We start from the raw sequence: 55170 nt of genomic DNA on the forward strand, positions 1-55170 counted from the left end.
AACCAACCCCCCCCTCCCCCCCCCCCCCCCCCCCACCTCTCCCCCGCCTCTGGGGGGGGCGAGGAACCCAAGCCTTGTCGGGCCGTTGGCTCCCCCTTCTCCCCTTGTGGGAGATGGTGTCGCCGAAGGCGACGGATGAGGGGTGCTCCAGCTTGGCTCCGACAGCACTCCGTCCAACACCCCTCATCCGTCTCGGCGCTAGGCGCCGATCCACCTTCTCCCACAAGGGGAGAAGGAAAGGCATGACCGCCCGCCGCCGCAAACTGGTCGGCGCCGGCCGCCGGCAGTGGATCGGTCTGCTTTATGTCGCGCCGGCCGTCGCCCTGGTCGTCGTTTTCTTCATCATCCCGCTTTGCATGACCGCGTGGATGTCGCTGCACAATTGGCCGCTGATGGGCGCGCACTCGTTCATTGGCCTCGACAATTACTGGGCGATCCTGCGCGATACCAGGTTCTGGAACGCGCTCAAATTCACCGGCTACTATACGGTGATCGTCACCATCGCGATCTTCGTCGTCGCCTTTCCGCTGGCGCTGTTCATCGAAAGGCCGCGGCCGCTGACCGGCTTCTACCGGACGTCGTTCTTCATGCCGGCCGTCATCGGTTTCGCCTCGGCCAGCCTGCTGTGGTCGTGGCTGCTCAATGTCGATTCCGGCCTGTTCAGCCCGGCCGCCTTCGAACTCGGCCTGACCGAAAGGAAGGTTAATCTGCTGGCGACGTTCCAGCCGGCGTTCTGGTCGATCATCGCCATGGTCGTCTGGAAGGTGGCGGGTTTTACCATGATCATCCTGATGACCGGCCTGCAATCGATCCCGCCGGATCTGCAGGAGGCGGCGATGATCGACGGGGCAGGGCCGCTGGCGCGGTTTCGCGCCATCACCCTGCCGCTGATGCGCCGCACGCTGGCGCTGGCGCTGATCCTGTCGGTTGCCGGCTCGGTGCTCGCCTTCGACCAGTTCTACATCATCCTGCGCGGCGGACCGCGCAACCAGACGCTGACCGCCGTCTACTGGATTTTCAACCAGTCGTTCGTGTCCTTTAAGCTCGGCTACGGCGCGGCCCTGTCGATGGTCCTGCTGGTCATCCTGGTCGCGCTCAGCGTGATCCAGCTGCGGCTGCTGCGCCAACCGGAGGGCGTTGACTGATGGCGCAGGCACGGAGCCGCAAACGCCGGATCGGCATGCAGATTGCCGAGCACGCAACGGGCATCGTCGCCTCGCTGCTGTTCCTGGCGCCGATCGTCTGGACCGTGCTTTCGGCGTTCAAGCCGGCGCAGGAATCGCGGCAGCCGCCGCTGCCGCCCTGGCCGACGACCGGTTTTTCGGTCGAGAACTACGCCACGCTCAACACCTTCGGCGACGGCCTGTGGCTGCCGGCGCAAAACAGCATCTATGTCTCGGTCATGACGGTGGTGCTGTCGGTGATCGTCAGCGTGCTGGCCGGCTACGGCTTCTCGCGCTTCCGCTTTCCGCTGAAGAACCTGCTCTTCGTCCTCATCCTGTCGACGATCATGATCCCGTTCCAGTCGATCCTGACGCCGATCTTCCTGGTGCTGACCAAGATCGGCCTGCACAACACGCTGACCGGGCTGGTCTGCGTCTATGTCACGCTGCAGCTGCCGTTCTCGATCTTCATGATGCGCAACGCCTTCGACGCGGTGCCACGCGAGATCGAGGAGGCGGCGCGCATGGACGGCGCCAACAACGTCACCATGCTGCTGCGGGTGATGCTGCCGCTGGTCTGGCCGGGCATCGTCACCATCGCGCTGTTCGCGTTCCTCGGCGCCTGGAACGAGTTTTTGGCAGCACTGGTGCTCATGACCGACCAGTCCAAATTCACGCTGCCGATCATGATGACGGCGCTGCAGTCGGGCCGCTTCGGCGCCATCGACTGGGGCGCGGTGCAGGCCGGCGTCACCGTGATGATGGTGCCATGCCTGGTGCTGTTCCTGTTGCTGCAGCGCTTCTACATCCGCGGCCTCATGGCAGGGGCCGTGAAGTGACCAATCGAACCGAACCGGAGTAAGTTGATGACCGCATCGCAATCCGCCAAGCCGGCTGCCGAACTGGACAAGCCAAAACGCGCCTTCCGCCCGCTGCCGGTGCCGCAGGTCGATGTGCGCGGCTTCTGGGGCGACCGTGTCGATGCCGTCGCCACCAGGACCGCCAGCATCCTCTACGACCGCTGCGTCGAGGCGCGCATGCTCGAGCAGATCGATCCGGACCGGCCATCTCCGGGCGTCGTCATTCCGTTCCACTCCCCCTCGCCGGACGAGGCCGCCACCGCCGGCAACGAGTTCACCGGCTCGACGGTGACGACCCAGATGTTCTGGGACTCTGACTGGGGCAAGACCATCGAGACCGCCGCCTACTCGCTGTACCGCCGCCGCAACGACGCGCTGGAGAAGAAGATCGACGCCGTCATCGACATGTATGGCAGACTGCAGCAGCCCGACGGCTATCTGTCGAGCTGGTACCAGCGCATCCAGCCGGGCTTGCGCTGGACCAATCTGCGCGATTGCCACGAGCTCTACTGCGCCGGCCATCTGATCGAGGGCGCGGTCGCCTACTACCAGGCGACGGGAAAACGCAAGCTGCTCGACATCATGTGCCGCTATGCCGACCATATCGCCGAGACCTTCGGTCCCGAGCCCGGCAAGAAGAAAGGCTATTGCGGCCATGAGGAGATCGAGCTGGCACTGGTCAAGCTCGCGCGGGTCACCGGCGAGCAGAAGTACATGGACCTGGCAAAATACTTCATCGACCAGCGCGGCCAGCAGCCGCATTATTTCGACGAGGAGGCGCGTGCCCGCGGCGCCGACCCAAAAGCCTATCATTTCAAGACCTACGAATACAGCCAGTCGCACAAGCCGGTGCGCGAGCAGGACAAGGTGGTCGGCCATGCGGTGAGGGCGATGTATCTCTATTCCGGCATGGCCGATATCGCGACCGAATATGGCGACGACACGCTGCGGCTGGCGCTCGATCGGCTGTGGGACGATCTCACCACCAAGAACCTCTACATCACCGGCGGCCTTGGACCGTCGTCGCACAATGAGGGCTTTACATCAGACTACGACCTGCCCAACGAAACCGCCTATGCCGAGACTTGCGCGTCGGTCGGACTGGTGTTCTGGGCGAGCCGCATGCTCGGCATGCGCCCCAATGCGCGTTACGCCGACATGATGGAGCGGGCTCTCTACAACGGCTCGATTTCGGGCCTGTCGCTCGATGGCTCGCTGTTCTTCTATGAAAATCCGCTGGAAAGCCGGGGCAGGCACAACCGCTGGAAATGGCATCGCTGCCCGTGCTGTCCGCCCAATATCGGCCGCATGGTCGCCTCGATCGGCAGCTACTTTTATGGCCTGTCGGACGATGCATTGGCGGTCCACCTCTATGGAAACAGCACGGCTCGTTTCGATATCGCAGGAACGCAAATGGAGCTGCGCCAGACCAGCAACTATCCATGGGACGGCGCGGTCTCGATCACGATCGAGCCCGAGGCGCCGACGACATTTACCTTGCACCTGCGCCTGCCGGCCTGGTGCCGCAAGGCGGCGCTCAAGGTGAACGGGGAGGCGGTCGATCTGCAGGCGGTCACCAGCGACGGCTATGCCGGGATCCGGCGCGAATGGCGCAAGGACGACCAGGTCGAGCTCGAACTCGAAATGGCCATCGACCGGCTCTATGCCAATCCGCAGGTGCGGCAGGATATCGGCCGCGTCGCGCTTGCCCGCGGTCCGCTGATCTATTGCGTCGAGGAGACCGACAATGCCGGCCAGCTGCACCGCATCGCCTTGCCACGGACGACACAGATCGCGGCGCGTGAGGAGCCGAACCTTTTGGGCGGTGTCGTGACGCTTTCGGCTGTTGCCAGGAAAGAGGCGTTTGAAGACTGGGACAACGGCCTCTATCGCGTCGAGCCGCCGGCGGTTGAAGAAGCAAAAATCACCGCCGTGCCGTATTTTGCCTGGGACAACCGCGATCCAGGCGAGATGCTGGTCTGGCTGAGAGACTCGTGATCCGGGGGACGAAGATGATGCCGGCGACGAAAGGGATGTCTTGAATTTGCCCCGGCGGCGCTAATTTTAGAGGGGAGAGTGGCGCCAGCCACTCGAATGGGTGGAGGCAGAGTTGGCGCTCGAAGATGTCGCGCGTCCGAGCGCTGGCGTTCGCGCCATGGTCCTGACCGTCGCAGCGGTGCCGTTGCTGTTCGTGCTCAGCGGGCTGGCCATTCGCTATGCGGCTTTTGCTTCGGTGTCGGAGGAAACAGGTTTTGCGGGCTATGCCCGCGCGCTGTGCCGGTGGGATTGCGCCTGGTACATTGGCATCAGCGAACAGGGTTATGAGCGCTTTCCCATTCCAGACCACAGCAATGTCGGTCGCTGGGGCTTCTTCCCGCTCTATCCGATGCTGGTGGCAGGGATCCGGTCAGTTTTCCCTTTTCCTACGATACTGATCGCGACGATCACCTCGATTGCGTGCAGCTACGCCGCCTGTCTGGTGGCGTGGCCGCTGCTCGAGAAGAACATGCGCGCCTATGTGCTGTATTGCGCGTTTCTGCTCAGTGGCCCGTTCTCCTTTCACTTCACGACCTTCCTGAGCGAACCGCTTTTCGTGCTCCTGACTTCGTGCGTCTTTCTGGCGCTCAAACGCTCCAGCTATCTCGCCGCGGGGGTTTCATCCGCTCTGCTGTCTGCGACGAGGCTGGTCGGGGTCCTCGTCGTATTTGCGATCGTCTTTCAAATGTTCAGGGAGCACCGCCTGCAGGGCGGATCGGCACTGTCTTTCCCACGCTGGCTACTTGGCCGACCGGATCTGCTGGTCGCTATCTTTATCTCGCCCGCTGGTTTGTTCGCTTACATCCTGTTCCTGTACCTCACCGTCGGAGACGGCTTTGCGTTCTTGCACATCCAGCGCGCGTTCGGACGGGTGGCCGGCAATCCGCTGGTTTTTCTATGGGACGGGCTCTCCGTTGTTCCGAAGACGGGCTGGCTGCCCACGGCGCCGCAATGGAGCGCGCTCGCCGCGATCGCTGGACTGGCGCTGTCGGCCGGTCTGGCGGCTCGCAGGCAATATGGCGCGGCCCTGTTCTGCGCGCTCTGCATCATCCTGCCGCTGATCACCAACCTGGCCTCGATGGTCAGATATGTGACTGGGCTTGCGCCTCTGACGATGTTGCTCGCCGTCCTGTTGTCGGCGTCGAGGCTGATTTGGCTCGCGGCTTTGGTTCTCTTCCTTGGCGCCTGTTATTTGATGACTGTGGCGTGGATCGGAGGCTACCTTGCCCTGGTCTGACGTTCCGGCCCCGGGTCGGCGCGCTGCCTGGCTCGGTGGCTACGCGCTCGCGGCGGTTCTGGCCGGGTCCGAGATCGTCATCCTTGCGCTTGCTCTCAATCCGAACGTCAACGCCGATTATCGCGCCTATTACATCGATCGGACGACGACCTGCCTCAATCGCGATGCGACCGGCAGCTACACACTTGGCCAGACGGTATCGTTCCGGAGCGACGGCGCCAAACGGGCAGCCAGCATAAAGGTCTGCGGCTGGTCGGGGTCGGCAGGCGACGGCACCCATTCCCTAGGCGAGACCTCGCGGCTTCGCGTGAAGATACCGCCGCTCCGCGACAGCCTGACGGCCACGCTGCAAATGGCCGCCGTCATTCGTCCACCGCAGATCACGCAAAGGGTTGTGATCTCGGTGAACGGTGTTCGGGTGCATGCGGAGACGCTGTCTGGCAAAGAACCACGAACGGTCTCGTTCGTCGTTCCACCGGCGGCTCTCGCCGAGGCCGATACACTCGAAATCGCCTTCGATTATCTCGACGGCATCCCGCCAACGCCGGCCGCCAGCAGCATCTACAAGCGCTCCATCAAGCTGGTGTCGTTCCGGCTGGATGTCATTTGAGATCACGCTCAACGTCCTGCAGTCCATGCGTTTCATCACGCGCGAGCATTGCCGTGCGCTGGCGACCAGTACAGGACCGCACGGTACCAACTGCGCCTGAGCGCGCTTTAGCGAAAGGTCTCCGGCCCGGGGCGCGCCATGGCCTGCTCGGGAGGCGTTTTGTCTGCGGCCGCCGTGATCAAGTTGGCGAAGCGGGTGAGATCCACATTGCCGCCACTAACGATGACACCGATGCGCTGGCCGCGCAGGCTTTGCGATTCACTGCGAACCGCCGCCGCTGCAAGACAGCCGGTGGGTTCGACCACGATTTTCATGCGCTCGGCGAAAAAATGCATCATTTCGATGAGCGCGTCGTCGCTGACCGTGGTGATGGCGGCAACCTTGTCGCGGATGACAGGAAAATTATGCGCGCCCAGATGGGTGACGACCGCGCCATCGGCGATGGATTTCGGCACCTCGATGGTGACGATCTCACCCCGGGCGAGCGATTGCTGACCGTCATTGCCGGCTTCCGGTTCAACCCCGACGACCCTGCAGGCAGGCGCGCATTCCGCCGCCGCCAGTGCGGCGCCGGCGAGCAGGCCGCCACCGCCAAGGCAGACATAAAGGGCATCGAGAGAGCCGGCCTCCTGGATAAGTTCAAGTGTCGCCGTGCCTTGCCCGGCAATCACATCGGGGTGGTCGTAGGGTGGAATGAGCGCGGCTCCCCGCTCGGCGGCGATCCTGCCGCCAATCTCTTCGCGGTTCTCGCTGTAGCGGTCGTAGAATATCACTTCGGCGCCATAGCCGCGGGTGGCACGCACTTTCAGCTCGGGCGCATCGCTGGGCATGATGATGACTGCCTTCACGCCCTCGATCGCGGCCGCATAGGCCAGCGCCTGCGCATGATTGCCCGAAGAATAGGCCACCACGCCGCGCGCCCGCGCCGACATATCCAGGGCCAGAAGCGCATTCATGGCGCCGCGGAACTTGAACGCGCCGCCACGCTGGAAGTTCTCGCACTTGAAGAACACCTCGGCGCCGGTCAGCTCGTTGAAGGTGCGCGAGGTCAGCACCGGCGTCCGGTGGGCCAGTCCGGCGAGGCGCGCCGCGGCGGTCAGGACATCGTCGAATGTCGGGATTTTGAGGGGCATTGCGGGTCGCCTTCTACGGTTGCCGATGGTGGCTTGGCCGATGGGCTGGCTTGTCTGCGAGGATATTTGTTTGCGCGAGCCGGCGAACGCATTCGATGCAAGCTTGGCGCAACATTCGCCCGAATGACGGGCGACAAGCCGTAGGAAATGCCGTTCGTTGGCCAACACCGCTGTCTTCCCCTGAGAGCCGCTGGCTAGAATGAGGGAAAGCCGGGGGAGATGTCATGTCCGTAATCGCAGACGAGTCGCAGCTAGTGCTGCTTGCGGGCGATCAGGTCGCGCCGCTGTTGGAGCCGGATGCCGTCCTCGATGCCGTGCGACGCTCCTTCGAGCTTCACAGTGCGCGCGAAGGCAGGGTCTTTCCGCTTGTGCGCGAGAAGCTGCATACCGGCGGCATTTTCGGTATCAAGTCGGGCGACGTGCCGAAAGCCGATCTTCTGGGCTTCAAGGCGGCGGGCTTCTGGCCAGCCAACCGCGAGATCGGCAAGGAGCCGCATCAGGCGACCATCGTGCTTTTCGACCCGCACACCGGGCGCCCCTTGTGCATCATCGACGGCAACGCCATCACCACCTTGCGCACAGGGGCGGCTGGCGCCATTGGCCTGACCCTGCTGGCCCGCCGCGAAAGTCGGTCGATCTGCGTTTTCGGCACCGGCACCCAGGGCCGGATCCAGCTGCGCCTGGCACTGCGTGCGATGCCTCGTCTGGACACCATCCATTACCTGACGGCGGACGGCCGCCCCGACGCGGCGTTCGAGGCGGCGTTCGAGGATTTCGCGCCGGCCCATACGAGCCAAACCGCCAAAGCCGTCGGCTCGAGCGATATCATTATCACCGCGACCCCCGGCAGCGGGCCGCTGTTTCCGCCAGACGCGGTGCGGCCCGGTACGCACATCAACGCCGTGGGTGCCGATACGCAAGGCAAGCGAGAACTACCCGACGGCCTGCTGCGCCGGGTACGGCTCTTTGCCGACGACTGCGAGCAATCGGCCGCTATCGGCGAAGGCCAGTGGGACACCGGCTGCCGGGCGACCGAAATCGGCGATCTTCTGACCGGAAAAATGCCGTTCACGCGCGATGCCGCCGACATCACAGTCTTCGACATGACCGGGCTCGCACTGCAGGATCTGACGGTCGCGGATATGCTCTGGCGACAGGCCAGGAGCAGGGGCACAGGAACGCGCGTGCCATGGCGCTGGTAACGCGAGAGAAACAGGCAATGACGACCAGGACCGTCCATTTGTTCAATGCGTGGAGCGGCATATTCGCCGCGGGCGCCCCTGGCGCCGCCGGTTCGGACGGCGGAGCCTGTGTGTATTGGATGCCGGAAGAGGGTGCGGCGGCGGCGACCGCATCGGCCGGAGCGGTCACCAAACGGTCCAGATCGCGCTTGAGCCCGTAGGTAACGAACGTACGCATCTTTGCCCTGGCCAGCCAGGCCCTCGGCTGAGGCCGACTAGTCAGAAGGCCATGGATCAGGTGGGGGGTCGCCGTGCTCGCCGGGTCCTCGCTGCGCAAAAACCCATCGGTCGAGCATGAGAAGATTGACCGCCGGAACAAGCAGGCATGTAACCAGAATGGCAATGATCGGCGGCAGGCCCAGTTTCGTCGTCAAAAGAGTCGGCGCCGCGTAAGCCACGGCAAAGCCTGTCGCCGTCAGCAGGAGAAAACGCGCAGCTTCCGATCGATGCGATCCATTCGACATGAAGGTCACTGATTTATGGGCGAAATACGAAAACACGGCAGCCGCCGCGTAAGCCGCGAGCGACGCCTGGACTGGCGAAAAGCCGATCCATTTCGATTCGACCAAACCGATAGCCAAGGCAGCATACAGGATTGTCGCGGCGATGCCGACCAACCCGAAGCGCGCCAGCAGCTTCAGCCCGGCGCCGGCAGTCGAACGGTCCTCAGACATGCGCGCTGCTCGCATACTGGGCCCCGAGCGGCAGAGGCGCGAGCAGGCGCTCGAGTCGTCTGGCGAAGGACCTGGCCGACGGCAGCAGCAGGAAGTGCTCGGATCGGATATCCTGAAAACCCGTCTCCTGAAAAAGGGACCTTGCCTTGGCGGCGTCGAGCAGGACGGCGTCCTGGTCGAACGGACACCGCAACACCGCAAGACGCGTCAGCGGATTATAGGGGTTATGCTCGATGATGCAGGCGACGCCGCCCGGCCGCACGACGCGCCGCATTTCCCGGAAGAAATCGAGCCACGAGGCGGGCGGAACGTGATGGACGACGCAACTGGCGAAAGCCAGATCGAACGCGCCGTCGCCGTAAGGCAGGCACGGCGTCGTGCAGGCCCTGTATGTCACACACGGATTGTCCTGGCCGGCGCGCAGGATCGATTGTTCCGAGACGTCGCAGCCATCCAGGCTCTCGAACGCGCCTTTGAGGTAAGGGTGGAGCGACCCGACGCCGCAGCCGATATCCAGCGCCCGCACCCCGCCCTGTCGAAGCCCGCGCTCGACGACGAGACGCCGCAGCAGGTCGGCCTTGGCGATCAGAAAAAAGTCGTGCCCGAGTCCGGAAAACCGGATGGATCCCGCGACCGCCTCGCCATAATTCGATTTATAGCTGTCGAAGAGTTCGGCCATCAGCCGAGGCTCCGTTCCTGGGTTTTCGAAACGGTCGACGGCTGTCACTGGCGGCACGCATCGCCTTGTCGAAGCCGGCGACCCGATCGATCACGTAAAGCGGACGGCGTTTCACCTCGGCATGGATGCCGCCGACATAGAGCCCGACCACGCCGGTCATGAAAAGATTGATGCCGCAAAGAAGCGAGACGATCACCACCGTGGATGTCCAGCCGGCGATGATGCCGGTTTCAAAAATCCAGGCGAAGATGGCGTAAGTACCGAACATCACCGCAAGCGCGGAGATCGCCAAGCCGCCCCACAGCGCCATGCGCAGCGGCTTCTCGGAGAAGCTGACGATGCCGTGAACGGCAAGGTGCAGCATCTTCCAGAATGGGTATTTGGTTTGGCCAAGGGTCCGCGCCGGGCGTTCGAAAGACACCGCCGTCTGCTTGAACCCCATCCAGGCGAACATGCCCCTGACGAAACGGTCGTGTTCGGGCATTTGCTTGAAGGTTTCCAGAGCCTTGCGCCCGACCAGGCGAAAATCGCCGACGTCGCGGGGGATGTCGACCGACGTCATCTTCTCCAGCAGGCGGTAGAAGAGACTCGCCGTAATGCGCTTGAACCAGGATTCGCCCTCACGCTTGACACGGCGGGCATAGACGATCTCGAAGCCTTCCTTCCATTTCGCCACCAGATCGAGGACCACCTCCGGCGGGTCTTGCAGGTCGGCATCCATGACGATGACGGCATCACCCGCAGCCGCATCCATGCCGGCCGTGATCGCGACCTGATGGCCGAAATTGCGGGAAAGCTCGATCAGTCGGAAGCGCGGCTCGACGGCGACGACGTTGCGAAGGTATTCGACGCTCCCATCGAGGCTTCCGTCATCGATGAAGATCGCCTCAGTCTCGCCGTCCAGCCGGCAGATCAGCGAGTTGATCCGCTCGATCAGTCGCGGCAGCACCTGTTCTTCATTGTAAATGGGAAGGACCAGCGAGTACCGCGGCGGCGACACGTTCACCGCAGTCCTGATGCTTTGCATCACAGAGTCTCGCATGCCGTTGAAAATGGAACGCAAGCTACAAAGTTCCAAGTACACATAAGAAATCGCTAAATTTAGCGGTTTCGGGCAGGTGCCGATCATGCGTGGAAAGGACCATAGGCGTTACCGCAATCGAAGTCCCAAACCGCCGCGAAGCAACTTTTGAGGACCCGCTTCGATCATGCCGCCCAAAACCGGGTGTCTGCTGGCCGATCTACCCCGCTTGCCACTTCTGCCATTGCACAAGACACATCAGAACAATAGATGGTGCGGAGCGGCCGCCCCTATGTCAGGCGGAAAAACAGGACTATGCGCATGACCGATACGCTGGACTCAGCGAAATTGACCGACCGGGTCGCGGCCCTGGTCGAGGCTGCCAAACGGGCCGGCGCCGATGCCGCCGACGCGGTTGCGGTGCGCGGCCGTTCGACCGGCGTGTCGGTGCGGCTTGGCAAGGTCGAGGGCACCGAGGCGTCCGAGAGCGAGGATGTCTCGCTACGCGTCTTCGTCGGCAAGCGGGTGGCGAGCGTCTCGGCAACCGCTGCCTCCGACCCGAAAGCGCTAGCCGAGCGCGCCGTGGCGATGGCGAAAGTCTCGCCGGAAGATCCCTATCAGGGCCTCGCCGATCCGGCCCTGCTGGTCAACAAGCCGCGCGACCTCGATCTGCTCGATCCGACGGAAGTCTCGGCCGACCAGTTGAAGGAAGCGGCGCTCGCCGCGGAAGCGGCGGCCCTTGCCGTCAAGGGCGTTACCAATTCGGCCGGCAGCGGCGCCAGCGCCGGGCTTGGCGGGCTGGTGCTCGCCACCTCGCACGGCTTTGTCGGCCACTATGTCGCCTCGCGCTTTTCGCGCTCGACCAGCGTCATCGCCGGCGAGGGCACCGGCATGGAGCGCGATTATGAATTCTCCTCGCGCCAACATTTCTCCGATCTCGACGCACCCGAAGACATCGGCCGCAAGGCCGGCGAACGCGCCGCGCGGCGCGTCGGCGCGCGCAAGGCGGCGACCGGGCCGGTCGATGTGGTGTTCGACCCGCGCGTCGCCCGCGGCATCGCCGGCCATCTCGCCGGCGCCATCAATGGCGCCTCCGTCGCGCGCAAGACCAGCTTTCTGCGCGACATGATGGGCAAGCAGGTGGCGGCGGCCGCGATCACCGTCACCGACGAGCCGCTCCGGCTCCGTGGCCAGGCGTCGCGTCCGTTCGACGGCGAAGGCATCGAGGGCGAAAAGCTGCTCATGGTTGAGAAGGGCGTTTTGAACCACTGGTTCCTGTCGACCTCAGTCGCGCGGGAATTGGGGCTGACCACCAACGGGCGCGGCTCGCGCAGCGGCTCCTCCGTCTCGCCGTCATCGACCAATCTTGCCATCGAGCCGGGCGAGCGGACGCCCGAGGACCTCATCAAGTCGCTCAAATCAGGCTTTTACGTCACCGAAGTGTTCGGCCAGGGCGTCGACATGGTGACTGGCGAGTACAGCCGCGGCGCTTCCGGCTTCTGGATCGAGAATGGCGAACTCGCCTATCCGGTTGCGGAAGTGACCATTGCCTCGAACCTGAAGACCATGTTCCTCAACATGCTTCCGGCGAGCGATCTCGATCGCAATTTCGGCACCGCGGCACCAACGCTGCTGATCGAAGGCATGACCCTTGCCGGAGCTTGACCAGGTCGCCTCCGCCGGAGCTCGCGAGGATCTGCCGCTGCTGCGCGACGCTGCTCGCGAGGCGGGCGCCATTGCCATGCGCTATTTCGGCAACAATCCGCAAGTGTGGATGAAGGGCGGCACCTCGCCGGTGAGCGAGGCCGATCATGCCGCCGACGCCTATCTGCGCCAAACCTTGCTTGCAGCGCGGCCGGATTATGGCTGGCTGTCGGAGGAAACGGCCGACGATCCGGCAAGGCTTGCCGCCCGCCGCACCTTCGTCGTCGATCCGATCGACGGCACGCGCGGCTTCCTCGAAGGCCTACGCTCCTGGTGCGTCAGCGTCGCGGTGGTCGAGGACGGTCGCACGCTTGCCGGCGTGCTCGAATGTCCCGCCACGGAGGAGACCTATTCGGGGCTGCCCGGTGAGGGGGCGTTCCTTAATGGCCGTCGTATTGCCGTGCGCCGCCCGGCAGCGATGGTCGAAATTGGCGGGCCGAAGCCGTTGATCGCTTTGATGCCGGCGGAATGGCAGGGCCGGCTGAGCCGCGTGCCCTATATTCCCTCGCTCGCCTACCGGCTGGCGATGGTCGCCAATGGCAGGCTCGACGCGACCTTCGTCAAACCCAATGCACATGACTGGGACATCGCCGCGGCGGATCTCATCCTGCGCGAGGCCGGCGGCGCATTGCTCGACCAGAAGGGCCGCGCACCGCGCTATGCCGGTGAAGTGATCCAGCACGGCGCGCTGGTCGCCGGCAGCGGCGAACTGCTCGCCGTGCTCTCCGCCATCATCGCAGAGCTGGACGGTTGAACGTATCATCATGGTTCCAAAGTCGGCGGCTTTGGTCTAGACCTGTCACAAACTCACGATATGTGAAGGACCGACATGACCGCGGAAGACGGAAAGAAGCAGCTTTTGCACCTGGTGTTCGGCGGCGAACTGAAGACGCTTGGCGGGACAGAATTCCGTGATCTCGACGCGCTCGACATCGTCGGCATCTATCCGGATTATCAATCCGCGCAAACGGCGTGGAAAGCCAAGGCCCAAGCCAGCGTGGACAATGCCCACATGCGTTATTTCGTCGTTCACCTGCACCGGTTGCTCGACCCCGACAACAAGCCTGCCGGTTGACATGGATGGATCATGAAGGCGTGAAAGGGCCGGCCACGAGGTCCGCGGCAAGGCGGCGTCGCGGTGGTACCCCGAAGACATTCTGGCGCAAAATACGCGAACCGCTGGCGCAATCGCGATTCGTCAAGAACGCCATCGCCAGCCTGTTTGCGCAGTTCGTTCGCCTTGTCCGCCTGACCAACCGTGTTGTCGACGGATCGGCTGAGATGTCGGGCGGCGCCTACTCCCAGTTCGAACCGATCATCATCGCGCTGTGGCATGGCCAGCATCTTCTGACACCGGCCTACTATCCCGGCGGACGGCCGGTGGTCGCCATGGTGTCGCGTAGCGCCGATGCCGAGCTCAACGCACTGGTGATCGAGAAGTTCGGCATCGAGGCGGTGCGCGGCTCGGGCGGACGCGAAAGCTCGAAGCGTCGCGACAAGGGCGGCGCCAAAGCGTTGATTGCCCTGAAAAAGTCACTCGCCACCGGCAAGAACGTTGCCATGATCGCTGACATTCCCCATGGCACGCCGCGCGACGCGGGGCTTGGCATCGTTCTCCTGGCGCGGCTCTCGGGTCGCGCGATTCTGCCCGTTGCCATCGCTACCAGCCGTCGCAAGGTGCTGGAGCGCAGCTGGGACAAGACCACGATCAATCTGCCGTTCGGCCGCTCCTCGATCGTGCTTGGAGCACCGGTGTTCGTTTCGGCCAATGCGGACGAGGCTGAAATGGAACGCAAGCGCCAGGAGGTCACGGCCGCGCTCAACGCCGCGACCGCCGACGCCTACCGCCTCGTGGATGGCTCAAAATGAGCGAGCGCTGGGCGCGCACTTTCCTGACGGCGTATCGTTTCGCAGGCGCAGCCGCCTATCCCCTGGTCGGGCCCTATGTCGCCTGGCGCACCTCCAGAGGCAAGGAGGACCGAATTCGCCGGCGCGAACGCTATGGCATCGCCGGGCGCGAGCGCCCCGACGGGCCGCTCATCTGGATTCATGCGGCGAGCGTCGGCGAGACGATCGCCGTCGTGCCGCTGGTCGAGAGCATCCTCGACTACGGCGTCAACATCGTGCTGACGACGGGGACCGTCACCTCCGCTCAGGTTGCCGAGGAACGGCTCGGCGACCGCATCATCCACCAATACGTGCCGCTCGACCTCAAGCCGGCGGTCAGCCGCTTCCTCGACCATTGGCGGCCGGATCTGGCGATCATCGCCGAATCGGAGATCTGGCCGATGACCATCCTCGAGCTCGGCGCACGCCGTGTGCCGCAGGTGCTGGTCAATGGCAGGCTGTCGGACCGTTCGTACAAATCCTGGAAGAAGCGCGCCAACATCGCCGAGGCGCTGTTCGAGAACCTCGCCCATGTTGTCGCCCAGTCGGATGTCGACGGCGAGCGCTTCCTCTCGCTCGGCGCCCGGCCGGTCACCGTATCCGGCAATCTCAAGGTCGACACCTCGCCGCCGCCGGCCGATGAAAGGGCGCTGTACATGCTGAAGCGCCAGATCGGCGCCCGCCCGACCTGGGCGGCGATCTCGACCCATGACGGCGAGGAGGTGGTCGCCGCCGAGGTTCACGCGATGCTGCACAAGCGTCACCACGGTCTTTTGACGATCGTCGTGCCGCGCCATCCCGATCGCGCCGAAGCGCTTGCCGCGCAGATCTCCGGCATGGGCCTGAAACTCGCGCGGCGCAGCAAGGGCGACCGGATCATCGCCGATACGGACATTCTGCTCGGCGACACGATGGGCGAGATGGGGCTTTATCTCCGGCTGACAGAGATCGCCTTTGTTGGCCGTTCGCTCACCTCGGAGGGTGGCCAGAACCCGCTGGAGCCGGCCATGCTCGACACGGCGGTGCTGGCCGGCCGCAACGTCCAGAATTTTCGCGAAACCTATCAGCGCCTGCTCAACAGCGGCGGCGCCAAGCTGGTGCGCGACCGCGACATGCTGGCCGGTGCCGTCAATTTCCTTTTGACCAACGAGGTGGCTCGCCACGAGATGATGGCGGCGGGTGCGGCGACTGTCGACGAGATGCGCGGCGCGCTGGCGCTCACCTTGAAGTCGCTCGAACCCTACATTCAGCCTTTGGTCGTCAAATCGCGCCTCAAGGGCGCCAGCGGCCGTTGAGATGGCCAGCGAAGCGCCCCCCTTCTGGTGGGAAGAGCCGGACTGGCGGGCGCTGGCGCTGGCGCCGCTGTCGGCGGTCTATGCGCTGGTTGCCGGCCGCCGCATGCGCTCGGCGGCGCGCGAAAAGGTCGAGGCGCCGGTGCTTTGCGTCGGCAACTTCACAGTCGGCGGCACCGGCAAGACGCCGGTGGCGATCGCACTGGCCCGGGAAGCCAGGCGCATGCAGCTCAATCCAGGTTTCCTGTCGCGCGGCCATGGCGGTTCCTTCGCGCGGCCGCATGTCGTCGATCCGCATCATGACGCAGCCAAGCATGTCGGCGATGAGCCGCTGCTTTTGGCTGCGCACGCGCCGGTTGCAGTGACGCCGAACCGTGCCGCCGGCGCCCGCCTCCTGCTGGAAAAGCACGGCTGTGATTTCCTGATCATGGATGACGGTTTCCAGAGCGCGCGCATCCACATCGACTATGCGCTGGTTGTCGTCGACGCACGCTACGGCATCGGCAACGGCCGCGTCATTCCTGGCGGTCCGCTCAGGGCTGGTATCGTCGACCAACTGGTTTTCACCAGCGCGCTCTTGAAGATGGGCGAGGGCCTTGCTGCCGATGCCGTCGTTCGCCAGGCGGCGCGTGCCGGCCGACCGATCTTCGAGGCGCATACGCGGCCAAGCAGCAAGGTGGGGCTGGCCGGCAAGCGATATCTGGCCTTTGCCGGCATCGGCCATCCCGAGAAATTCTTCGACACGGTCCGTCATGCCGGCGGCGAGGTTGCGCTGACCCGGTCGTTTCCGGACCATCATTTCTATGGCAAGGACGAGCTTGCCGAACTGGCGACGACAGCGCGAGGTGCCGGACTTGGCCTCATCACCACCGCCAAGGACGCCGCCCGGCTGCGCCATGATGCCGCATCGGCCGATTTCCTCGGACAACTCGATGTGCTGGAGATCGACACCGTGTTCGATCCCGACCACGTGCCCGAACGCATCATCGTCGAGACGCTGGATGCCTGGCGGCAGCGCAAGCTGCAGGGGTGACCTTGGAGCGTTGCGCCGTTGGGAGAGCTGTTTGACGCTGGCGGGACAGCGCCCCCTCCGTCCTGCCGGACATCTCCCCCACAAGGAGGGAGATTGGCCGTCACCCCGGCTTTGGCCAATCATCAACGTCGCAGGATGAGAGGGCGCTAAAGCTGCCGATCTCCCCCCAAGTGGGGGAGATGCCAACTTTTGGCAAAGAGGGCAGGGCAGAGGGGGGCGCGAAGGATCGCTACAGAAAGTCTTTTATTCGACTAACGCCGGCTGCGCAGTTCGGGATGTGCCTCGATCTCGCGGCGCAGCGAGGCCGCGGCACTCACATAGGGCTCCTGCCTGGCGACACTCCAGTATTTGAGCTCATCGAGCGGGATGTTTTCGCCAGTGACCGCGCAGCGCACGAAGGCGCCGGGGCTGGTCACCTGGAAGTCGCCGTCCAGGTAGCGGATACGGGCTTCCTTGCCGCCGGGGCCTTCAAAGCGATTCATCATGACATGCAGCCAAGGTTCATGACGATGTCATCGCCACAAAATGCCGGCAAGGTCAAGCTCGGAGCGAGGCAAGATTGGCTTCGTCAGCTTCGTTTCGGACGGCAACCAGCCGAGCAGGCCGGCAAATGGATGCCCCGCATCTTACTGCTCGGCTGCGATGAAATCCTCGATCTTTTCCGCCGCCAGTCCGGCCTGGGCCGCGATGCGCCGGGCAAGCTCGGCTGCGGCGGCGCGCGGGCGCCCGATCGGCCGGTCGAGCCAGTAGGATATCGGACTGAGGACGACGCGGTCGTCGGCGGCGATGATACGGCCAGACTTCAGTTGATCCTCGGTCATCGGCGGCCGCGCCAGCGCGATGCCGAGACCATGGGCTGCGGCGCCGAGCACCAGATTGTAGTCCTCGAAACGGCGGTCCTGCGGACGTGGGCGATAGTCGATGTCCTGTGCGGCAAACCAGGCACGCCAGGCCGAGGCGTCGGAATCGTTGATCAGCGGGAATTTGAGCAGCCGGGCAGGGTCGCCGCGGCCGATCTCGCGGGCGAGGTCCGGCGAGGCGACCGGAAACACATGTTCCTCGAACAGCTGCACCGAGACGCGGCCGGGGATGCGGCCGCGGCCGCAGCGGATCGACAGATCGATGCCCTCGTCGGCAAGGTCTGCCTGGCGGATATCGACGTCGAGCACGATGCGCAGCCTGGACGGATTGTTTTCCAGCGCCGCCATGCGCGGCATCAGCCACAGCCCGCTGACCGAGGGAATCGAGGTCAGCCGCACCACGGCGGTGCCGCGCGGTCCGATCCAGCGGTCCGAATTGCTCGATATCAGCGCGAAGGCCTCAGTGGTGCGCAGATGCAGCCGGTTGCCTTCGATGGTCAGCGAGACTCCACGCGCGCCGCGATCGAACACTTTCAGCCCGAGCCAATCCTCGAGCTTGGCGATCTGCCGGCTGACGGCGCCATGGGTGAGATTGAGCTTTTCGGCAGCGGCCGAAAAGCTGCCCGTTCGTGCCGCGGCGTCGAAGGCGCGCAGGGTTTCGAGCGGCAGCATCGCGTCTGAGCTGTGATCCATAGTCACAGCTGGCCCTCGATTTGGTCGTTTGTCAACCGATCGGGAAAGGCGCTTTGTATGTTTGAGGACATGAAACGCGGGAATAATGAAATGAACGCCTGTACCGGCACGTTGAATACGACACAGCGGATAGATACCACGGCGGCCATTGCGGTGGCCCTGACGGTGGTCGGCTGGGCCTCGGCCTTCCCGGCGATCCGCGCCGGGCTCGTCGCTTTCGGGCCGCTGGAGCTCGGCGCGCTGCGCTTCGCCATCGCGGCGGTGCCGGCGGCGATCTTCCTCGCCGTCAAGCGGCCGGCGCTGCCCCGGCTCGATGAATTGTGGCGCTTTGCCTTCGGCGGCGCCGTCTTCGTTGCGCTGTACACGGCGATGCTCAATTTCGGCGAGCTGACCGTTTCGGCTGGTGCTGCCGGCTTCATCATCAATGTCAGCCCAATCTTCACCGCGATCATGGCGATGGCGCTGCTTGGCGAACGTTTCTCGGGCTTGGCCTGGGCCGGAACATTCCTGTCCTTCGCCGGCATCGGCATCATCGCCATGGGCGAGGGGCAAGGGTTGCATTTCAACAATGGCGCGCTGCTGGTCCTCGGCTCGGCGCTGTGCTCGGCGGTCAACACCATCGTGCAAAAGCCGCTGTTTGCCCGCCATCATCCGCTGACCATTTCGGCCTCGAACATGGTGCTCGGCGCGCTCTGCCTGCTGCCCTTCCTGCCGAACGGCCTGGCGCAGGCGGCAGTTGCCGATACCGCCGGTCTCGGCGCCGTCATCTTTCTCGGCATCGTGCCAAGCCTCATCGCCTACGCTGCCTGGGCAACCGCACTTTCCCGGCTACCGGCGGCGCGCGCCTCGAATTTCCTTTATCTGGTTTCGCCGGTGGCGACGCTGATCGGCTTCTTTTGGCTGGGCGAGGTGCCGACGCTGCTCGGCATCCTCGGTGGCGCCCTGGCGCTCGGCGGCGTGATCGTGGTGAATTTGAAGCGGTGAATCAGAGGTTTGGGGCTGCTTCTTGACTCGACCCCACCCCGCTGCTTTGCAGCGACCCGCCCCACAAGGGAGAGGGTAAGTTCCTCGCGAGGCGTCCGCAGCCAGGCTCCCTACCTCCCCCTTGTGGGGAGGTCGGACCGAGGGTCCGGGTGGGGGCTGCGCCCTGCGCGTTCTTCACCGCCGCCCGAACAGCCTCTCAATGTCGGCGAGCCTGAGCTCGATATAGGTCGGGCGGCCGTGGTTGCAGGTGCCGGACCCGGGCGTCGCCTCCATCTGGCGCAGCAGCGCGTTCATCTCTTCCGGCTTGAGCAAGCGGCCGGAACGCACGGAGCCGTGGCAGGCCATGGTCGCGGCTATTTTGTCCAGCCGCTCTTTCAGCGTGTCGACGGTGTCGTTGTCGGCGATCTCGTCGGCAAGGTCGCGCACCAGCTGCTGGACATTGGTTTCGCCGAGCATCGACGGCGTCTCGCGCACCGCGACCGCACCCGGGCCGAAGCGCTCGACGGCGAGGCCGAAGCGGGCCAGTGTTTCGGAATGCAAGGCGAGCCGCTCTGCATCCTCTTCCGGCAGATCGACGATCTCGGGCAAAAGCAGCATCTGCGACGGCACGGCGCGCGAATGCAATGCGTTCTTCAGTGCCTCGTAGACCAGCCGCTCATGTGCCGCATGCTGGTCGACGATAACAAGCGAATCCCTGGTCTGCGCGACGATGTAGTTCTCGTGTACTTGCGCGCGTGCGGCACCCAGCGCCATGCCGAGCAGCGTCTCCGCCGCTTCGTCTTGTCCGGCGCGTGCGTCGGCGCTGTGAAGCGAACCGGCATCGAACACCGCCTGATCGTTTTCGCCGAAGCCGCCACTGGCAAATCCTGCATCCAGCGGCCGTTGCGGCGAGCGGGCCGGATCGAAACCGGCAAAGCCGGAGGCCCGGTAGGCCGCTTCGTAGCTGCGATGGCCGTTGGCCGGTCCTGGATGCGCATAGGATGCTGCGCCTGGCCGGAATGCCGCCATCATGCCGGCCGCTCCTGATGTGGCGGCACGGATGCCGGCATTGGCCAGCGCCTCGCGAATGGCGCCGACGATCAGCCCGCGCACCAGCCCCGGATCGCGGAAGCGGACGTCGGCCTTGGCCGGGTGGACATTGACGTCGACGATGGCCGGATCGAGCGTCAGGAACAGCACCGTCACCGCATGGCGGTCGCGCGGCAGCACGTCGGCGAAGGCGCCGCGGATGGCGCCGGCAATCAGCTTGTCGCGCACCGGCCGGCCGTTGACATAGGCATATTGCTGCAGCGCGTTGGCGCGGCTGAAGGATGGTATCGAAACGTGGCCAGCAAGATGCACACCGTCGCGCATGGCGTCGATGGCGATCGCGTTGGCCGGAAAGTCGGCGCCCATCACTTGCGCGACGCGGCGCAGCCGGCCTTCCGGGCCGTCGTCGGTCGCCGGCAGCTCCAGCGTCGAGCGGTCGGAACCGGTCAGCGTGAAGCGCACGGCCGGGAAAGCGATCGCGATACGCTTGATCACGTCGCTGGTCGCCGAGCTTTCGGCGCGCTCGCCCTTCATGAATTTGAGCCGCGCCGGCGTGGCGAAGAACAGGTCGCGCACCTCGACCGTGGTGCCGCGATTGGCGGCCGCCGGCTTGACGGCAGACACGCGGCCGCCCTCGATGCCGATCTCGGCGGCGCTGTCGCCGTTGGCGGTGCGCGAGCGGATCGACAGCCGCGCCACCGAGCCGATCGACGGCAGCGCTTCGCCGCGAAAGCCGAGCGAGCGGATGTCGTGAATGTCATCGGCGAGCTTCGAGGTGCAATGGCGTGCGATCGCCAGCGGCAGTTCCTTTTCCGGGATGCCCGAGCCGTCGTCGGTGACGCGGATCAGGTTCAGCCCACCGCCGGCGGTGACGATCTCTATTCTGGCTGCGCCGGCATCGAGTGCGTTCTCGACCAGTTCCTTGACCACGCTTGCCGGACGCTCGATGACTTCGCCGGCGGCGATCTGGTTGATCATCGTTTCGGAAAGCTGGCGAATGGGCATGGGGGTACTATACGCGGATTCGTGGTCGATGCGGGAGGGGGAGAATAGCGTCGACTGTTGCAAGGCAGCGAGACTGCTCCGTTTGCGCTCCGCCCCACCCCCCTCTGGCCTGCCGGCCATCTCCCCCGCAAGGGGGGAGATCGGATGTCGCCTCGGCCTTCGCTAATCTCCATCGGTTGAAGGCTGGCGGAACGCGTGAACTGCCAATTTCCGCCTTTGCGGGGGAGATGGCCGGTAGGCCAGAGGGGGGTGCTGTCCCGCCACGACGTAGAGATAGGAATATTGTTGACGTGAATGGGCTTGGTCCCCAATTGACTTTAGTGGAATTGGTCGGAATAAGGCCAAAGTCAAATTGCCGTTGGAGGCGACATTTGGACGTCATCCTAGATTACTTAATGGTAAAATTCGGTCGATGGATACAGCGTCGAAAGGGTAGAATTGCAAAAATAGTATGGTTCACAATCTGGACGGTTATTTCGATATCGCTTACGGTTTTTCTGCTTTACCTCCTGTATATACGAGATCTGACCATATAGCTTCTTGTTCTATCGTCGGGTCGTTCTCAAGGAAATCCAGGCGGCTGAGCGCTCGTGCATTCAACTCATGAGCCTGGGCAGTGCCGCTGCCAGTGCGTCGACGGCAAGGCGGACCTTCAGCGGCAAGTGAGGCGTCTGCAGCCAGAGCGCATAGGCGTCGTAAAGAAATCTCGGCTGTTCCGGCAATAGCACGACAAGTGTGCCGGCCTGAATGCGCTCACGGACCAGCCAGTATGGCAGCCAGGCGAGCCCCATGCCTGCCGCCGCAGCATCGGCGATCGCAGCGAGGTCGTCGAACCGCAGCCGGCTGACCGGCATGACTTCCAGCGCAGGCTGGCCGTGGCGCGGGAACAACCACGGTTGAACGACACGGCCCGAACGGCGGTAGATGATGGTCTGGTGGCTGCCGAGATCCTCTATCTGCCGTGCCTGCCCGTGCATCTCGAGATAGGATGGCGACGCGCAGACGACCATGCGCTGGCGCGCAACGCGCCGCGCCATCACGCCGGCCTGGTCCTCCAGATTGCCGGTCCGGATGGCAAGATCGCAGCCATCCTCTGCAAGATCGGCGATGGGATCGCTGAAAGACAGGTCGAGTTCCAGAGCGGGATATCGCTGCGCAAGCTCCAGCAGGATCGGGGCAACGCAGCGCCGGCCGAAGTGCACGGGCATGATGACGCGAAGCTTTCCGCGTGGTTCGGAAAGTTGATCGGCCGCGAGTGCATCTGCAGCTTCGGCTTCAGCGAGTACCATCCGGCAGCGCTCATAGTAGGCGCGCCCGAAGTCGGTCAGGTTCTGGCGGCGTGTGGTCCGGTTGATGAGGCGCACGCCCAGACGCTCCTCGAGAAACCGGACATGCTTGCCGACCATCGGTCCGGACAGGTCGAGAGCGGCAGCGGTCGCCGCGAACGAGCCGAGATCGACGGTTTTGACGAACACGGCCATGCTCGTAAGGCGATCCATATTAAAAACTCCCAGTTTCTACTGTCTTGCCCACGCAGCCATTTATCTGCCGGATGGCCGCTGGCATAGCGCATTCGGTTCAAATATTTTGGAGTTATGGCCGCATGGCACGTGTTGTTCGCTTTCATGAGCACGGTGGTCCCGAGGTTCTGCGCATCGAGAATCTCGATATTCCCGCGCTCGGTCGGGGCGAGATTCAGATCCGGGTCAAGGCATTGGGTCTCAACCGGGCCGAGGCGCTGCTCCGTTCGGGCACTTATATCCAGGCGCCGCCGTTGCCTTCCGGTCTTGGCCTTGAGGCAGCGGGTGTCGTCGAAGCGGTCGGCGAAGCCGTGCACGGTTTTGCGCCAGGTGACGCCGTCAGCGTCGTGCCGCCATTATCGATGGCCCGCTGGCCCGCCTATGGCGAGATTGCCACATATCCCGCCGAGCTTGTGGTCAAGCACCCGCCATCGTTTACCTGGGAAGAGGCAGCAGCCGTCTGGATGCAATATCTCACCGCCTATGGCGCACTGATCGACATTGCCAAGCTCAGCAGAGACGACTTTGTCGTCATCACCGCGGCATCGAGCAGTGTCGGACTTGCCGCGATCCAGATTGCCAACATCGTTGGTGCGACCGCGATCGCGGTCACGCGGACATCTGCCAAGAGACAGGCCCTGCTCAAATTCGGCGCGGCCCATGTCGTCGCTTCAGCGGACGAAGATCTGGAAGCCAGGCTGAAGGAAATCGCCAGTCCGGACAACATCCGAGTGGTGTTCGACGCGGTCGGCGGCCCGATTTTCGAGCCTCTGACGGCGGCGATGGCACGGGGTGGCATTCTCATCGAATATGGCGGCTTGAGCCTCGAGCCGACGCCGTTTCCGCTGTTCGCTGTGCTGGCCAAGACGCTGACGCTGCGCGGCTTTCTCGTCCACGAGATCACGGGCGATCCGGTGAAGTTGGAAGCTGCCAAGGCATTCATCCTCGACGGATTGATGTCAGGTTCGCTGAAGCCGGCCATCGCCAAAACCTTTCCATTCGAGCAGATCGTCGAAGCGCATCGCTTTCTCGAGTCGAACGAGCAATTCGGCAAGATCGTCGTGACGGTTTGATTGAGCATTATTGGGAGCGTCACGCCTGCGCAGCCAGCCAGTCCCGCACCTTGCGGGCATTGTCGCTGAGCTCGCGGGTTTTCGACCAGATGACATGAAAGCCCTTGCCGGTCGTCATCGTGTGGCCGGTCGCACGCACCAGCAGTCCCGACGCCAGCAGGCGCTCGGCGAGGTGGCCCCAGCCGAGCGCAATGCCTTGCCCTTCCATGACCGCCTGGATCACCAGCGCATAATCGTTGATGCGCAAGCCGCGTCCGGCATCGGTGATGTTGACCCCGGCCGAGGCGAACCACTCGTCCCAGCTCGCGGCTTCACGAAACGGCTCTTCGAGATGGATGAGCCGGTGTGATGGAAGATCCTCGACGGTTTCCGGCAGTCCGAACCGTGCCACATAGCTCACGCCGGCGACGGGGAATATCTCCTCGTCGGCGAGCGGCAGCGAATGATAGTCCGGCCATTCCCGGGGCTCGCCACCGCGCACAGCGAGCGGGATGCCCTCGGCGATGATGTCGAGATCGCGGTCGGCGGTCTGGATGCGCAGGTCGATGCCCGGCAGTTCGTCGCGGAACTGCTGCAGGCGCGGCATCATCCAGAACGAGCCGAAAGCGGTCGAGGCGGCAAGCGTCACATGGCCGCCGGTCGCCTGTAGACGCAAATCCTCCGCCGACTTGCGGATGTGCGACAGGCCGAGTGAGACGTCGGCATGGAAACGCTCGCCGGCTTCGGTAAGGCTGACCTGACGATGGCGGCGCTGGAAGAGTTTCGCGCCGAGCTGCTCTTCAAGGCCGCGGATTGCATAGGACACCGCAGCCTGCGTCATGCCGAGCTCCCGCCCGGCGGCGGTAAAGCTCGACAGCCGGCCGGCGACCTCGAAAACGATCAGGCTGCCGGCCGAGGGCAGCAGATGGCGCAAGCTTCGCATAAGCTGACCTTATACAAGTGATCAGGATTTTCCAGCGTCACAGCCGTATTTCCTCTCGCTAGGCTGGTCATTATTGGGAGGATGGAACTGCCATGAACGCACCGGCCGCCGAAGTCACCGAACACGCCAGCCGCCGAGGCGGCGGCCGCCTGGGCCGCAAGGCGCTGCGGGGAACTCCGATGGCGTCGTTTCCGACCCTGGTCCGTAAGATCCCGGTCTATCAGATGGTGCCGGACGAGGCGGTGGAACTGATCCACCAGGAGTCGCTCTCCATCCTCGAAGAGGTGGGCTGCGAGTTCCGCGACGACGAGGCCATAGCACTGTGGCAGGCCGCCGGAGCCGATGTCTCTGAGACGCGCGTCCGCATTGACCGCGCGCTGTTGATGGAGCTGGTCTCGAAGGTCCCGCCGGAGTTCACGCTCAATGCGCGCAACCCCGAGCGCTCGGTCCGCGTCGGCGGCAAGAATTCCATCTTCGTGCCGATGTATGGCGCGCCTTACGTGCGCGACCTCGACAACGTCAGGCGCTATGGCACGCTCGCCGACCTTCAGAATTTTCATAAGCTCGCTTACATGGCGCCGGCGCTGCATTCGTCGAGCTCGATCATCTGCGAGCCGATGGAAATTGCGGTGCCGAAGCGTCACCTCCACATCATTCATTCGGCGCTGAAGCATTCCGACAAGCCGTTCATGGGCATCGTGACATCAAAGGATCGCGCCGAAGACACGATGGCGATGGCGGGCATCGTGTTCGGCGAGGATTTTGTCCGCGACAACCCTGTGTTGGTCGCGATCACCAATTGCAACTCGCCGCTGGTATGGGACGCCACCATGCTGGACGCGATGAAGGTCTATGCGCGTCACAACCAGCCGTTGATCCTGGCGCCGTTCGCGCTGTGCGGCGCCTCGACTTCGGCCTCGGCGGTGGGAGCGGTGGCGCAGGTCAATGCCGAAGCGCTGGCGGGCGTCGCGTTCACCCAACTGCTGCGTCCCGGTTCGCCGCAGATCTACGGACAATTCATGGTCACGGTCGACATGAAGACCGGCGCGCCGATGGGTGGCACGCCCGAGGCCGCCCAGATGATGTATCTGATGGGAGCACTGGCGCGGAAATACCGGCTGCCATGGCGCACCTCGGGCTTCCATGTCGGGTCGAAACTGAACGACGCCCAGGCGGGCTACGAGGCGAACATGCTGATGCATGCCGCCATCCTTGCCGGCGCCAACTACATCTGGCACTCCGCCGGATGGCTCGAGGCCGGCCTGACCTGCGGCTATTCAAAATTCGCGACGGACTGCGAACAGCTTGTCGGCTGGTACAAATATGCCGGCGGGCTGCCGTTCGACGATTTCAAGGAAGCGATGGCGGCGATCCGCGAGGTCGGGCCGCAGGGCCATTTCCTCGGCACCCAGCACACGCTCGAGCATTTCCAGTCCGCCTTCTTCATGCCCAGCATCATGGACTTCAATTCGTACGAACAGTGGAAGGCTGAAGGGGCAAAGGACCACGACACGCGCGGCCGCGAGAAAGCGCGCAACATGCTCGCGGATTATGAGGAGCCGAAGCTCGATGAGGGCATCGCCGATGGTCTCAAAGATTTGATCGCGCTGCGCGAGGAGAAGCTGCCGGACAGCGTTAGTTAATCCAACGGGCGAAGACCCAAAGGGAACCATAAGGGAGGAAATAATGGCACTCTTCAGAAACAACGGTGATCGTGTCCCCAGCGTTATCGAGGCGATGGCTGAAGAAGCCCGCTCAGGCCGGATGGACCGGCGCGAGTTTCTGGCGCTGGCAAGCGCGTTCGGCGCCTCGACGGCTTTCGCTTATGGCATGATCGGCCTCGCCGCACCGACAAGAGCCCTGGCCGATGAACCGAAAAAGGGCGGAACGCTGCACGTCGCGATGTCGGTCAAGGCGCAGAAGGATCCGCGCACCTATGACTGGACCGAGATGGCAAACGTCACCCGGACTTGGCTGGAGCCGCTCGTCCGCTATACGCACCAGTTCACGTTCGAGCCGGTCCTGCTCGAAAGCTGGGACGTCAATGACGACGCCACCGAATACACACTGCATCTGCGCAAAGGCATCACCTGGAACAATGGCGATGCCTTCAACGCCGATGACGTGGTCTCCAATCTGAACCGCTGGTGCGAGAAGGGTGCTTCCGGCAATTCAATGGCCGCGCGCGTCGGTGCGCTGATCGACGCAAAAACCGGCAAGGCCAGGGATGGCGCCATCACCAAGGTCGACGACCACACGGTCAAGCTGAAGCTGCCCGAACCCGACATCGCGATCATACCGGGCTTCACCGACTATCCGGCTCTGGTCGTGCATCGCGACTTCGACAAGGATGGCGCCGACCCGATCAAGAAGCCAATCGGTACCGGGCCCTTCGAATTGGTGTCCTATGAGGTAGGTACGAAGGCGGTCGTCAAGCGGCGCGAGAACGGCAAGTGGTGGGGCGGTGAAGCGCCTCTCGATAGCGTCGAATTCATCGACTACGGAACTGACTTCAATGCCACGCTGAATGCCTTCGAATCCGGCGAGATCGACCTCGATTTCGAAACGCCGGCCGACTTCATCGATGCCCTTGATCAGATGGACCTGGTGAAGTCGGAGGTTGCGACGGCGACCACGCTCGTTGCCCGCACCAACATCACCCACAAGCCCTATGACGACCAGCGAGTGCGCAATGCGCTGCAGATGGCTGTCGACAACAATGCCGTCATGCAGCTCGGCTACGCCGGGCTCGGCACCGTCGGCGAGAACCACCACGTCGCCCCGATCCATCCCGAATACTATCCGCTGCCCAAGAAGACACGCGATGCCGCCGCCGCCAAGAAGCTGATGGCGGATGCCGGGCAGGCCGACTTCGAGCACGAGCTGATCACCGTCGAGGACGAATGGCAGAAGAACACCGGCGATGCGATCGCCGGCCAATTGCGCGATGCCGGCATCAAGGTGAAGCGTACGGTGCTGCCGGGCTCGACCTTCTGGAATGACTGGACGAAGTATCCGTACTCGATGACCATCTGGTACATGCGGCCGCTGGGCGTCCAGGTGCTGGCGCTCGGCTATCGCTCGGGCGAGGCCTGGAACGAAACGGCCTATGCCAACCCGGATTTCGACGCCAAGCTGAAACAGGCGCTCTCGCTGGCTGATCCTGCCAAGCGCAAGGAGGTGATGAAAGACGTGGAGCAGATCCTGCAGGATTCCGGCGTCATCATCCAGCCGTTCTGGCAGAAGCTCTACTGCCACATGAGCAAGAAGGTGAAGAACTACGGAATGCACCAGACCTACCAAATGGACTTCCAGAACGTCTGGCTGGACGCCTGAGTTAGCTCCCAAGGCTGGCAATGACCCGCCGGCACCCGTTGCAGAAACAGGTGCCGGCGGACCGCAAACCTTTGAAATCAGCGAGTGCGTCAAACATGGCCGACGACGAGATCATCCTTTCCGAGCTTTCCGACGAAGAACTCGTGCAACAGATGCACGACGATCTTTATGACGGGCTGAAGGAAGAGATCGAGGAAGGCACCAACATCCTTCTTGAGCGCGGCTGGGCGCCTTACAAGGTGCTGACCGAGGCACTGGTCGAAGGCATGCGCATCGTCGGCGAGGATTTTCGCGACGGCATTCTGTTCGTGCCGGAAGTGCTGTTGTCGGCCAACGCGATGAAGGCGGGCATGTTCATCCTGCGTCCGTTGCTCGTCGCCACCGGCGCGCCGAAGCAGGGCAAGATGGTGATCGGCACCGTCAAGGGCGACATCCACGACATCGGCAAGAACCTTGTCGGCATGATGATGGAGGGCGCCGGCTTCGACGTCATCGACCTCGGCATCAACAATGCGGTGGAAAAATATCTCGACGCCATCGAACAGCACCAGCCTGACATCATCGGCATGTCGGCGCTGCTGACGACGACCATGCCCTACATGAAGGTCGTCATCGACACGATGAAGGAAAAGGGCATCCGCAACGACTATGTCGTGCTGGTCGGCGGCGCCCCGCTCAACGAGGAATTCGGCAAGGCCGTCGGGGCCGACGCCTATTGCCGCGACGCGGCCGTGGCGGTCGAGACCGCCAAGGACTTCATGAAGCGCAAGCACAACGTTCGCATATCATAGCCGCAAGGCAACTTTCCGTCCTTCGTGGAAGGCGTAGGGCGCCTGGCGCGGAGCGACGGCGTCGCCGACCTCCATGAAAGGCTGGGACGTGCTTTCCAACTCTTTCGCCAGCCAATTCGCTGCTACATTGGTGGTTGCGAGAACAAGGCAATCGCCCGGCACAAAGCTCTCTTCTCGGGTGTTGTGGTCGACGACGGTCACGCCGTCCCCGTGCCATTCCAGCACGCTGACATCCACCAGCCATGTGACGCCAAGCTGGCGCAATGTCCGTCGCAGCGGGAAATCGGCAGCCGTCCGCTGCAACTCCTTACCGACCAACGGATCGGGCGTGAGAATGGTCACTTGGTGGCCTTCCTCGGCAAGTTTCCAGGCTGTGCCGCAGCCGCGCCACCCTCCGCCCTCGTCGAGCAAGAGCACCCGCTTACCTGGTCGCGCGAGGCGGTCCATGACGGATTCGATCGAGAAGACATTGCCCTTCCCGATGCCCGGCAGGCTCGGCATTGCCGGCAGAGCCTTCTGAAATCCGGTTTCGGGAGCCACCGATCCCGTGGCCAGGATGACGGTATCAGCTTGGAAAGAGGCGATTTCCGAAGCCTCGACGTAGGTGTTCAGTCGTACGTCGACATTCAGTTTGCTGAGCTGGCGCTCATACCACCCGAGAAGGTCGAGGATTTGCCCGCGGCGTGGCTGCAGTCCTGCGAGCAGAAAGTTCCCACCCAATCTACTAGAGGCTTCGGCCAGCACCACGTTGTGCCCTCGCTCGGCGGCAACGCGGGCCGTCTCGAGGCCGGCGGGACCGCCGCCGACGACAAGCACCCGTTTCTTGATGGCAGCGGACGTGAACCGGTCACCACCCCATTCAAACTCGCGCCCCGCAGAGGGATTGATAAGGCAGCTGATCCAGTAGTCGCGCGAACGACGGCCCCAGCACATCTGGTTGCAGGATATGCATCCGCGCACATCCTCGGGCCGGTCTGCCGCGGCTTTGCGTGCCAGATGCGGATCGGCGATCTGGCCCCGGACGATCGAGACCAGGTCTGCAGCTTTCTCGCCGAGCACGCTTTCGGCGTTTTCAGGCGTCCTGATATGGCTTTCGGCGACCACGAGGGCCGTCTTGACCACGGCCTTGAGGGTCGTTGCGAGATCAGTGCCAAGCTTCTCCGGATAGAGAAAGGTCGGCATTATCTTGTAGAAATCGAGGTAGCTGCCAGTGCCGCAGGTCACGTAGTCGATCAGCCCCTGCTCATCATGCAGCCGAATGATCTCCGCCAGTTCCTGGCGACTGAGCGCAACTGTGTAATCGGGCTCATCGCTGACCGAGAGGCCAACGATAAAATTCCGGCCGCATGTTTCGCGGATGCGGGTCAGGATCTCGCGCGAAATCCGCGTGCGGTTGTCGAGCGACCCTCCCCACTGGTCTTCACGTTGGTTTGTCCATGGTGTCCAGAACTGATCGACCAGTCCGAGATAAGCAGCCCAGACTTCGACGCCGTCGAAACCGGCTTCCTGGCAGCGGCGCGCCGCCTGAACGAAGCTGTCGATGGTTTCCCAAATCTCACCCTCGGACATGGCGTGGGAACCGTCGCTGTCATGATAGCTTGGCAGGCCCGAGGGCGACCAATGCGCGTGAAATGAGTTGTCCGAATCCCCGTGCGCTCCGACGTGATAGAGCTGCTGGATGGCGATCGCTCCGTGGTCCTTGATCGCGCGCGTGACCTGTTGGAAATGAGGAATGACGCTATCGTCGCCAGGTCGAAAATTGCCGCGTGTCAGGACGGCGGCTTGATGGACGGGCATGGGTTCGACAACAATCATGCCGGCCCCACCGAGCGCTCGCTCGGCATAGTAGGCAACGTGTCGTTCGGTCGGCACGCCATTTTCGGCCATGTTGGCGGTATGAGCCCCGAACACGATCCGGTTTCGGAGCGTGCGGCTGCCTAGCTTTGCAGGTGAAAACAGATGCGGAAAGAGTTTTGACATAATATCACACCAGCGGTCGGAGGAAGGCCCCGTGCGGCAGTCAGGTGGCTTGTCCCATAGTCACGGATTTCTGGAGCGCTGCGGCAAGGCCGTCTGCCACGGCAGATTCAAACCCGGCTGCGCGCATGGCCTCGATCGCTGCCGCGGTGGTGCCGCGGTAGTCGAGGAAGGTCTGGACGATGTCTTTGGGACAGTCTGCCCGAGCCGCGAGGAGCTTTCCGGTTCCAATAAGCACTGCGCTGACGCTCCTTCGGGCGATATCCGGGCTCAATCCTCGGCTGACGGCATCGTCCATCATCGCTGCCGCCAAGAGCGCCGGAAACGCCGGGCCGGATCCAGTCAGGCCCGTCAGATAATCGATATCTGCTTCGCTTTTGACTTCATCGGCAGCGCCACAGGCCTCCAGAATCCGGCGAACGACATTGCGGTCATCGGCGGTGACGCTCTGAGAGCCTATCCAGGGAGTATAGGAATTCCGCACCTCTGCCGCCGCATTCGGAAGCGTGCGGACGACGCGGTCGGTCTTGAGACGTCGAGCCAATTGGTCGAGAGGCACCCCGGCCATGACCGACATGGCGAGCTTGCCGGACGCAGTAATGTCGATGGAAGGCCAATCCTGGGGCCGGACCGAGACGATGATGACATCAGATCGATCCACCAGTTCCTGGTTGTCCCTGGTCCATGTAGCGTTTGGCAGAAAGTCGGGTTGCCCGCTTCTATGAGAGAGCGTGAGGTACTCTGCGGCGACTATTTGCGCATCGATAATGGCCTCGGCGATAGCGCGTCCAAGCCAGCCACCTCCGCCGATTATTCCGATGCTCAAGGGTTCACCCATTGTCGAAACGCTTCCTCAGCCCGCCGAATGGCCGTGTCTGGCGAAGAACCGGTCGAGTTCGCGCTTCCGCGGAGCCTTGCCTGTAAAAATCTCCACGTACCCGGGAATGCGCTTCATGCGGTCTGCGAGATCTTCGCTGGTCTGCATTGAGATGTAGCCGATCTGCACGAGGTAGATGGTGCGCGCTCGAACATCGGCTGAGCCTTCGTCGTAACCAAAGCGGACAAACATCTGGCTCACCGCATCGAGACGCGTCTGGTCGGCTTTCTGCACCTCCGCCAGAATGTCAGGGGATTGAAGCGCCCAGCTTCTGACTGCGAACTCGAACTGGGAATCGAACAAGGATTTGTCGAGCCAGCAGTCGAAAACGTTCAGCATCGCTTCGGCGACCGTCTCGGCATATGCCTCAGCCTGCTTGACGAGGTTGCCGGTGTTCTTGTCCCGCCAACGGGTCACGAGGGCAGCCAACAGTTCTTCTCTATCCTTGAAGAACCAATAGAAGCTGGTGCGCGACAGGCCCAATTTCTTGGCCAGTGGCGATATTCTCACAGTGTCGACGCCGGATTCAAGAAGCAGGTCGTAGGCGGCTTCAAGCCACCCCTCCGGCGATCCGCGCCATCCGCTATCGTTCGAAATTTGCTCCATGAGCGATCAGCCTAACAAAATGTCAAAGTGAAAACCAGCAAAATGTACACCTATGTCGACTCCATCGACTTCTCCGAAGTGAAACTTGACATGCATGTACATTTTCGGCTAGCGTTCGCACCTGCCATCTCAGCCCGGAGTCCGTCAGATGTCGAGCGATCCCCTTCTGCAGCCGTACAAACTCAAGCATTTGACCCTGCGCAATCGCATCATCGTGACCTCCCACGAGCCGGCTTATCCGGAGGACGGGATGCCGAAGGAGCGCTATCTTGCCTACACGGTTGAAAGGGCGAAGGGCGGTGTGGCGATGACGATGACAGCCGGGTCCGCTGCGGTCTCGAAGGACAGCCCCCCGGTTTTCAACAACCTGCTCGCCTACAAGGACGAGATCGTGCCGTGGATCAGGCAGATGACAGATGCGGTGCACGAAGAGGGCGCCGCCATCATGATCCAGTTAACCCATCTTGGACGGCGTACACGCTGGGACAAAGGTGACTGGCTTCCCGTTGTGGCGCCGTCCCATCATCGTGAAGCCTCCCACCGCGCGTTTCCCAAGAAAATTGAAGACTGGGATATCGAGCGCATCATCAAGGACTTTGCGGACGCCGCTGAGCGGATGAAGACGGGCGGGATGGATGGCGTCGAGCTGGAGGCTTACGGCCACCTGCTCGACCAGTTCACGTCTCCTCTCACGAACGAACTTGACGGCCCTTATGGCGGTTCGCTTGATAACCGCATGCGCTTCTGCATGGATGTCTTGAAGGCGATCCGGTCACGGGTCGGCGAGGACTTCATCCTGGGTGTGCGATATACTGCGGATGAACGTCTCCCCGGCGGCACTGGCGTGTCGGAGGGCATGGAAATCTCCAAGCGCCTCAAGGAAAGCGGACTGATCGATTACCTCAACGTAATACGCGGCCACATCGACACCGATGCGGGCCTGACGGACGTCATTCCGATTCAGGGTATGGCGAATGCGCCGCATCTTGATTTTGCCGGCGAGATTCGTGCGGCAACCAACTTCCCAACCTTCCATGCAGCGAAAATACCGGATGTGGCGACAGCGCGCTACGCGATTGCATCGGGTAAGGTCGACATGATCGGCATGACGCGCGCTCACATGACCGACCCTCACATCGTGCGCAAGATCATCGAAAAGCGCGAAGACGAAATCAGGCCCTGCGTGGGCGCAAACTATTGCCTTGACCGTATCTATCAGGGCGGGGCGGCATACTGCATTCACAACGCCGCGACCGGCCGCGAACTGACCATGCCGCACATTGTCGCCAAGGCCGAGACCCGCAAGAAAGTTGTCGTCGTCGGTGCAGGTCCGGCTGGCCTCGAGGCCGCCCGTGTCGCGGGTGAGCGGGGACACGAAGTCGTGGTCTTCGAGGCCGCCAGCGATCCTGGAGGGCAGATCCGCCTGACAGCGCTGAGCCCGCGCCGCAAGGAGATGATGAGCATCATCGATTGGCGCATGGCCCAGTGCGAAAAATACGGAGTGACCATCAAGTTCAATACCTGGGCGGAAGCCGAAACCATCGAGGCAGAGCATCCGGACGTCGTCATCATAGCGACGGGCGGGGTGGCGCACACCGATGTCCTTTCCAAGGGCAACGAGTTCGTGGTGTCGTCATGGGACATCATCTCCGGAGACGCAAAGCCGGGAACCAATGTCCTCATCTTCGACGACGCGGGTGACCACGCGGCACTCCAGGCCGCGGAATTCCTCGCCGGCGCCGGAGCGAAGGTTGAAATCATGACACCGGACCGGTCATTCTCACCCGAGGTCATGGCTATGAACCTCGTGCCCTACATGAGGTCTCTTCAAAAACTCGACGTGACCTTCACCGTTACCTATCGACTTGAGTCTGTTGAAAAGAATGGCAATCAGCTCATTGCAAATGTCGGCAGTGACTACGGCGGTATATCCAAACAGCGCATCGTGGATCAGGTTGTCGTCAATCACGGCACCATTCCGCTGGACGACATCTATTTCGAACTGAAACCGAAATCGACCAATCACGGCGAGATTTCGCAAGATGAGCTCATCGCCGGGCAACCACAGTCGGTGGTGCGGAATGCGCAGGGCCAATTCCAACTCTTTCGTATCGGCGACGCCGTTTCAGCTCGCAACACCCACGCCGCGATCTACGACGCGCTGCGACTGGCGAAAGATATCTAACGTCCGGCAACGGACGATAGCGTCCGCTCACAACAAGGGCTGCAGATGAACAGAAGTGAGGCTCTGCAATATTTTCTAGACAAAGCTTTCGTGGCCTTTGACCAGTTCTCACACGATCTGCGATCGCGCAGATCGATCATCCAGCTCTTCGCCCAATCGGAAGTTCCCGGGCTGGAAAGGACCAAGGCCGGGAGCCGTTTGCCGGTCTGTTCTTATCTTGGCTCGGCGTTGGCAGAAGAGGCGATCCCGTCTACGCTCCGCAACTTGATTGAGCACTTCAAGGCGATCGAGCCGCTGCTCGAATGGCGGCCAAAATCAAACCCCGACCCCTCTGCCAGCAACAACTTCCGCGACGGTCACGCCAATGCGATGATCCTTGGCCCGGGTGGGATCGAGGACAGAAACGATCTGTGGCTCGGAGTCACTTTGATGGCTCCTCAAGTCCGGTATCCCGACCACGATCATCCGCCGGAAGAAACCTACCTCGTGCTCTCGCATGGCGAGTTCAAGCAGGCTGACAAGGATTGGTTTTCGCCCGGCATCGGTGGATCATTATACAATCCGCCAGGCATCAAACACGCAATGAGATCGCTGGATCCGCCGCTGTTCGCTTTCTGGGCGCTGTTGGTGGATCAGACGCATCACTGAGCCTGGTCGGCAGCAATTCTATGGACCCGCTGTTCGTCGATGGCTTCACCGACCTCCGCCTTCGATTAATCGCGCAGTCGCCGCGCATCGAAGATGCGCCTGATTGAAGATCGGTCGAATGCTTTCTAAGCCGCTACCTTCACACGACCGATCGGGCGAGAACAGCAGGCAAGGATATAGCCATCGACAATGTCCTCGTCGGTGATGCCGCCATTGTGCACCATGTGCACCTGCCCTTCGGTCTTGCGGACCTTGCAGGTTCCGCAGATTCCCATCGAGCACCCTGAAGGGATCACAAGACCAGCAGCGCGCGCTGCTGCAAGCACGGTATCAGTCTCGGCGCATTTCGCCGTGACGCCGGACGAGGCGAAGACGATCTCGGCCTGACTTTCTTCGTTCGGCACCACATCGTCTGGAACGTCCTCGGCGTGCTCTGGCTCTGCGGCGAAGCTTTCTTGATGATAGCGGCTCATGTCGTAGCCGAGACCGGCGAGCGCCTCGCGCACGGCCCGCATGAAGGGTTCGGGCCCGCAGCAGAACACCTCGCGATCGAGATAATCCTGCGCCATCAGGCCTAGCATGATCTGGTTGAACATCCCCCGATAGCCGGTCCATGACCGGAAAGGATCGGCCTCTTCGACCACCCATTTCAGATCGATGCCGACGATGCGCGAGGCCATGAGTTCCATCCTGTCGCGCAGAATGATCTCGGACGGACGGCGCGCGCAATTGATGAAAACAATGTCCGGTTCGCGACCGGAATCATAAAGCCAGGTGGTCATTGCCACCATGGGCGTGATGCCAGATCCGGCTGAGATGAAAAGGTATTTCTCGGCCGGGTGATGGACGATTGAGAACCTCCCCGCAGGCCCTGTGGCCCTGATGCGCATTCCCTTGCGCAAATTGTCGAGCATCCACTTGGTGCCAATGGATCCGTCCTGTGCCTTTACGGTGATCGTCAGGGCGGTCGGCCGTGAAGGCGAAGACGAGATCGTAAAGGTACGATAGAGCGGCCCGCCAGGAACGGGCAGTTCCAGCGTGACGAACTGCCCCGGTTCATGGTTGAACAGCGCGCCGGACGGACTCTGAAAGCTGAAGGTCACGACATTCGGCGCTTCCGGAGTACGGGTGACGCATTCCAACTCTTCTGCGTCGGTCCAGAAGGCGAGTTTATTGAATGCGCTCACCGGGTCATTCCGCTGCAACTTGAAGCGGCGCAAGGGCGCGCTCAAGCCAGGCTGCATACCAATCGACAAACTGCGTCACGCCGCTTTCCTGCCCGGGCGAATAGGGGCCAGGGATGTAAGCCGGCGATAAGATTCCCAGCTGGTTGTTTTCGACAATCTCGCGGTCTTCGTCATTGGTAGCTATCCAGACCTCAGTCAGGCGCTTGAGGTCGTAGTCGACGCCTTCGACCGCATCCTTGTGCACAAGCCACGTGGTGGTAACTTCAGTTTCCGTGGGGCTGATCGGCAATACCCGGAAGGTGAGGGAATGGTCTGGTAGGAAATGGTTCCATGTCGTCGGATAATGGAACACCAAGAGCGAGCCCGCGTCGGGCAGCGCAACCCGGCCAAGGTTCTTGGCTACTGCGGCCTTGCCGTCCATCGTATAGCTCAGGGCCTTTTCCTGAAGCGGCATACGCGCCAGACGGTATTGTCCCTCTCCGGCGAGTTGGAACTGCGCCGGCGCGCCGGCGGCCGAGCAACGGTCGAAATGCGCCTGGAGCTTTGCCGACACCCTCCCATCAGCCTGGACGCCAGCGACTTCGGGATCGAGCGGGAAGGAGCGGCACAGCGCCGGATGATTACTGCTGCAATGATAACATTCGCGGTTGTTCTCCCACACCAGCTTCCAATTGGCCTTTTCGATGATAGTGGACGTGAACGCGACCTTGGAATCGTTAAGGTCATGGATTTCGAGATAAGGTCGCGCCAACCTGGCGAACGCATCGAAATCAGGTGGCGAATCGGACAGGCAAATGTAGATCAACCCGTCGAGATTGCGAAGATTGACGGGCTTCAAACCATGTTTTGAGGCATTGAAATCGGGTCCCATGTCATTCGCCCAGATCAGCTTGCCATCGAGCTCATAGGTCCACTGGTGATAGGGACAAACGAGCTTAGCCACCTGGCCTTCGCGCGCCTTGCAGATCAGCGACCCGCGATGACGGCAGGAATTGTGAAAGGCACGGATTTCGCCATCGCGGCCTCGAACGACGATTGCCTCGTAGGCACCAACACGTAGCGTCACATAGCTACCAGCTTTGGCAAGCTGGCACGCCGGGCCTGCGTAGAGCCACTCCTGGTAGAAGATGTGCTCGAGGTCGAGCTGGTAAATCGTCGGCGATGTGTAAAACGGCTGTTCGAGGGCATAGCCCGAGACGCGGCGCGCTAGCATTTCTTGGATGGACGACGGGGCGGCATTCATGCGGAAATTCCATAGAGGGCGTGCATATTTGAAGTGAAATTTTCTTGCTTGAACGCCTTTTGCGCAACAGCAGTAATTTTCAGCACGATTTAGTTCAGCTAATGTCTTGCACGCCGCGAGCCACCCATGAGCCCGGTTCCGAAGAGGCTTTGATGCCAAGACCGTACGATCTCTCCTCGGTGACCGCGCTCATCTGCTTCGAGGCGGCCGCCCGAAATGCGAGTTTCAAGAACGCCGCTCAGGAGTTGAACGTGACACCCGCGGCTATCAGCCACCAAATCAAGGCGCTTGAGGGTGACTTGGGATGCAACCTGTTCCTACGCATGAGCCGCGGCGTCGAATTGACTGAGAAAGGGGCGTTCTTGTTCGTTGCCGTGCAGCGCGGGCTTGAAACGATTTCCGACGCCGTCACTCACATGCGCGATCGCCCGGAAACCGCTGACGTGACCATCCGGACAACGACGGCCGTCAGCTCGCTATGGCTTACACCGAAGATCTCAGCCTTCTGGAAAAGCCATCCCACCGTCACTGTGTCGCAGATCGTCAGCGACGTGCCCGCAACAGCGATCCGCTGTGATCTAAGTATTCAATACGGAGATGCGCAGGAAAGTCCCGAGGAGTGTCACAAACTTTTTCAAGATCGCATTGTCGCGCTTGGAACTCCAAAATTCGCCGCCGAGCACGGCATTGGCCGAGTTGAGGATCTGCTCATGGCGCCTTTGATTCATATGAACAACGAGGAAACCGACTGGACGAACTGGCCGGAGTGGTTTCAAGCGCTTGGACACACCATCCCAAAAGGCCGCAGGTTTAGCGTGAACAACTACATGATTGCCCTCCAAGCTGCTCAGGATGATATCGGGGCGGTCTTGGGGTGGGATGGATTGGTCAAAAGCCTGATGGAACAGGGCCGGCTGGTCACACTTGTACCCGACAACATTCCCTCACCCAGGGCATTTTATCTGAAAATCCATCCCAGGGCAGGTTCGAAAGCGCGGCTTTTTGCGAGTTGGCTCGCCAAAAGCTCTTGAGCAGCTGCTCTCTTGCTCGCTGACTTCCTCGGGCGGCTTCACATCACCGCGCTCGCTATGCCTTGGCCAAGGAAGAATCCAAGGAGCTTGCGCAGCGGGGCAGTAGGATCATCAATGGCCGCGCAAAAATCATAGTTCAGACTTCCGCGCTTCTACCACATGAACAAGTAGGTGAAGAATTACGCTGTCCACCAGACTTTCGAGATGGATCTCCAGAACGTCTGGCTGGACGCCTGAGTTAACGCCCAAGGGTGCCTGAGTTAACGCCCAAAGGGATTTCATGGGCCGCAAAAAAGCCGGGATGCAGGATTCGTGGTATTGAACGGTCACGAAAGCCTGGAGATTATCGGATGAGACTGATTGTGCTTGCCGCCGCTCTCTCGATCGCAGCGCCTGCGGTCGCCCTGGCCGGGCCGGCCTCCAATGCGGTGAAGTTCTTCTACATGCCCGAGGTCAAGTTCGAGGCCGACGCGAAATACCGCGACCGCTTCACCGAGCCGGTGACAAGGCTGTTCGAACTCAACGACCAGGCGCAGAAGAACAAGCCGGACGAGGTGCCTTGCATCGACTTCGCCCCCGGTCTCGACGCGCAGGACTTTGACGAGAAGACGGTCGCCACGACGCTGAAGCTGTCCGAAGCAGTGGATGGCGACAGCGCCAACGTGACAGTGACGTTCAACCTTTTCCCGGAAGGCGATGGATCCAAACGCGAAATGGTCTGGTCGCTGAAGAAGGTCGACGGCCAGTGGAAGGTTTCCGACATCACCTCGAAGACCAGCGGCTGGACGCTGAGTGCGCTCGAATGCCTGGCTGGCCAGACTCCGGAGTGATGCCATGGCCCGCGCCCTGGCCCTGGCGACTGTGTGCCTGCTGGCCGCGGGTTTGAGCAGCACCGCTGGCCAGGGCCTGTTCGGCGCGCCTCCGCCAGCAGAAAATGCACGGGCAGCTCCGCTGCGGCCGGGTTCGCCGACGGCGGTGGTGAAACCGTTTTACGAGCATGTCGGGCGCGAGCTCGATCCGGCCCAGCGCAGCCATTTCGTTGATCCCGCGAAGTCGGTGCTCGACAAAAGCGATGCGCTGCGGAAATCGGGGCAGGGCGAATGCCTCGATCCCAACATGGCGCTCGACAATGCGGCCTACGACAGGGCCGAGATCGACAACAGCCTGAAGACTGTTGAAGCGGTCAAAGGCGATGAGGCCAAGGTCATCGTCGCCTTTATCGTTGCCGGCAATCCGCACCGGCTGGAATGGAAGTTCAAAAAGGTCGACGGCGACTGGAAGATATCGGACCTTCTGTCGGTGACCGGCGAATGGGCGCTCAGCCAATATCAGTGTGAGTGAGAACGGACCGATGAGTTGATCGCCTGATGGCGATCGAAACCAGAGTTGGCGATCCTGCTGTCCCGCCGGACATCTCGCAGCAGAATTCAGCCGCGCCCGCGATAGGGCGCAACACCGGTGTCGGGCAGCCATGCGCCTTCCGGCGGCGCGCCGGTCTGCCAGAACACGTCGATCGGAATGCCGCCGCGCGGATACCAATAGCCGCCAATCCGCAACCACAGTGGTTTGGTCGCGGCGATGATGCGGCGGCCGATCATGACGGTGCACTCTTCATGGAATGCGCCATGGTTGCGAAACGAGGTCATGAACAGCTTCAGCGACTTCGATTCCACCAGCAGCGTGTCGGGTGCATAGTCGATGACGATGTGGGCGAAGTCCGGCTGGCCGGTGACCGGGCAGAGCGAGGTGAATTCCGGGCAGGTGAAGCGAACGATGGCTGGCGGCCCGTCGCCGCGCGAAAACGGCACGGTCTCCAGGACTGCCGCTTCAGGGGTCTGTGGCGCCTCGACGTTGGTGCCGAGCTGGGTGAGGTTTTTCGTATCGGTCATGAGCGGGTTCCCTACTGCTTGTCGCCCAAAAGCCAGCCCACGGCCCTGACCCGAGGGTGCGCGGTTTTGGGTACGACATGCGCAAAAACAAAAATTTGCCGCTCATTAGCACAATTTGAAACAGGAAGACGATGACCACCAGCGATCCGCTTCTCCAGCCCTATCAGCTCAAACATTTGACGCTGAAGAACCGGGTCATGTCGACCAGCCACGAGCCGGCTTATTCGGAGGACGGCATGCCGAAAGAGCGCTACCGGCTCTACCACGCCGAAAAGGCCAAGGGCGGCATGGCGCTGACCATGACCGCCGGTTCGGCGATCGTCTTGCGCGACAGCCCGGCCGCCTTCGGCAATCTGCATGTCTATGACGACCGCATCGTGCCGTGGCTCACTGAACTCGCCGATGCCTGCCACGAGCATGACTATCCAGATCACCCATCTCGGTCGCCGTACCGACTGGAACAAGGCCGACTGGCTGCCGGTGCTGTCCGCCTCGCCAGTGCGCGAGCCGGCGCACCGCGCCTTTCCGAAGACCATCGAGGACTGGGACATCGAGCGCATCGTTGCCGACTACGCGGTTGCGGAGCTCGGCTCAGACTTCGCTGACGGCTGGCGCGGCGAGCGGCGGGTCGATCAGGTGGTGGTCGAGCACGGCACGCTGCCGCTCGACGATCTCTATCTCGCGCTGAAACCGCTGTCGAAGAACGGCGGCGCGGTCGATTACGAGCGGCTGGTCAATGGTGGCGACATTTTCCCGGCGCGCAATCCGCAAGGCGGTTTCGTGCTCCTGCGCATCGGCGATGCGGTCGCCTCGCGCAACATTCACGCCGCCATCTATGACGGCATCAGGTTCGGCCCGCGGATCTGAAGATCACCTTCGGAATGATTGGTGGCGCGCAGCCGAACCTCCGCAGGGAAGCCAGGCGCGTCGGTCCGATCTGCGCGCCGCAAGGGCGCATCGGCCAGGGTTCGAAGACATAGCGATCGCCGCTACGGCCGAGGTCCACGGTTTGACGATACTGACGGACAACGAGGGTCATTTTGCGCCGCTCGGGGTGCCGATGCTCAACCCGCTGGAGAACTTGCCGCCATTGCGGCAGTCGGCGGCACCTTAGCCGGACTCACCCGTTAGGCGCCATTTCCGAAGCGGCGTGACAAGGTTGGCGCCTTACGCCAGCCTTCCCTGCAGCACCGTCAGCCTGGCTCTCTTCGGCGCCCGCGCGACCAGCCATTCGCGTGTCTGATCCTGCGGCATCGGGAAGGCGATGGAGTAGCCCTGCACCTGGTCGCAGCCGATCGCCATCAGCGAATCGAGCTCAGCCTCGGTTTCGGCGCCCTCGGCGACGATCGAGATGCCAAGGCCGCGGGCGAGTTCGGTGATGGCACGCACGATCTTGGTGTTGTCGCCGTTCGCATTGATGTTCTGGACGAAGCGGCGATCGATCTTCAGCCTGTCGATCTCGTTCGGGTTGACGTGGCTGAGCGACGCGTAGCCGGTGCCGAAATCATCGAGTTCCAGATGGACGCCGCCGGCGCGGATGTGCCGCAGCTTTGCCGCGATGCCGGTCTTCTCGTCGTCGAGGATGACGGATTCGACGATCTCGAGCGACAGTTTTTGTGGCGGCAGCCCAGCCTTTTCCAGCGCGCCGAACAGGAAGGCGTCGAAATCGGCCTCACGCAATTCGGAGCCGGAGACGTTGACGGCGAGCCGTCCGAAGGCAATGCCGGCGCGGTTCCACTCCGCCGCCTCGCCGATTGCCTTGGCGATGACGATGCGGCCGATGGCAGGCATGAGTCCGCATTTCTCGGCGATGGGAATGAACTCGCCCGGTGCGATCATGCCGCGCTCGGCATGTTTCCAGCGAACCAGCGCCTCGATGCCGCCGATCGTGCCGTTCGACAACGAAACCTGTGGCTGGAAATAGACCTGGAACGTCTTCTCCGCGATAGCGATTCTGATGTCATGCTCGAGCCGCTTGCGGTAATCGAGTTCATGCCGCAACGCCTCGGAGAAGAATGAGAGACTGCCGCCACCCTGCTTCTTGGCGGCGTGGAGCGCGAGGTCGGCATGGACGAGCAGATCTTGCGCATTGTCGGCGTCGACCGGATAGACGGCGACGCCGGCGCTGGCGCCCGGCAGGATGGTCGCGCCCCGGTAGACGATCGGTTCGTTGATCTGCGACAGGACGCGCCCGGCGACCGTGTTGATGTCCTCGGTGCCGCCGGCACCGTTGAGGATCATCACGAACTCGTCGCTGCCGAGACGCACGCAGAGATCCGACGCCCGGCAAGAATCACGCATGCGCTGCGCCGTCACCACCAGCACATAATCGCCGGCGGCGTGGCCAAGCGTGTCGTTGATCTGCTTGAACCGGTCGAGGTCGAGGTGGACCGCCGCAAGCCGCTCCCGTCGGCGCTGCGCGCCCTTGATCAGCGTATCGAAATGGTCGGTCAGGAAGGTTCGGTTGTGCAGGCCGGTAAGGCCGTCATGCACGGCGATGAAGGCCATGGAATTGCGGGTATCGATCAGTTCACGCGTCTTGCGCAGGATAGCGTTCGACATCGGCCTGAAGATGAAAAGTGCCACCAGCACGATGACGCTGAGGGTGGTGTAGAACAGCGTTCGATGGAGATCGAGAAGGCTCTCCGATCGCGCGTCGGCTTGGGCGCTGATGCGCTGGCCGAGTGCCGCATAGCCCGACAGGGTCGCATTGGCGACGGAAGCGTCGAGGTTGACGCGCTCGCCGCCACCCTTGTAGCCGCCATTGTCGGCCATGCCGAGTTGCGATTCAAACGCCGAAACCAGGCGTTCGCCGTTGGCGATAAGCCCGACCGAGAAGTAATCGAGATGAAACGGCTTGGCAAAAAGGACGTTCTCGACTGATTTTGGATCGAGCCTTGCCGGTGACGCCGGGTCGGCGACCACACGCTCGAGCAGAAGGTCGTAGTTCCTCTCGAAGTCGGCCGTGGCCTGTTTGAATGCGGTGACCAGAGCCGGTTGTTGGTTGCGCGTAGCTGCTCCTGCCGCGTTGGCAAGGAAGACAATACGTTGCGACAGCACTTTTTGCATGCCGACAATATCGAGCAGCGTGTCGTCGTGCCGATGGCCAGCCATCATCTGCTGGAGTAGGATGAAGGAGGCCATCACCATGGCTGCAATGATCAGCAGCGCCAGCCAATAGCCTGCCTTGATCAGCAATATGAGCTTGCCCGAAATGGTTTGCATCGGTTGCTGCGACATTTTCTGGGGCGGTCCCTCTCGCCGACAGATTGTTGGGTGTGACAACCATTGGCTTGAAAGGTTAACAGCTCCGGAAGCCGACAGAGCAGCCGCGGTTGAAAGCTCGCAAAATGGTTATCGCCCTCTTTCGCGCCGCAGCTGCATTTGAACATCTGCCATTTGGCGGCATTCTGGGGCGGCATTCTGCCACTGACCGTCGGGTCGCCGAAGCCGTCGCTTTTGCGGTGGATTTTTCGCCCGCGCGGGGCGACAGTTCATTCAATCTCAACAGGGCCAGATCATGAGCGCGGCATTCCTCTCCCATATCGACAGCGAGCTCCAAGGGCTGAAATCGGCCGGCCTCTACAAATCCGAGCGGGTGATCACCTCGACGCAATCGGCTAAGATCGACGTGGGCGGCGAGAGGGTGCTGAATTTCTGCGCCAACAATTATCTTGGCCTCGCCGACAGCGCTGACTTGCGCGATGCGGCCAAGCAGGCACTCGACCGCTATGGTTATGGCATGGCGTCGGTGCGTTTCATTTGCGGCACGCAGGAAGAGCACAAGCAGCTCGAGGCGACGATTTCTGGCTTTCTCGGCATGGAGGACACGATCCTATACGGCTCCTGCTTCGACGCTAATGGCGGCCTGTTCGAGACGCTGCTCGGCGAAGAGGATGCGGTAATTTCCGACGCGCTGAACCACGCCTCGATCATCGACGGCGTGCGGCTGTCGAAGGCGAAGCGCTTCCGCTATGCCAACAACGATATGGCCGATCTGGAGGCGCGGCTGAAGGAGGCAAGGGATTGCCGTTTTCGGCTGATCGCCACCGATGGAGTATTCTCCATGGACGGCATCATCGCCAATCTGAAGGGCGTCTGCGATCTTGCCGACAAGTACGATGCAATGGTGATGGTCGACGACAGCCATGCTGTCGGCTTCGTCGGCGAGAACGGGCGCGGCTCGGCCGAGCATTGCGGCGTCGAGGGCAGGGTGGACATCATCACCGGCACGCTGGGCAAGGCGCTGGGCGGCGCGTCGGGCGGCTACACATCGGGCAAGAGCCAGGTGGTCGACTGGCTGCGCCAGCGCTCGCGTCCCTATCTGTTTTCCAACACGCTGATGCCGGCGATCGCCGGCGCCTCGATCCGGGTTTTCGAACTGATCAAAAATGGCGATGCGCTGCGTCAGCGCCTCTATGCCAATGCAGCGCGGTTCCGGTCTGAAATGGGTAAGCTCGGCTTTACGCTGGCCGGCGCCGATCATCCGATCATCCCGGTCATGCTCGGCGATGCGACACTGGCGCAGGAGATGGCGGCGCGCATGCTGAAGCGCGGCATCTATGTCATCGGCTTCTCGTTTCCGGTGGTGCCTAAGGGCCAGGCGCGCATCCGCACGCAGATGTCGGCCGCCCATTCCAGCGCCGATATCGACCGCGCCGTGGCAGCATTTGGCGACGTCGGAAAAGAGCTGGGTGTAATCGCTTGACCCTATCGCAGGAAGCCGGCCATGACGATCGACGTGACGAGCAAGATCGAGATCGCCAGGCCACGCGCGGTCGTCGCCGACTTTTCCGCCGATCTGGACAACGTTCCCCGCTGGTACGTCAATATCAAATCGGTGGAATGGAAAACGCCCCGACCGGCCCGGGCAGGATCGAGAATTGCATTCGTGGCGCAGTTCCTCGGAAGGCGGCTTGTTTACACCTACGAAATCGTCGAGCTCGTGCAGGGCGAACGGCTTGTAATGCGAACCGCCGAAGGGCCGTTTCCCATGGAAACGAGTTATGCGTGGCGGGATGCTGGCGAAGGCCGTACCCATATGGCGCTCAGGAACCGCGGCGCGCCAACCGGCTTTTCCCGTCTGGTTGCCCCGTTCGTGGCTTTGGCCGTCCGGCGTTCGACCGATCGAGATTTGCTGCGACTGAAGAGAATCCTGGAGGCGGCCGCCTGATGCAACCGATTCGTCAAGACAGGCAAGATTTTTGAGGAGCGTCTGATGTCGAACATGATGAAGGCGCTGGTCAAGGCCAAGGCCGAGCCGGGCATCTGGATGGAAGAGGTGCCGGTGCCGGAAATCGGCCCGAACGACGTTCTGATCAAGATCAAGAAGACCGCGATCTGCGGCACCGACGTCCACATCTACAATTGGGACCAGTGGGCGCAGAAGACCGTGCCGGTGCCGATGGTGACCGGCCATGAATTCGTCGGCACGGTCGCCGACTTCGGCGCGGCGGTCACCGAATACAGGATCGGCCAGCGTGTTTCGGGCGAAGGCCACATCGTCTGCGGCCACTGCCGCAACTGCCGCGCGGGCAGGGGGCATCTGTGCCGCAACACCCTGGGCGTCGGCGTCAACCGGCCGGGCGCCTTCGGCGAATATCTGGCGATCCCGCAGCACAACGTCGTGCCGATCCCCGATGACGTGCCCGACGAGATCGCCGCAATCTTCGATCCCCTGGGCAATGCGGTTCACACCGCACTGTCCTTTGATCTGGTCGGCGAGGACGTGCTGGTCACCGGCGCTGGCCCGATCGGCATCATGGGCGCGCTGGTGGCGCAGTGCGTCGGCGCGCGAAAAGTGGTCATCACCGACATCAACCCGGTGCGGCTGGCACTGGCGAAAAAGCTCGGCGTCCAGCATGTGGTCGACGCGTCCAAGGAAAAGCTGCGCGATATCATGCCGGCGCTCGGCATGACCGAAGGTTTTGACGTCGGCCTGGAAATGTCGGGCGCCGCACCCGCTTTCCGCGACATGATCGACGCCATGAACAATGGCGGCAAGATCGCCATTCTGGGCATCGCGCCGACCGGCTTCGAGATCGACTGGAACAAGGTCATCTTCAAGATGCTGCATCTCAAGGGCATTTATGGCCGCGAAATGTTCGAGACCTGGTACAAGATGATCGCGCTGGTGCAGGGTCCACTCGATGTCAGCGGGTTGATCACCCACCGCATCGGCATTGACGACTTCCAGACCGGGTTCGACGCGATGCGCAGCGGCAATTCGGGCAAGGTGGTGATGGATTGGTGAGTGTTTGGCCGGGTGCCGTTCCGGAATGTGGAGGGACAGCACCCGGGTGGGAAGGATCGCTACGTCGTTGATCTATCCAATGCCCCCTTAAGTGCCGCGATCCCTTCCGTGACCGCCGCTCGCTCGCTGGCGTTCAGCCTTCCCAGCAAGTCCCGCTCGAATGCCTTCGCCAACGGCACCATCTCGCGATAGGCGGTCAGGCCAGCCTGGGTCAGCGTCAAATGCTCGACACGGCGGTCTTTTCCATCCGGTTTTCGCGTCAGCCAGCGGCGCCGTTCGAGTTCGGCGACGGCGCGCGAAACCTTGGTCTTGTGCATGGCCGACTGCTCGCCGAGCGCTGTTGCCGTCATCGTCCCGTGCTGGCCGAGACCGGCCAGCGTGCGCCATTCGGGCCGGGTCAGGCCGTGGCGGTCCTTGTAAACCTTGGAAAATTCGCGGCTGACAGCATCGGCAAGGCGATAGAGCCGGTAGGGCAGGAAGCTTTCAAGTTCGAGGGTGTCAGCCTCCATGGTCTGCTCCATCACGATTGATAGTTACATTTTCGATGGTTACAAACGAAACCAATTTGGTCAATCCAGGGAGGATGCCATGGCCTTTTCCTACATGCCGGGGTTCGGCAACGACTTCGAAACCGAGACTTTGCCTGGTTCGCTGCCGCAAGGGCGGAATTCGCCGCAGCGGCCGGCCTACGGCCTCTATGCCGAGCAGCTTTCGGGCTCGCCCTTCACCGCGCCGCGCGGCACCAATGAGCGTTCCTGGCTTTATCGCATCAGGCCGAGCGTCAGGCACACCGGCCGCTTCAAGGCGGCGAACTATCCGCTGTGGAAAAGCGCGCCGAATGTCGGTGACCACGAACTGGCGCTTGGCCAGTACCGCTGGAACCCGGTGCCGATGCCGAAGGAACCGACCGACTTCATTGCCGGCATGCGCTCGATCACCACCGCCGGCGACGTGCTCGGCCAGACCGGCATGGCCGCCCATGTCTATGTCGCCAACCGCTCGATGGCCGACGACCATTTCTTCAACGCCGACGGCGAGTTGCTTGTCGTGCCGCAAGTGGGGGCGCTGCGCTTCGTCACCGAGATGGGCGTCATCGAATTGCGACCGGGCGAGATCGCCGTGCTGCCGCGCGGCCTCGTGTTCAAGGTCGAACTGGTCGATGAAACAGTGCGCGGCTATGTCTGCGAGAACTACGGCGCCAAGCTGACGCTGCCGGATCGTGGCCCGATCGGCGCCAATTGCCTGGCCAATCCGCGCGATTTCAAGACGCCTTGCGCCTGGTTTGAGGACAAGGAGACGCCGTGCCGGCTGATCGTGAAATGGTGCGGCCAGTTCCATGTCACCGAACTCGATCATTCGCCGCTGGATGTGGTGGCGTGGCACGGCAATTACTCGCCCTACAAATATGATCTTGCAACGTTTTCGCCGGTCGGTGCGATCCTGTTCGACCATCCCGATCCGTCGATCTTCACGGTGCTGACCGCGCCGAGCGGCGAAGAGGGCACCGCCAACATCGACTTCGTCATCTTCCCGCCGCGCTGGCTGGTGGCCGAAAACACGTTCCGCCCGCCCTGGTATCATCGCAACATCATGAGCGAGTTCATGGGCTTGATCCACGGCCAGTACGACGCCAAGGAAGAGGGTTTCGTTCCGGGCGGCATCAGCCTGCACAATCTGATGCTGGCCCACGGGCCTGACGCGTCTGGCTTCGAAAAGGCCTCGCGCGCCGAGCTGAAACCGGTCAAGCTCGACAACACCATGGCCTTCATGTTCGAGACCCGATTCCCGCAGATGCTGACCCGCTACGCCGCCGAGGTTGAAACCCGGCAGGACAATTACATCGACTGCTGGGCCGATCTGAAGAAGCGCTTCAACGGCACGCCGGAGGGCGACTGGTCTTGAGCGCTAATCCAATCCGGGATCGGCTGGTGCTGCTGGGCTCGAAGGGCGGCCCGGCGCTCCGGCCGGGCGGTCCGTGGCCGAGTTCGTCGCTGCTGAAGTTCGGCGGACGTACCATCGTCGTCGATTGCGGGCTTGGCGTGACACGCGGGCTGGCCGAGACCGGCATCAGCTTGAAGTCGCTCGATCTGGTCTTCATCACGCATCTGCATTCCGACCATGTGCTGGAACTCGGTCCGCTGATCCACACCGCCTGGACGGCGGGTCTGGCGACACCGGTCACCGTCTTCGGCCGCCCGGCACCGGCCATTACTGGCAGCGCTTTTGCCAAGCGATGGAATTCGACATCGAGATCCGCATCGTCGATGAAGGGCGGCCTGATATCGCAGATATGGTGTCGATCATCGAGTTCGGCGAAGGCCGGGTGATGGACGAGCGCGGCCTGAAGGTCTTCGCGCTGCGCGTCGACCATCCGCCGGTGACCGACTGCCTTGCGCTGCGTTTCGAGCATGCCGGACAGAGCGTGGTGTTTTCCGCCGATACGGCGTTCTTTCCGCCATTGGCCGATTTCGCCAAAGGCGCCGACATTCTCGTCCATGAAGCCATGCTGGAACAAGGCATCGAGCGGCTCGTCGCGAAAACCGGCAATGGCGCGCGGCTCAGAGAGCATCTGCTCGCCAGCCATACTTTTGCTGAGGAGGCGGGGCGCATCGCCAGTGACGCAGGAGCCAAAAAACTGGTGCTCAACCACCTCATTCCGGCCGACGATCCCGAGATCGGCGAGGCCGATTGGATCGCGGCCGTCAGGAAAACATGGGCCGGAGACTTGACGATCGCTCGCGACGGCCTTGTTGTGGGGCTGGAGCATGATCCCGAACCGAAGGACCGCGCTAGCGAAAAGTGAGAACCGCTTTCGGAAGCGATTATTGCGCAGAACAAAATTCAAAGCGGCACCAAAGCCGCATCAGGAGAGGAAACCGCATGAAGCTTGCCACATTGAAGGACGGGACGCGCGACGGAAAGCTGGTCGTCGTCTCGCGCGACCTGACGCGCTTCACCGATGCCTCGTTTCTGGTGCCGACGCTGCAGGCAGCGCTCGACGACTGGAGCCGGATCGCGCCGCATCTGGCGACAATAGCGGAATCGCTGGAGAACAATGCGGTGCCGTCAGCGCGCTTTCACGAGCATGATGCCCATTCGCCGTTGCCGCGCGCCTACCAGTGGGCTGATGGCTCGGCCTATGTGAATCATGTCGAACTGGTGCGGAAGGCGCGCGGCGCCGAGATGCCGGCAAGCTTCTGGACCGATCCGCTGATCTACCAGGGTGGATCAGACAGTTTCATCGCGCCGCGTGATCCGATCCGCACGGTCGACGAGGCTCTTGGCGTCGACATGGAAGGGGAAGTCGCTGTCATTGTCGACGATGTGCCGATGGGCGCAAGCCTTGATGAGGCGCGGGCCGCGATCCGGCTGGTCATGCTGGTCAATGACGTCACGCTGCGCTCCCTGACTGCGCCAGAGCTTGCCAAGGGTTTTGGCTTCTTCCAATCAAAGCCGTCCTCTGCGTTTTCGCCCGTCGCGGTGACGCCGGACGAACTGGGCGAGGCCTGGGATGGCGGCAAGGTCAGCCTGCCGCTGCTGGTCGATCTCAACGGCATGCCGTTCGGCCGCGCCAACGCCGGCGTCGACATGACCTTCGATTTTCCGGCGCTGATTGTCCATGCCGCGAAAACCCGGCCGCTGGCCGCCGGCACCATCATCGGTTCGGGCACGGTTTCCAACAAGCTCGACGGCGGCCCCGGCAAGCCGGTGTCGGCGGGCGGCGCCGGTTATTCCTGCATTGCCGAGTTGCGCATGATCGAGACGATCGGGGCCGGCGAACCGACAACCCCGTTCCTGCGCCTTGGCGATACCGTACGCATAGAGATGAAGGACAGGACCGGACATTCGATATTTGGTGCGATCGAGCAGAAGGTCGAGAAATACGGAGAATGACAGGCGGGACGGTCTATCTTCTGTGCGGCGTCTGGGCTCTTCTCATGCTGGCGATCTTCATCCAGGCGATCCGGCTGAGCTATCGCATCGAGGCGCGTTCGCCTGACCTTACCAACCGCAGCGGCTTTCCGCGCAACGCGATGATGTTCCACGTCGTCACCAACATGAACGTCGCGCGGGACGAGGAGACGCAAGCCATGCGCCGGCGCGTGAACCGGCTGCGCTTCTGTGGGCGGGCGTGTCCTTGGTCCAGTCAGCGGAGCGATCTAGCTTAATAGTTCCGAACGCGGGTGGACCCAAGATGCCCTACACCGCTACTTACCTTTGGTTCGTGGGAATTTGTAGCATCGCTACTGCCTGGCTTTTGATTTCGGCGATCCGGCTCTGCCGTCAGGTCGAGGATCGATCTGAAAGACTGCGTAACTTCAGTACCGTGGCGCGTCTGCCGAAGCTTGTTAACGTCGCTATAAATCGGGACGTTGCGAGCGATGTTGAAACGCAGGCGCTGCGCCGTGGTATGATCGCCCGTCTGCTAGCCATAGGTGCTATCGGTTTCGCTGTGAATTTGGTTGCCTGGACTGGTGTGTGACGTGGACCTGCTCGACCATCTGCGCCGCATGGGGCGCAACAATCTCTGGTCGAACGACCGGCTCTATCGCGCCGTGCTGCAGCTTGAGCCCGGCGAATTCGAAGCCGAGCGCACCAGCTTCTTTCCGTCGATCAAGGCGACGCTCAACCACATCCTGGCGGTCGATCATCTTTATCTCGATTTTCTCGAAGAGGGCGGTGTTGGGGCCGCGGCCCATGACGATTTCGTGCCGTTCAATGAACCACAAGCGCTGTTTGCCGCCCAGGGCGCATCCGATCGGCGATTGATCGCCTTTTGCGATCATTTGTCGGCGGCCGATCTCGACCGCCGTGTCATCACCGACCGAGGCGAGGACGGAAAAATACCGGAGCGCATCGGCGACCTGCTCGCCCACCTCTTCATCCACGATATCCATCATCGCGGCCAAGTGCACGCCATGCTGTCCGGCACCTCGGTAAAGCCGCCGCAACTCGACGAATTCTTCCTCGACTATGATCTGAAACTCAGGAAAGCGGAGGTCGAGCGGTTGGCGATTGATGGCGGCAATTAATTGTAGTTACGAAAATTCTTGACTTAATTATTGTAGGTACATAAATTTCGATGAAGATCGTCTGGGACGAGATCAAGCGGCGGGCGAACATCTCGAAACATGGGATGGACTTCGCGGACCTTGAAATCGATTTCTTCTATGCCGCTACCATCCTGCCAGCACAGGGCAAGCGCTTCATGGCGATCGGCGGCATTGGAGGGATTGCGGTTACCGTCGTTTTCTCACGCCTTGGAAGCGAGGCTGTTTCCATCGTTTCCATGCGGCCCGCCAGCGAGAAGGAAAGGAGTGTCCGATGATGGCTAGGAAGCCAAACATCACCGAGCCTGACAAGAAGTTCAAGCCAAGTAAAGGCTTCACCAAAGCCGATTGGGACGCAGTGGACAGCCCGGAGGCCACCGAGGAGCAGATTGCACAAGCTCGTCCCTTCGCTGAAGTTTTTCCGGACCTCGCCGAAAGCATTCGCCGGTCGCGCGGGCGGCCGGCGCTCGACAATCCGAAGAAGCAGGTGACACTCCGGCTCGATAGTGACGTGGTCGCCCGCTTTCGTGCCGACGGGCCCGGCTGGCAGAGCCGCATCAACGACATTCTGCGCAAGGCCGCCGGCCTCACCAAGTAAGCTTCGGTGCTTGGAGCTTGCTCCTCCGCCTACTGGTGCGACGTCATTGATTGGCGCACGTGTCCATCATTTGACATACCCGCCCCATTCAGGTCCGCCCCATTCAGGGCCGAGTTCGTCAAAGTCATCAGCGATACGGATCTTGCCTTTCAAGGCGCCGATGCGAGGCAGGTGCTCTGCGGTAGCCGGCGGCACGAGGCGAGCCGCGACTTTGCCGTAAGCGCGTGAGCACTACCTCCTCACCGGCTTCCGCACGCCTGACGAGTTCCGACAATTTGGCCTTGGCCTCGGCGACAGGAATATTCATGGCTGGAATCTGAGCCACAACCGATCCAACCGCAAGAGGTTAGGCCGCTGGCTACTCCGCCGCCTGCACCTTCAGCACGCCGCGCTTGATCTGGTCCTGCTCGATCGATTCGAACAGCGCCCGGAAATTGCCCTCGCCAAAACCCTCGTCGCCCTTCCTCTGGATGAATTCGAAGAAGATCGGCCCGATCACGGTTTTCGAGAAGATCTGCAGCAGGATCTTGGTCGTGCCGCCGTCAACCACGCCTTCGCCGTCGATCAGGATGCCGTGCTTTTTCATCAGCTCGATCGGCTCGTCATGGCCGTGCACGCGGGCATGAGACATCTCATAATAGGTTTCCGGCGGGCCGGGCATGAACTTCAGCCCGTTGGCGGCCAACCTGTCGGTGGCGCCGTAGATCTCGTCCGTGCCGACGGCGATGTGCTGGATGCCTTCGCCATTGTACTTCTTCAGATATTCGGCGATCTGGCTGGTCTCGTCCTTGGACTCGTTGAGCGGGATGCGGATCTTGCCGCAGGGCGAGGTGATGGCGCGGCTGACAAGGCCGGTGATCTTGCCGTCGATGTCGAAGAAATGGATCTGCTTGAAGCCGAACAGGTCACGATAGAAATCCCACCATTTGTCCATATTGCCGCGATAGACATTGTGGGTGAGGTGGTCGAGATAATAGAAGCCGACGCCTTCCGGCTTCGGGTCGCGCTCGCCCAGCCAGTCGAATTCGGCTTCGTAGGCCGAGCCTTTGTCGCCGTAGACCTCGATGAAATAAAGCAGCGAGCCGCCAATGCCTGAGATCGCCGGCACATCGAGCGCCTTGTCAACGCCTTCATAGGGTGTGGCGCCCTTGGCGACAGCATGGTCGAACGCGTGCTTGGCATCGACCACCCGCCAGGCCATCGAGGAAGCGCAGGGGCCGTGCTTGTCGACGAATTTCATCGCATGCGAGCCGGGTTCGGCATTGACGACATAGTTGATGTCGCCCTGCCGCCAGACGGTGATGTTCTTGGTGCGGTGCTTGGCTACCGGTACATAGCCCATGCGGGTAAAAAGGTCGGCGAGCTTTTCCGGTTCGGGATGCGCGAACTCGACGAATTCGAAGCCGTCGGTGCCGGCGGGATTGGCCTTGCTGATCGTTGCGGGCGGTGCATCGTGCGGGAAAGGACCCATGGTGTTGTCCTCCTAAAGCTGCTTGGCCGCAAAGGGCCATTTGACGCTACTATAGCGCGGAGCAGGCCCATGGTGCTTGCATTCAAACGCTTTAAACGAATAGATCATGCGGGAATTGTGCATGGTGGATGAAAAAATCATGGATGAGGCGCGCATAGACCAGTTTGACCGCAAGATAATGGCTCTCTTGCAGGACGACGCACGGCTGACCAACAACGATTTGTCGGAACGGGTGAACCTGTCGGCGTCGCAATGTTCGCGTCGCCGCCAGAGGCTGGAGGAGGACGGCTATATCAGGGGCTATCGCGCGGTGCTCGACCGCGACAAGCTCGGCTTCTCACTGGTCAACGTCATCTCGGTGACGCTCGCCACCCACAACCGCGACAATGCGCGGCGCTTCGGCGAGTTGGTGGCGCGGTTGCCGCAGGTGCAGGAGGCGCACGCGCTGACCGGCGAGATGGATTACATCCTGAAAGTGGTGACGCCCGACCTGAAATCGCTGTCGGAATTCGTCAACGACGTGCTCCTGCCGCACGAATCCGTGCAGCATGTGAAGACGGCGATCGTGCTGGAAACGCTGAAGGAAACCGGCGCGCTGCCGATTTAATGCATGTCGCGCAAAAGCATGCCCTCGGGCCTGACCCGCAGCGGTTTTGCGATCACGACATGCATAAAACAGCAACCTAAAGCGCGTCGCATGAGGCCGGTCAAACGCGAAGCGCTTTAGCCCTTCGACTGCTGGATCAGTCCAAAAAGGTTGGTGCAGCGTGCGCCGGAACGGCAATAGGCGAAGATCGGGCCTTCGAGTTCATCGAGCGCCTCAGCCTGGTCCTCGACATTTTGGGTCGTGATCTGGCCGCTGATGACCGGGATGTAGCGAAAGGTAAGCCCGGCGGCTTCGACTGCCGCTTTGACCGTGTCCGCCGAAGGCTGGCCGGGCTGCTCGTCATCAGGCCGGTTGCAGATGACGCTCTTGAAGCCGGCGGCCTTGATGGCGGCGACTTCTTCGGGCTGGATCTGGCCGGAAACCGAATAGTCCTCGGTGATCTGACGATAGTCCATGTTTCCTCGCAAAACTGGTTTGGCCGCAGTCTTGCCACTCCCCGACGAGATCAGCAATCCGCGCAGCATGAAATCCCATGCGCAGATAGTTATTTTCGACGGAGAATCCAACCGAGCCGACGCGGCCCGGCTGGATAGGAAGGCATCAGCTTCCGAGGATCGCGCCTTTGATCTGGGCGATGTTGTTGTGCATCAGGTCGATATAGGTCGAGGCCGGGCCGTCGGGTTGCGACAGCGCATCCGAATAAAGCGTGCCGCCAACCTTGGTGCCGGTCTCGCTGGCGATCTGCTCGATCAGCCGCGCGTTG

General features: G+C 62.2%; 54 protein-coding genes and 3 pseudogenes (1 of these 57 cut by a window edge). 36 read left to right on the top strand and 21 right to left on the bottom strand.

Going from position 1 to position 55170, the window contains the following annotated elements; translation table 11 throughout:
• Nucleotides 1-242: 242 nt before the first annotated feature.
• The 5 genes from AC0L16_RS28630 to AC0L16_RS28650 all read left to right on the top strand — a co-directional run bounded on the left by AC0L16_RS28630 (nt 243) and on the right by AC0L16_RS28650 (nt 5907).
• Complete coding sequence (locus AC0L16_RS28630) at nt 243-1145, top strand: carbohydrate ABC transporter permease (protein WP_473624721.1); 903 nt, start codon at nt 243-245, stop codon at nt 1143-1145.
• Nucleotides 1145-2002, top strand: coding sequence for a carbohydrate ABC transporter permease (locus tag AC0L16_RS28635; RefSeq protein ID WP_027153854.1), 858 nt, complete (start codon nt 1145-1147; stop codon nt 2000-2002). The genes AC0L16_RS28630 and AC0L16_RS28635 overlap by 1 nt, the downstream gene beginning before the upstream one ends.
• Nucleotides 2003-2029: 27 nt before the next feature.
• Nucleotides 2030-4021 (top strand): glycoside hydrolase family 127 protein, encoded by a 1992-nt coding sequence (locus tag AC0L16_RS28640; RefSeq protein WP_473624723.1) that lies wholly within the window; start codon nt 2030-2032, stop codon nt 4019-4021.
• A gap of 112 nt (nt 4022-4133) precedes the next feature.
• Nucleotides 4134-5297 (top strand): hypothetical protein, encoded by a 1164-nt coding sequence (locus AC0L16_RS28645; RefSeq protein ID WP_473624724.1) that lies wholly within the window; start codon nt 4134-4136, stop codon nt 5295-5297.
• Nucleotides 5284-5907, top strand: coding sequence for a hypothetical protein (locus AC0L16_RS28650; RefSeq protein WP_473624726.1), 624 nt, complete (start codon nt 5284-5286; stop codon nt 5905-5907). The genes AC0L16_RS28645 and AC0L16_RS28650 overlap by 14 nt, the downstream gene beginning before the upstream one ends.
• A 107-nt stretch (nt 5908-6014) precedes the next feature.
• Here AC0L16_RS28650 and AC0L16_RS28655 read toward each other — a convergent pair whose 3' ends face one another.
• Nucleotides 6015-7040 carry a threo-3-hydroxy-L-aspartate ammonia-lyase gene (locus AC0L16_RS28655; protein ID WP_473624727.1) on the bottom strand — a complete coding sequence of 342 codons (1026 nt, stop codon included), beginning with the start codon at nt 7038-7040 and terminating at the stop codon, nt 6015-6017.
• Between the two features lie 224 nt (nt 7041-7264).
• On the opposite strand from AC0L16_RS28655, the gene AC0L16_RS28660 reads away from it, so the two are divergent.
• Entirely contained in the window at nt 7265-8242 is a 978-nt protein-coding gene (locus AC0L16_RS28660) for an ornithine cyclodeaminase family protein (protein WP_473624729.1), read from the top strand.
• A gap of 254 nt (nt 8243-8496) precedes the next feature.
• Here AC0L16_RS28660 and AC0L16_RS28665 read toward each other — a convergent pair whose 3' ends face one another.
• The 3 genes from AC0L16_RS28665 to AC0L16_RS28675 are packed head-to-tail and all read right to left on the bottom strand — an operon-like array spanning nt 8497 to nt 10661.
• Nucleotides 8497-8898, bottom strand: a complete 402-nt coding sequence (locus tag AC0L16_RS28665) for a GtrA family protein (RefSeq protein ID WP_473624730.1) — start codon at nt 8896-8898, stop codon at nt 8497-8499.
• A gap of 49 nt (nt 8899-8947) precedes the next feature.
• Nucleotides 8948-9634 carry a class I SAM-dependent methyltransferase gene (locus tag AC0L16_RS28670; RefSeq protein ID WP_473624731.1) on the bottom strand — a complete coding sequence of 229 codons (687 nt, stop codon included), beginning with the start codon at nt 9632-9634 and terminating at the stop codon, nt 8948-8950.
• Nucleotides 9609-10661, bottom strand: a complete 1053-nt coding sequence (locus AC0L16_RS28675; RefSeq protein WP_473624733.1) for a glycosyltransferase family 2 protein — start codon at nt 10659-10661, stop codon at nt 9609-9611. The genes AC0L16_RS28670 and AC0L16_RS28675 overlap by 26 nt, the downstream gene beginning before the upstream one ends.
• Before the next feature lie 315 nt (nt 10662-10976).
• Here AC0L16_RS28675 and AC0L16_RS28680 point away from each other — a divergent pair, with 315 nt between their 5' ends.
• The 6 genes from AC0L16_RS28680 (at nt 10977) to lpxK (ending at nt 16571) form a co-directional block, all read left to right on the top strand.
• Nucleotides 10977-12320, top strand: a complete 1344-nt coding sequence (locus AC0L16_RS28680) for a TldD/PmbA family protein (RefSeq protein ID WP_473624734.1) — start codon at nt 10977-10979, stop codon at nt 12318-12320.
• On the top strand, nt 12307-13113 hold the full coding sequence (locus tag AC0L16_RS28685) for a 3'(2'),5'-bisphosphate nucleotidase CysQ (RefSeq protein WP_473624735.1): 807 nt from the start codon (nt 12307-12309) through the stop codon (nt 13111-13113). Before AC0L16_RS28680 ends, AC0L16_RS28685 begins: the two co-directional genes overlap by 14 nt.
• Nucleotides 13114-13188: 75 nt before the next feature.
• Nucleotides 13189-13434 (top strand): DUF4170 domain-containing protein, encoded by a 246-nt coding sequence (locus AC0L16_RS28690; protein WP_027153864.1) that lies wholly within the window; start codon nt 13189-13191, stop codon nt 13432-13434.
• 5 nt (nt 13435-13439) lie between these two features.
• Nucleotides 13440-14228, top strand: coding sequence for a lysophospholipid acyltransferase family protein (locus AC0L16_RS28695; protein WP_473624737.1), 789 nt, complete (start codon nt 13440-13442; stop codon nt 14226-14228).
• On the top strand, nt 14225-15541 hold the full coding sequence (gene waaA / locus AC0L16_RS28700; RefSeq protein WP_473624739.1) for a lipid IV(A) 3-deoxy-D-manno-octulosonic acid transferase: 1317 nt from the start codon (nt 14225-14227) through the stop codon (nt 15539-15541). Before AC0L16_RS28695 ends, waaA begins: the two co-directional genes overlap by 4 nt.
• 1 nt (nt 15542) lies before the next feature.
• Nucleotides 15543-16571, top strand: a complete 1029-nt coding sequence (lpxK, locus tag AC0L16_RS28705; RefSeq protein ID WP_473624741.1) for a tetraacyldisaccharide 4'-kinase — start codon at nt 15543-15545, stop codon at nt 16569-16571.
• Nucleotides 16572-16822: 251 nt separating this feature from the next.
• On the opposite strand, the gene AC0L16_RS28710 is transcribed toward lpxK, so the two are convergent.
• Together AC0L16_RS28710 and AC0L16_RS28715 are read right to left on the bottom strand one after the other, a co-directional pair.
• Nucleotides 16823-17056 carry a DUF2093 domain-containing protein gene (locus AC0L16_RS28710; RefSeq protein WP_473624743.1) on the bottom strand — a complete coding sequence of 78 codons (234 nt, stop codon included), beginning with the start codon at nt 17054-17056 and terminating at the stop codon, nt 16823-16825.
• A 141-nt stretch (nt 17057-17197) separates the two neighbouring features.
• Entirely contained in the window at nt 17198-18124 is a 927-nt protein-coding gene (locus tag AC0L16_RS28715) for a LysR substrate-binding domain-containing protein (RefSeq protein ID WP_473624744.1), read from the bottom strand.
• A 90-nt stretch (nt 18125-18214) separates the two neighbouring features.
• On the opposite strand from AC0L16_RS28715, the gene AC0L16_RS28720 reads away from it, so the two are divergent.
• Nucleotides 18215-19108, top strand: coding sequence for a DMT family transporter (locus AC0L16_RS28720; RefSeq protein ID WP_473624746.1), 894 nt, complete (start codon nt 18215-18217; stop codon nt 19106-19108).
• Between the two features lie 174 nt (nt 19109-19282).
• Here AC0L16_RS28720 and mutL read toward each other — a convergent pair whose 3' ends face one another.
• Together mutL and AC0L16_RS28730 are read right to left on the bottom strand one after the other, a co-directional pair.
• Entirely contained in the window at nt 19283-21142 is a 1860-nt protein-coding gene (gene mutL / locus AC0L16_RS28725) for a DNA mismatch repair endonuclease MutL (RefSeq protein ID WP_473624747.1), read from the bottom strand.
• Nucleotides 21143-21738: 596 nt separating this feature from the next.
• On the bottom strand, nt 21739-22641 hold the full coding sequence (locus AC0L16_RS28730) for a LysR family transcriptional regulator (RefSeq protein ID WP_473624748.1): 903 nt from the start codon (nt 22639-22641) through the stop codon (nt 21739-21741).
• Between the two features lie 104 nt (nt 22642-22745).
• On the opposite strand from AC0L16_RS28730, the gene AC0L16_RS28735 reads away from it, so the two are divergent.
• On the top strand, nt 22746-23735 hold the full coding sequence (locus AC0L16_RS28735; protein ID WP_473624750.1) for a zinc-dependent alcohol dehydrogenase family protein: 990 nt from the start codon (nt 22746-22748) through the stop codon (nt 23733-23735).
• A gap of 19 nt (nt 23736-23754) precedes the next feature.
• Here AC0L16_RS28735 and AC0L16_RS28740 read toward each other — a convergent pair whose 3' ends face one another.
• Nucleotides 23755-24657: a LysR substrate-binding domain-containing protein gene (locus AC0L16_RS28740; protein ID WP_473624751.1), complete on the bottom strand. Its 903-nt coding sequence runs from the start codon at nt 24655-24657 to the stop codon at nt 23755-23757.
• A gap of 92 nt (nt 24658-24749) precedes the next feature.
• Between AC0L16_RS28740 and AC0L16_RS28745 the strand changes: the two genes are divergently transcribed.
• The 3 genes from AC0L16_RS28745 to AC0L16_RS28755 all read left to right on the top strand — a co-directional run bounded on the left by AC0L16_RS28745 (nt 24750) and on the right by AC0L16_RS28755 (nt 28784).
• Nucleotides 24750-26300 (top strand): trimethylamine methyltransferase family protein, encoded by a 1551-nt coding sequence (locus AC0L16_RS28745; RefSeq protein ID WP_473624753.1) that lies wholly within the window; start codon nt 24750-24752, stop codon nt 26298-26300.
• Between the two features lie 43 nt (nt 26301-26343).
• A complete protein-coding gene (locus AC0L16_RS28750; protein ID WP_473624754.1) occupies nt 26344-27993 on the top strand; it encodes an ABC transporter substrate-binding protein in 1650 nt (549 codons plus the stop codon).
• Between the two features lie 95 nt (nt 27994-28088).
• Nucleotides 28089-28784 (top strand): corrinoid protein, encoded by a 696-nt coding sequence (locus AC0L16_RS28755; RefSeq protein WP_473624755.1) that lies wholly within the window; start codon nt 28089-28091, stop codon nt 28782-28784.
• Here AC0L16_RS28755 and AC0L16_RS28760 read toward each other — a convergent pair.
• Genes AC0L16_RS28760 through AC0L16_RS28770 form a run of 3 tightly spaced genes read right to left on the bottom strand, consistent with a single transcriptional unit; the run spans nt 28779 to nt 32244 of the window.
• Complete coding sequence (locus AC0L16_RS28760; RefSeq protein WP_473624757.1) at nt 28779-30764, bottom strand: oxidoreductase; 1986 nt, start codon at nt 30762-30764, stop codon at nt 28779-28781. The two genes, AC0L16_RS28755 and AC0L16_RS28760, sit on opposite strands and share 6 nt — an antisense overlap.
• Before the next feature lie 40 nt (nt 30765-30804).
• A complete protein-coding gene (locus AC0L16_RS28765; protein ID WP_473624758.1) occupies nt 30805-31599 on the bottom strand; it encodes a pyrroline-5-carboxylate reductase family protein in 795 nt (264 codons plus the stop codon).
• A 15-nt stretch (nt 31600-31614) separates the two neighbouring features.
• Complete coding sequence (locus AC0L16_RS28770) at nt 31615-32244, bottom strand: TetR/AcrR family transcriptional regulator (RefSeq protein WP_473624759.1); 630 nt, start codon at nt 32242-32244, stop codon at nt 31615-31617.
• A 148-nt stretch (nt 32245-32392) separates the two neighbouring features.
• Between AC0L16_RS28770 and AC0L16_RS28775 the strand changes: the two genes are divergently transcribed.
• Both AC0L16_RS28775 and AC0L16_RS28780 read left to right on the top strand, forming a co-directional pair.
• Nucleotides 32393-34429 (top strand): oxidoreductase, encoded by a 2037-nt coding sequence (locus AC0L16_RS28775; protein WP_473624761.1) that lies wholly within the window; start codon nt 32393-32395, stop codon nt 34427-34429.
• A gap of 45 nt (nt 34430-34474) precedes the next feature.
• Nucleotides 34475-35077 (top strand): dimethylsulfoniopropionate lyase, encoded by a 603-nt coding sequence (locus tag AC0L16_RS28780; protein WP_473624762.1) that lies wholly within the window; start codon nt 34475-34477, stop codon nt 35075-35077.
• Nucleotides 35078-35202: 125 nt separating this feature from the next.
• Here the strand turns inward: AC0L16_RS28780 and AC0L16_RS28785 are convergent, their stop codons facing one another.
• Both AC0L16_RS28785 and AC0L16_RS28790 read right to left on the bottom strand, forming a co-directional pair.
• Nucleotides 35203-36321: an FAD-binding oxidoreductase gene (locus AC0L16_RS28785; protein WP_473624763.1), complete on the bottom strand. Its 1119-nt coding sequence runs from the start codon at nt 36319-36321 to the stop codon at nt 35203-35205.
• A complete protein-coding gene (locus AC0L16_RS28790; RefSeq protein ID WP_473624765.1) occupies nt 36269-37507 on the bottom strand; it encodes an aromatic ring-hydroxylating oxygenase subunit alpha in 1239 nt (412 codons plus the stop codon). Before AC0L16_RS28790 ends, AC0L16_RS28785 begins: the two co-directional genes overlap by 53 nt.
• Nucleotides 37508-37659: 152 nt before the next feature.
• Here AC0L16_RS28790 and AC0L16_RS28795 point away from each other — a divergent pair, with 152 nt between their 5' ends.
• From AC0L16_RS28795 to AC0L16_RS28805, 3 genes are all read left to right on the top strand, one after another.
• Nucleotides 37660-38538, top strand: a complete 879-nt coding sequence (locus AC0L16_RS28795) for a LysR substrate-binding domain-containing protein (protein WP_473624793.1) — start codon at nt 37660-37662, stop codon at nt 38536-38538.
• Between the two features lie 350 nt (nt 38539-38888).
• Nucleotides 38889-39368 (top strand): DUF3828 domain-containing protein, encoded by a 480-nt coding sequence (locus AC0L16_RS28800; protein WP_473624766.1) that lies wholly within the window; start codon nt 38889-38891, stop codon nt 39366-39368.
• Between the two features lie 4 nt (nt 39369-39372).
• Nucleotides 39373-39879, top strand: a complete 507-nt coding sequence (locus AC0L16_RS28805; RefSeq protein WP_473624767.1) for a hypothetical protein — start codon at nt 39373-39375, stop codon at nt 39877-39879.
• Nucleotides 39880-39965: 86 nt separating this feature from the next.
• On the opposite strand, the gene queF is transcribed toward AC0L16_RS28805, so the two are convergent.
• On the bottom strand, nt 39966-40427 hold the full coding sequence (queF, locus tag AC0L16_RS28810; protein ID WP_473624768.1) for a preQ(1) synthase: 462 nt from the start codon (nt 40425-40427) through the stop codon (nt 39966-39968).
• Between the two features lie 131 nt (nt 40428-40558).
• Between queF and AC0L16_RS28815 the strand changes: the two are divergent.
• Nucleotides 40559-41009: pseudogene (locus AC0L16_RS28815) on the top strand (oxidoreductase); the annotation flags it as partial.
• Between the two features lie 585 nt (nt 41010-41594).
• Here the strand turns inward: AC0L16_RS28815 and AC0L16_RS28820 are convergent.
• Nucleotides 41595-43667 (bottom strand): putative bifunctional diguanylate cyclase/phosphodiesterase, encoded by a 2073-nt coding sequence (locus AC0L16_RS28820; protein WP_473624769.1) that lies wholly within the window; start codon nt 43665-43667, stop codon nt 41595-41597.
• 95 nt (nt 43668-43762) lie between these two features.
• Here AC0L16_RS28820 and AC0L16_RS28825 point away from each other — a divergent pair, with 95 nt between their 5' ends.
• The 4 genes from AC0L16_RS28825 to tdh are packed head-to-tail and all read left to right on the top strand — an operon-like array spanning nt 43763 to nt 46680.
• Nucleotides 43763-43951, top strand: a complete 189-nt coding sequence (locus AC0L16_RS28825; RefSeq protein WP_473624771.1) for a hypothetical protein — start codon at nt 43763-43765, stop codon at nt 43949-43951.
• Nucleotides 43948-45135: a glycine C-acetyltransferase gene (locus tag AC0L16_RS28830; RefSeq protein ID WP_473624772.1), complete on the top strand. Its 1188-nt coding sequence runs from the start codon at nt 43948-43950 to the stop codon at nt 45133-45135. Before AC0L16_RS28825 ends, AC0L16_RS28830 begins: the two co-directional genes overlap by 4 nt.
• A 21-nt stretch (nt 45136-45156) precedes the next feature.
• Nucleotides 45157-45600 carry an SRPBCC family protein gene (locus AC0L16_RS28835; protein ID WP_473624773.1) on the top strand — a complete coding sequence of 148 codons (444 nt, stop codon included), beginning with the start codon at nt 45157-45159 and terminating at the stop codon, nt 45598-45600.
• A gap of 45 nt (nt 45601-45645) precedes the next feature.
• The gene (tdh, locus tag AC0L16_RS28840) at nt 45646-46680 is read left to right on the top strand and encodes an L-threonine 3-dehydrogenase (RefSeq protein ID WP_473624775.1); all 1035 of its coding nucleotides are present in this window, start codon (nt 45646-45648) and stop codon (nt 46678-46680) included.
• Nucleotides 46681-46739: 59 nt separating this feature from the next.
• Here the strand turns inward: tdh and AC0L16_RS28845 are convergent, their stop codons facing one another.
• On the bottom strand, nt 46740-47189 hold the full coding sequence (locus AC0L16_RS28845) for a MarR family winged helix-turn-helix transcriptional regulator (RefSeq protein ID WP_473624776.1): 450 nt from the start codon (nt 47187-47189) through the stop codon (nt 46740-46742).
• Between the two features lie 79 nt (nt 47190-47268).
• On the opposite strand from AC0L16_RS28845, the gene hmgA reads away from it, so the two are divergent.
• The 8 genes and pseudogenes from hmgA (at nt 47269) to AC0L16_RS28885 (ending at nt 52329) form a co-directional block, all read left to right on the top strand.
• A complete protein-coding gene (gene hmgA / locus AC0L16_RS28850; protein WP_473624777.1) occupies nt 47269-48582 on the top strand; it encodes a homogentisate 1,2-dioxygenase in 1314 nt (437 codons plus the stop codon).
• 11 nt (nt 48583-48593) lie between these two features.
• Nucleotides 48594-49483, top strand: a pseudogene (locus AC0L16_RS28855) (MBL fold metallo-hydrolase).
• Between the two features lie 77 nt (nt 49484-49560).
• Entirely contained in the window at nt 49561-50574 is a 1014-nt protein-coding gene (locus AC0L16_RS28860) for a fumarylacetoacetate hydrolase family protein (RefSeq protein ID WP_473624779.1), read from the top strand.
• Nucleotides 50571-50849, top strand: coding sequence for a hypothetical protein (locus tag AC0L16_RS28865; RefSeq protein WP_473624780.1), 279 nt, complete (start codon nt 50571-50573; stop codon nt 50847-50849). Before AC0L16_RS28860 ends, AC0L16_RS28865 begins: the two co-directional genes overlap by 4 nt.
• A gap of 26 nt (nt 50850-50875) precedes the next feature.
• The gene (locus AC0L16_RS28870; RefSeq protein WP_473624781.1) at nt 50876-51163 is read left to right on the top strand and encodes a hypothetical protein; all 288 of its coding nucleotides are present in this window, start codon (nt 50876-50878) and stop codon (nt 51161-51163) included.
• Between the two features lies 1 nt (nt 51164).
• Complete coding sequence (locus AC0L16_RS28875) at nt 51165-51713, top strand: DinB family protein (protein ID WP_473624783.1); 549 nt, start codon at nt 51165-51167, stop codon at nt 51711-51713.
• A 50-nt stretch (nt 51714-51763) separates the two neighbouring features.
• A complete protein-coding gene (locus AC0L16_RS28880; protein ID WP_473624784.1) occupies nt 51764-52009 on the top strand; it encodes a BrnT family toxin in 246 nt (81 codons plus the stop codon).
• Nucleotides 52006-52329 carry a BrnA antitoxin family protein gene (locus AC0L16_RS28885; protein ID WP_473624785.1) on the top strand — a complete coding sequence of 108 codons (324 nt, stop codon included), beginning with the start codon at nt 52006-52008 and terminating at the stop codon, nt 52327-52329. The genes AC0L16_RS28880 and AC0L16_RS28885 overlap by 4 nt, the downstream gene beginning before the upstream one ends.
• A gap of 66 nt (nt 52330-52395) precedes the next feature.
• On the opposite strand, the pseudogene AC0L16_RS28890 reads toward AC0L16_RS28885, so the two are convergent.
• A pseudogene (locus tag AC0L16_RS28890) lies at nt 52396-52636 on the bottom strand (type II toxin-antitoxin system Phd/YefM family antitoxin).
• Nucleotides 52637-52687: 51 nt separating this feature from the next.
• Nucleotides 52688-53800, bottom strand: a complete 1113-nt coding sequence (gene hppD, locus AC0L16_RS28895; protein ID WP_473624787.1) for a 4-hydroxyphenylpyruvate dioxygenase — start codon at nt 53798-53800, stop codon at nt 52688-52690.
• 139 nt (nt 53801-53939) lie between these two features.
• Between hppD and AC0L16_RS28900 the strand changes: the two genes are divergently transcribed.
• Nucleotides 53940-54407, top strand: coding sequence for an Lrp/AsnC family transcriptional regulator (locus AC0L16_RS28900; protein ID WP_473624795.1), 468 nt, complete (start codon nt 53940-53942; stop codon nt 54405-54407).
• 116 nt (nt 54408-54523) lie between these two features.
• On the opposite strand, the gene AC0L16_RS28905 is transcribed toward AC0L16_RS28900, so the two are convergent.
• Complete coding sequence (locus AC0L16_RS28905) at nt 54524-54862, bottom strand: protein tyrosine phosphatase family protein (RefSeq protein ID WP_473624788.1); 339 nt, start codon at nt 54860-54862, stop codon at nt 54524-54526.
• A gap of 145 nt (nt 54863-55007) precedes the next feature.
• On the bottom strand, nt 55008-55170 hold the end of the coding sequence (gene aztC / locus AC0L16_RS28910; protein ID WP_473624790.1) for a zinc ABC transporter substrate-binding protein AztC. It continues 770 nt past the right edge of the window; 163 of the gene's 933 nt are visible here — the last part of the coding sequence; its start codon lies beyond the right edge, outside the window; its stop codon occupies nt 55008-55010.

The sequence above is a fragment of the Mesorhizobium sp. WSM4848 genome (assembly GCF_055811375.1).

Bases quoted from the DNA above. Each gene is read 5' to 3' on its own strand.
- AC0L16_RS28715 (WP_473624744.1), bottom strand. From the start codon at position 18,124: ATGGATCACAGCTCAGACGCGATGCTGCCGCTCGAAACCCTGCGCGCC.
- mutL (WP_473624747.1), bottom strand. From the start codon at position 21,142: ATGCCCATTCGCCAGCTTTCCGAAACGATGATCAACCAGATCGCCGCC.
- AC0L16_RS28880 (WP_473624784.1), top strand. From the start codon at position 51,764: ATGAAGATCGTCTGGGACGAGATCAAGCGGCGGGCGAACATCTCGAAA.
- AC0L16_RS28865 (WP_473624780.1), top strand. From the start codon at position 50,571: ATGACAGGCGGGACGGTCTATCTTCTGTGCGGCGTCTGGGCTCTTCTC.
- AC0L16_RS28630 (WP_473624721.1), top strand. From the start codon at position 243: ATGACCGCCCGCCGCCGCAAACTGGTCGGCGCCGGCCGCCGGCAGTGG.
- AC0L16_RS28820 (WP_473624769.1), bottom strand. From the start codon at position 43,667: ATGTCGCAGCAACCGATGCAAACCATTTCGGGCAAGCTCATATTGCTG.
- AC0L16_RS28845 (WP_473624776.1), bottom strand. From the start codon at position 47,189: ATGGAGGCTGACACCCTCGAACTTGAAAGCTTCCTGCCCTACCGGCTC.
- AC0L16_RS28885 (WP_473624785.1), top strand. From the start codon at position 52,006: ATGATGGCTAGGAAGCCAAACATCACCGAGCCTGACAAGAAGTTCAAG.
- AC0L16_RS28735 (WP_473624750.1), top strand. From the start codon at position 22,746: ATGGCACGTGTTGTTCGCTTTCATGAGCACGGTGGTCCCGAGGTTCTG.
- AC0L16_RS28760 (WP_473624757.1), bottom strand. From the start codon at position 30,764: ATGTCAAAACTCTTTCCGCATCTGTTTTCACCTGCAAAGCTAGGCAGC.
- AC0L16_RS28655 (WP_473624727.1), bottom strand. From the start codon at position 7,040: ATGCCCCTCAAAATCCCGACATTCGACGATGTCCTGACCGCCGCGGCG.
- AC0L16_RS28905 (WP_473624788.1), bottom strand. From the start codon at position 54,862: ATGGACTATCGTCAGATCACCGAGGACTATTCGGTTTCCGGCCAGATC.
- AC0L16_RS28690 (WP_027153864.1), top strand. From the start codon at position 13,189: ATGACCGCGGAAGACGGAAAGAAGCAGCTTTTGCACCTGGTGTTCGGC.
- AC0L16_RS28745 (WP_473624753.1), top strand. From the start codon at position 24,750: ATGAACGCACCGGCCGCCGAAGTCACCGAACACGCCAGCCGCCGAGGC.
- AC0L16_RS28750 (WP_473624754.1), top strand. From the start codon at position 26,344: ATGGCACTCTTCAGAAACAACGGTGATCGTGTCCCCAGCGTTATCGAG.
- AC0L16_RS28805 (WP_473624767.1), top strand. From the start codon at position 39,373: ATGGCCCGCGCCCTGGCCCTGGCGACTGTGTGCCTGCTGGCCGCGGGT.
- AC0L16_RS28900 (WP_473624795.1), top strand. From the start codon at position 53,940: ATGGATGAGGCGCGCATAGACCAGTTTGACCGCAAGATAATGGCTCTC.
- AC0L16_RS28835 (WP_473624773.1), top strand. From the start codon at position 45,157: ATGACGATCGACGTGACGAGCAAGATCGAGATCGCCAGGCCACGCGCG.
- AC0L16_RS28740 (WP_473624751.1), bottom strand. From the start codon at position 24,657: ATGCGAAGCTTGCGCCATCTGCTGCCCTCGGCCGGCAGCCTGATCGTT.
- AC0L16_RS28765 (WP_473624758.1), bottom strand. From the start codon at position 31,599: ATGGGTGAACCCTTGAGCATCGGAATAATCGGCGGAGGTGGCTGGCTT.
- AC0L16_RS28775 (WP_473624761.1), top strand. From the start codon at position 32,393: ATGTCGAGCGATCCCCTTCTGCAGCCGTACAAACTCAAGCATTTGACC.
- tdh (WP_473624775.1), top strand. From the start codon at position 45,646: ATGTCGAACATGATGAAGGCGCTGGTCAAGGCCAAGGCCGAGCCGGGC.
- AC0L16_RS28710 (WP_473624743.1), bottom strand. From the start codon at position 17,056: ATGATGAATCGCTTTGAAGGCCCCGGCGGCAAGGAAGCCCGTATCCGC.
- AC0L16_RS28780 (WP_473624762.1), top strand. From the start codon at position 34,475: ATGAACAGAAGTGAGGCTCTGCAATATTTTCTAGACAAAGCTTTCGTG.
- queF (WP_473624768.1), bottom strand. From the start codon at position 40,427: ATGACCGATACGAAAAACCTCACCCAGCTCGGCACCAACGTCGAGGCG.
- AC0L16_RS28860 (WP_473624779.1), top strand. From the start codon at position 49,561: ATGAAGCTTGCCACATTGAAGGACGGGACGCGCGACGGAAAGCTGGTC.
- AC0L16_RS28785 (WP_473624763.1), bottom strand. From the start codon at position 36,321: ATGCAGCCTGGCTTGAGCGCGCCCTTGCGCCGCTTCAAGTTGCAGCGG.
- AC0L16_RS28640 (WP_473624723.1), top strand. From the start codon at position 2,030: ATGACCGCATCGCAATCCGCCAAGCCGGCTGCCGAACTGGACAAGCCA.
- AC0L16_RS28695 (WP_473624737.1), top strand. From the start codon at position 13,440: ATGGATCATGAAGGCGTGAAAGGGCCGGCCACGAGGTCCGCGGCAAGG.
- AC0L16_RS28670 (WP_473624731.1), bottom strand. From the start codon at position 9,634: ATGGCCGAACTCTTCGACAGCTATAAATCGAATTATGGCGAGGCGGTC.
- AC0L16_RS28680 (WP_473624734.1), top strand. From the start codon at position 10,977: ATGACCGATACGCTGGACTCAGCGAAATTGACCGACCGGGTCGCGGCC.
- waaA (WP_473624739.1), top strand. From the start codon at position 14,225: ATGAGCGAGCGCTGGGCGCGCACTTTCCTGACGGCGTATCGTTTCGCA.
- AC0L16_RS28870 (WP_473624781.1), top strand. From the start codon at position 50,876: ATGCCCTACACCGCTACTTACCTTTGGTTCGTGGGAATTTGTAGCATC.
- AC0L16_RS28730 (WP_473624748.1), bottom strand. From the start codon at position 22,641: ATGGATCGCCTTACGAGCATGGCCGTGTTCGTCAAAACCGTCGATCTC.
- AC0L16_RS28770 (WP_473624759.1), bottom strand. From the start codon at position 32,244: ATGGAGCAAATTTCGAACGATAGCGGATGGCGCGGATCGCCGGAGGGG.
- AC0L16_RS28660 (WP_473624729.1), top strand. From the start codon at position 7,265: ATGTCCGTAATCGCAGACGAGTCGCAGCTAGTGCTGCTTGCGGGCGAT.
- AC0L16_RS28720 (WP_473624746.1), top strand. From the start codon at position 18,215: ATGAACGCCTGTACCGGCACGTTGAATACGACACAGCGGATAGATACC.
- hmgA (WP_473624777.1), top strand. From the start codon at position 47,269: ATGGCCTTTTCCTACATGCCGGGGTTCGGCAACGACTTCGAAACCGAG.
- AC0L16_RS28635 (WP_027153854.1), top strand. From the start codon at position 1,145: ATGGCGCAGGCACGGAGCCGCAAACGCCGGATCGGCATGCAGATTGCC.
- AC0L16_RS28800 (WP_473624766.1), top strand. From the start codon at position 38,889: ATGAGACTGATTGTGCTTGCCGCCGCTCTCTCGATCGCAGCGCCTGCG.
- lpxK (WP_473624741.1), top strand. From the start codon at position 15,543: ATGGCCAGCGAAGCGCCCCCCTTCTGGTGGGAAGAGCCGGACTGGCGG.
- AC0L16_RS28795 (WP_473624793.1), top strand. From the start codon at position 37,660: ATGCCAAGACCGTACGATCTCTCCTCGGTGACCGCGCTCATCTGCTTC.
- AC0L16_RS28790 (WP_473624765.1), bottom strand. From the start codon at position 37,507: ATGAATGCCGCCCCGTCGTCCATCCAAGAAATGCTAGCGCGCCGCGTC.
- AC0L16_RS28755 (WP_473624755.1), top strand. From the start codon at position 28,089: ATGGCCGACGACGAGATCATCCTTTCCGAGCTTTCCGACGAAGAACTC.
- hppD (WP_473624787.1), bottom strand. From the start codon at position 53,800: ATGGGTCCTTTCCCGCACGATGCACCGCCCGCAACGATCAGCAAGGCC.
- AC0L16_RS28675 (WP_473624733.1), bottom strand. From the start codon at position 10,661: ATGCAAAGCATCAGGACTGCGGTGAACGTGTCGCCGCCGCGGTACTCG.
- AC0L16_RS28830 (WP_473624772.1), top strand. From the start codon at position 43,948: ATGAGCGCGGCATTCCTCTCCCATATCGACAGCGAGCTCCAAGGGCTG.